The organism is Nocardioides sp. Soil796 (assembly GCF_001429525.1).
In the GTDB taxonomy this organism is placed as follows: Bacteria; Actinomycetota; Actinomycetes; order Propionibacteriales; family Nocardioidaceae; genus Nocardioides.
Window position 1 is genome coordinate 344449 of sequence record NZ_LMSQ01000019.1, and the last position, 57100, is coordinate 401548.

The 57100-nt window shown below is 69.6% G+C and carries 51 protein-coding genes and 2 pseudogenes (2 of these 53 running past the window's edge); 23 read left to right on the forward strand and 30 right to left on the reverse strand.

Features of this window, described 5'->3' with window-relative positions; translation table 11 throughout:
• From ASH02_RS18875 to ASH02_RS18915, 9 genes are all read right to left on the reverse strand, one after another.
• Window positions 1–1798: the 5' portion of a hypothetical protein gene (locus ASH02_RS18875; protein WP_056685683.1), read on the reverse strand. It extends 383 nt beyond the left edge of the window; only the first 1798 of its 2181 coding nucleotides appear in the window; its start codon is at window positions 1796–1798; its stop codon lies off the left edge, out of view.
• Between the two features lie 20 nt (window positions 1799–1818).
• Entirely contained in the window at window positions 1819–3174 is a 1356-nt protein-coding gene (locus tag ASH02_RS18880) for an MFS transporter (RefSeq protein WP_056685680.1), read from the reverse strand.
• Window positions 3175–3469: 295 nt separating this feature from the next.
• Entirely contained in the window at window positions 3470–4720 is a 1251-nt protein-coding gene (locus ASH02_RS18885) for an alpha/beta hydrolase (RefSeq protein ID WP_056685677.1), read from the reverse strand.
• Window positions 4717–4962 (reverse strand): hypothetical protein, encoded by a 246-nt coding sequence (locus ASH02_RS18890; RefSeq protein ID WP_056685674.1) that lies wholly within the window; start codon window positions 4960–4962, stop codon window positions 4717–4719. Before ASH02_RS18890 ends, ASH02_RS18885 begins: the two co-directional genes overlap by 4 nt.
• Before the next feature lie 2 nt (window positions 4963–4964).
• On the reverse strand, window positions 4965–5639 hold the full coding sequence (locus ASH02_RS18895) for a VOC family protein (protein WP_056686075.1): 675 nt from the start codon (window positions 5637–5639) through the stop codon (window positions 4965–4967).
• 26 nt (window positions 5640–5665) lie between these two features.
• A complete protein-coding gene (locus ASH02_RS18900) occupies window positions 5666–6418 on the reverse strand; it encodes a maleate cis-trans isomerase family protein (protein WP_056685670.1) in 753 nt (250 codons plus the stop codon).
• A gap of 149 nt (window positions 6419–6567) precedes the next feature.
• A complete protein-coding gene (locus tag ASH02_RS18905) occupies window positions 6568–7257 on the reverse strand; it encodes a TetR/AcrR family transcriptional regulator (RefSeq protein ID WP_056685666.1) in 690 nt (229 codons plus the stop codon).
• Between the two features lie 44 nt (window positions 7258–7301).
• Complete coding sequence (locus ASH02_RS18910) at window positions 7302–8837, reverse strand: FAD-dependent monooxygenase (RefSeq protein ID WP_056685663.1); 1536 nt, start codon at window positions 8835–8837, stop codon at window positions 7302–7304.
• Window positions 8834–10534, reverse strand: coding sequence for an AMP-binding protein (locus tag ASH02_RS18915; RefSeq protein WP_082564027.1), 1701 nt, complete (start codon window positions 10532–10534; stop codon window positions 8834–8836). The genes ASH02_RS18910 and ASH02_RS18915 overlap by 4 nt, the downstream gene beginning before the upstream one ends.
• 120 nt (window positions 10535–10654) lie before the next feature.
• On the opposite strand from ASH02_RS18915, the gene ASH02_RS18920 reads away from it, so the two are divergent.
• A complete protein-coding gene (locus ASH02_RS18920) occupies window positions 10655–11896 on the forward strand; it encodes an MFS transporter (RefSeq protein ID WP_156393719.1) in 1242 nt (413 codons plus the stop codon).
• 34 nt (window positions 11897–11930) lie between these two features.
• Here the strand turns inward: ASH02_RS18920 and ASH02_RS18925 are convergent, their stop codons facing one another.
• The gene (locus ASH02_RS18925) at window positions 11931–12875 is read right to left on the reverse strand and encodes a glycoside hydrolase family 16 protein (RefSeq protein WP_057295272.1); all 945 of its coding nucleotides are present in this window, start codon (window positions 12873–12875) and stop codon (window positions 11931–11933) included.
• A gap of 97 nt (window positions 12876–12972) precedes the next feature.
• Window positions 12973–13650, reverse strand: coding sequence for a winged helix-turn-helix transcriptional regulator (locus ASH02_RS18930; protein WP_057295273.1), 678 nt, complete (start codon window positions 13648–13650; stop codon window positions 12973–12975).
• 160 nt (window positions 13651–13810) lie between these two features.
• On the opposite strand from ASH02_RS18930, the gene ASH02_RS18935 reads away from it, so the two are divergent.
• The 8 genes from ASH02_RS18935 (at window position 13811) to ASH02_RS18970 (ending at window position 19369) form a co-directional block, all read left to right on the forward strand.
• Window positions 13811–14623 carry a class I SAM-dependent methyltransferase gene (locus tag ASH02_RS18935; RefSeq protein WP_057295407.1) on the forward strand — a complete coding sequence of 271 codons (813 nt, stop codon included), beginning with the start codon at window positions 13811–13813 and terminating at the stop codon, window positions 14621–14623.
• A 139-nt stretch (window positions 14624–14762) separates the two neighbouring features.
• A complete protein-coding gene (locus ASH02_RS18940) occupies window positions 14763–15149 on the forward strand; it encodes a YbaB/EbfC family nucleoid-associated protein (RefSeq protein ID WP_057295274.1) in 387 nt (128 codons plus the stop codon).
• Entirely contained in the window at window positions 15149–15502 is a 354-nt protein-coding gene (locus ASH02_RS18945; RefSeq protein WP_056685648.1) for a type VII secretion target, read from the forward strand. Before ASH02_RS18940 ends, ASH02_RS18945 begins: the two co-directional genes overlap by 1 nt.
• Window positions 15492–16346: a PPE domain-containing protein gene (locus tag ASH02_RS18950; RefSeq protein WP_056891994.1), complete on the forward strand. Its 855-nt coding sequence runs from the start codon at window positions 15492–15494 to the stop codon at window positions 16344–16346. The genes ASH02_RS18945 and ASH02_RS18950 overlap by 11 nt, the downstream gene beginning before the upstream one ends.
• Window positions 16333–17121 carry a hypothetical protein gene (locus tag ASH02_RS26200; protein WP_156409809.1) on the forward strand — a complete coding sequence of 263 codons (789 nt, stop codon included), beginning with the start codon at window positions 16333–16335 and terminating at the stop codon, window positions 17119–17121. The genes ASH02_RS18950 and ASH02_RS26200 overlap by 14 nt, the downstream gene beginning before the upstream one ends.
• On the forward strand, window positions 17118–17696 hold the full coding sequence (locus ASH02_RS18960) for an HD domain-containing protein (protein WP_057295276.1): 579 nt from the start codon (window positions 17118–17120) through the stop codon (window positions 17694–17696). Before ASH02_RS26200 ends, ASH02_RS18960 begins: the two co-directional genes overlap by 4 nt.
• A gap of 21 nt (window positions 17697–17717) precedes the next feature.
• Window positions 17718–18890 (forward strand): cytochrome P450, encoded by a 1173-nt coding sequence (locus tag ASH02_RS18965; RefSeq protein WP_057295277.1) that lies wholly within the window; start codon window positions 17718–17720, stop codon window positions 18888–18890.
• A complete protein-coding gene (locus tag ASH02_RS18970) occupies window positions 18887–19369 on the forward strand; it encodes a nucleoside deaminase (protein WP_057295278.1) in 483 nt (160 codons plus the stop codon). Before ASH02_RS18965 ends, ASH02_RS18970 begins: the two co-directional genes overlap by 4 nt.
• On the opposite strand, the gene ASH02_RS18975 is transcribed toward ASH02_RS18970, so the two are convergent.
• The 3 genes from ASH02_RS18975 to ASH02_RS18985 all read right to left on the reverse strand — a co-directional run bounded on the left by ASH02_RS18975 (window position 19366) and on the right by ASH02_RS18985 (window position 21409).
• On the reverse strand, window positions 19366–19638 hold the full coding sequence (locus ASH02_RS18975; RefSeq protein ID WP_056685631.1) for a DUF4031 domain-containing protein: 273 nt from the start codon (window positions 19636–19638) through the stop codon (window positions 19366–19368). The two genes, ASH02_RS18970 and ASH02_RS18975, sit on opposite strands and share 4 nt — an antisense overlap.
• Window positions 19639–19789: 151 nt before the next feature.
• The gene (locus ASH02_RS18980) at window positions 19790–20701 is read right to left on the reverse strand and encodes a DUF559 domain-containing protein (RefSeq protein ID WP_057295279.1); all 912 of its coding nucleotides are present in this window, start codon (window positions 20699–20701) and stop codon (window positions 19790–19792) included.
• A gap of 162 nt (window positions 20702–20863) precedes the next feature.
• Window positions 20864–21409 (reverse strand): hypothetical protein, encoded by a 546-nt coding sequence (locus tag ASH02_RS18985; RefSeq protein WP_057295280.1) that lies wholly within the window; start codon window positions 21407–21409, stop codon window positions 20864–20866.
• A 102-nt stretch (window positions 21410–21511) separates the two neighbouring features.
• On the opposite strand from ASH02_RS18985, the gene ASH02_RS18990 reads away from it, so the two are divergent.
• The 4 genes from ASH02_RS18990 to ASH02_RS19005 all read left to right on the forward strand — a co-directional run bounded on the left by ASH02_RS18990 (window position 21512) and on the right by ASH02_RS19005 (window position 26702).
• The gene (locus tag ASH02_RS18990; protein WP_057295281.1) at window positions 21512–22666 is read left to right on the forward strand and encodes an acyl-CoA dehydrogenase family protein; all 1155 of its coding nucleotides are present in this window, start codon (window positions 21512–21514) and stop codon (window positions 22664–22666) included.
• A 9-nt stretch (window positions 22667–22675) separates the two neighbouring features.
• A complete protein-coding gene (locus ASH02_RS18995; protein WP_057295282.1) occupies window positions 22676–23788 on the forward strand; it encodes an acyl-CoA dehydrogenase family protein in 1113 nt (370 codons plus the stop codon).
• A 117-nt stretch (window positions 23789–23905) separates the two neighbouring features.
• Window positions 23906–25018: a flavin-containing monooxygenase gene (locus ASH02_RS19000; RefSeq protein ID WP_057295283.1), complete on the forward strand. Its 1113-nt coding sequence runs from the start codon at window positions 23906–23908 to the stop codon at window positions 25016–25018.
• A complete protein-coding gene (locus tag ASH02_RS19005; protein WP_235539083.1) occupies window positions 25008–26702 on the forward strand; it encodes a LuxR family transcriptional regulator in 1695 nt (564 codons plus the stop codon). The genes ASH02_RS19000 and ASH02_RS19005 overlap by 11 nt, the downstream gene beginning before the upstream one ends.
• Window positions 26703–26704: 2 nt before the next feature.
• Here ASH02_RS19005 and ASH02_RS19010 read toward each other — a convergent pair whose 3' ends face one another.
• The 4 genes from ASH02_RS19010 to ASH02_RS19025 all read right to left on the reverse strand — a co-directional run bounded on the left by ASH02_RS19010 (window position 26705) and on the right by ASH02_RS19025 (window position 31159).
• On the reverse strand, window positions 26705–27274 hold the full coding sequence (locus ASH02_RS19010) for a DUF6318 family protein (RefSeq protein ID WP_056685610.1): 570 nt from the start codon (window positions 27272–27274) through the stop codon (window positions 26705–26707).
• Window positions 27275–27542: 268 nt separating this feature from the next.
• Window positions 27543–29225, reverse strand: coding sequence for a monocarboxylate uptake permease MctP (mctP, locus tag ASH02_RS19015; RefSeq protein WP_235532635.1), 1683 nt, complete (start codon window positions 29223–29225; stop codon window positions 27543–27545).
• Complete coding sequence (locus tag ASH02_RS19020) at window positions 29222–29488, reverse strand: DUF3311 domain-containing protein (RefSeq protein ID WP_235532634.1); 267 nt, start codon at window positions 29486–29488, stop codon at window positions 29222–29224. Before ASH02_RS19020 ends, mctP begins: the two co-directional genes overlap by 4 nt.
• Window positions 29489–29608: 120 nt before the next feature.
• The gene (locus tag ASH02_RS19025; protein ID WP_057295285.1) at window positions 29609–31159 is read right to left on the reverse strand and encodes an alkaline phosphatase D family protein; all 1551 of its coding nucleotides are present in this window, start codon (window positions 31157–31159) and stop codon (window positions 29609–29611) included.
• Window positions 31160–31320: 161 nt separating this feature from the next.
• On the opposite strand from ASH02_RS19025, the gene ASH02_RS19030 reads away from it, so the two are divergent.
• A complete protein-coding gene (locus tag ASH02_RS19030) occupies window positions 31321–31806 on the forward strand; it encodes a PGPGW domain-containing protein (protein WP_056685607.1) in 486 nt (161 codons plus the stop codon).
• Window positions 31807–31912: 106 nt separating this feature from the next.
• Window positions 31913–32980 (forward strand): class I SAM-dependent methyltransferase, encoded by a 1068-nt coding sequence (locus ASH02_RS19035; RefSeq protein WP_235530169.1) that lies wholly within the window; start codon window positions 31913–31915, stop codon window positions 32978–32980.
• Here the strand turns inward: ASH02_RS19035 and ASH02_RS19040 are convergent.
• Window positions 32977–34638, reverse strand: coding sequence for a nuclease-related domain-containing DEAD/DEAH box helicase (locus tag ASH02_RS19040; RefSeq protein ID WP_056891982.1), 1662 nt, complete (start codon window positions 34636–34638; stop codon window positions 32977–32979). The two genes, ASH02_RS19035 and ASH02_RS19040, sit on opposite strands and share 4 nt — an antisense overlap.
• A gap of 109 nt (window positions 34639–34747) precedes the next feature.
• Here ASH02_RS19040 and ASH02_RS19045 point away from each other — a divergent pair, with 109 nt between their 5' ends.
• Window positions 34748–36205, forward strand: coding sequence for a hypothetical protein (locus ASH02_RS19045; protein ID WP_156393716.1), 1458 nt, complete (start codon window positions 34748–34750; stop codon window positions 36203–36205).
• 21 nt (window positions 36206–36226) lie between these two features.
• On the opposite strand, the gene ASH02_RS27580 is transcribed toward ASH02_RS19045, so the two are convergent.
• From ASH02_RS27580 to ASH02_RS19065, 4 genes are all read right to left on the reverse strand, one after another.
• A partial coding sequence (locus ASH02_RS27580; RefSeq protein WP_162262612.1) for a DUF222 domain-containing protein occupies window positions 36227–37319 on the reverse strand: 1093 nt, incomplete at its 5' end.
• Between the two features lie 427 nt (window positions 37320–37746).
• A complete protein-coding gene (locus tag ASH02_RS19055) occupies window positions 37747–38325 on the reverse strand; it encodes a 1-acyl-sn-glycerol-3-phosphate acyltransferase (protein WP_056685591.1) in 579 nt (192 codons plus the stop codon).
• 54 nt (window positions 38326–38379) lie between these two features.
• Window positions 38380–39150: a hypothetical protein gene (locus ASH02_RS26205; protein ID WP_156393714.1), complete on the reverse strand. Its 771-nt coding sequence runs from the start codon at window positions 39148–39150 to the stop codon at window positions 38380–38382.
• Window positions 39151–39158: 8 nt separating this feature from the next.
• Entirely contained in the window at window positions 39159–39746 is a 588-nt protein-coding gene (locus ASH02_RS19065; protein ID WP_056685586.1) for a DUF6318 family protein, read from the reverse strand.
• Window positions 39747–39898: 152 nt separating this feature from the next.
• Between ASH02_RS19065 and ASH02_RS19070 the strand changes: the two genes are divergently transcribed.
• The gene (locus ASH02_RS19070; protein ID WP_162251016.1) at window positions 39899–40753 is read left to right on the forward strand and encodes a matrixin family metalloprotease; all 855 of its coding nucleotides are present in this window, start codon (window positions 39899–39901) and stop codon (window positions 40751–40753) included.
• A gap of 27 nt (window positions 40754–40780) precedes the next feature.
• Here ASH02_RS19070 and ASH02_RS19075 read toward each other — a convergent pair whose 3' ends face one another.
• Entirely contained in the window at window positions 40781–41248 is a 468-nt protein-coding gene (locus ASH02_RS19075) for a nuclease-related domain-containing protein (protein ID WP_056685581.1), read from the reverse strand.
• A 269-nt stretch (window positions 41249–41517) separates the two neighbouring features.
• On the opposite strand from ASH02_RS19075, the gene ASH02_RS19080 reads away from it, so the two are divergent.
• Window positions 41518–42006, forward strand: coding sequence for a hypothetical protein (locus tag ASH02_RS19080; protein ID WP_056685578.1), 489 nt, complete (start codon window positions 41518–41520; stop codon window positions 42004–42006).
• A gap of 46 nt (window positions 42007–42052) precedes the next feature.
• On the opposite strand, the gene ASH02_RS19085 is transcribed toward ASH02_RS19080, so the two are convergent.
• The 5 genes and pseudogenes from ASH02_RS19085 to ASH02_RS19100 form a co-directional block, all read right to left on the reverse strand.
• Entirely contained in the window at window positions 42053–43219 is a 1167-nt protein-coding gene (locus ASH02_RS19085) for an NERD domain-containing protein (RefSeq protein WP_056685575.1), read from the reverse strand.
• A 197-nt stretch (window positions 43220–43416) separates the two neighbouring features.
• Window positions 43417–44305, reverse strand: a pseudogene (locus tag ASH02_RS27585) (HNH endonuclease signature motif containing protein); the annotation flags it as partial.
• Between the two features lies 1 nt (window position 44306).
• A pseudogene (locus ASH02_RS27590) lies at window positions 44307–44829 on the reverse strand (hypothetical protein); the annotation flags it as partial.
• A gap of 179 nt (window positions 44830–45008) precedes the next feature.
• On the reverse strand, window positions 45009–46220 hold the full coding sequence (locus tag ASH02_RS19095) for a HupE/UreJ family protein (RefSeq protein ID WP_056685566.1): 1212 nt from the start codon (window positions 46218–46220) through the stop codon (window positions 45009–45011).
• A complete protein-coding gene (locus ASH02_RS19100) occupies window positions 46217–49753 on the reverse strand; it encodes a metallophosphoesterase (protein WP_057295288.1) in 3537 nt (1178 codons plus the stop codon). The genes ASH02_RS19095 and ASH02_RS19100 overlap by 4 nt, the downstream gene beginning before the upstream one ends.
• Before the next feature lie 203 nt (window positions 49754–49956).
• On the opposite strand from ASH02_RS19100, the gene ASH02_RS19105 reads away from it, so the two are divergent.
• Complete coding sequence (locus tag ASH02_RS19105) at window positions 49957–52119, forward strand: MMPL family transporter (protein ID WP_057295289.1); 2163 nt, start codon at window positions 49957–49959, stop codon at window positions 52117–52119.
• 27 nt (window positions 52120–52146) lie between these two features.
• Window positions 52147–53118 carry a helix-turn-helix domain-containing protein gene (locus tag ASH02_RS19110; protein ID WP_057295290.1) on the forward strand — a complete coding sequence of 324 codons (972 nt, stop codon included), beginning with the start codon at window positions 52147–52149 and terminating at the stop codon, window positions 53116–53118.
• Between the two features lie 18 nt (window positions 53119–53136).
• Here the strand turns inward: ASH02_RS19110 and ASH02_RS19115 are convergent, their stop codons facing one another.
• Window positions 53137–55509, reverse strand: a complete 2373-nt coding sequence (locus tag ASH02_RS19115; protein WP_057295291.1) for a PA domain-containing protein — start codon at window positions 55507–55509, stop codon at window positions 53137–53139.
• Window positions 55510–55660: 151 nt separating this feature from the next.
• On the opposite strand from ASH02_RS19115, the gene ASH02_RS19120 reads away from it, so the two are divergent.
• The 3 genes in view from ASH02_RS19120 to ASH02_RS19130 are tightly spaced (at most 39 nt apart) and all read left to right on the forward strand, a layout consistent with a single transcriptional unit that may run on beyond the window.
• On the forward strand, window positions 55661–56419 hold the full coding sequence (locus ASH02_RS19120; protein WP_057295292.1) for an arsenate reductase/protein-tyrosine-phosphatase family protein: 759 nt from the start codon (window positions 55661–55663) through the stop codon (window positions 56417–56419).
• A gap of 13 nt (window positions 56420–56432) precedes the next feature.
• The gene (locus ASH02_RS19125) at window positions 56433–56840 is read left to right on the forward strand and encodes a VOC family protein (protein WP_057295293.1); all 408 of its coding nucleotides are present in this window, start codon (window positions 56433–56435) and stop codon (window positions 56838–56840) included.
• A 39-nt stretch (window positions 56841–56879) separates the two neighbouring features.
• On the forward strand, window positions 56880–57100 hold the start of the coding sequence (locus tag ASH02_RS19130; protein ID WP_057295294.1) for a helix-turn-helix domain-containing protein. It continues 1639 nt past the right edge of the window; only the first 221 of its 1860 coding nucleotides appear in the window; it begins with the start codon at window positions 56880–56882; its stop codon lies beyond the right edge, outside the window.

Below are 57100 nucleotides of genomic sequence, written 5' to 3' on the forward strand. Positions count from 1 at the left end.
TGCAGGCGTGGTACTCGCCGGGGTCGCTGCTCGACGGCTTGATCACTGCCGTGAACGCGTTGCCACGGTGGGCCGCGGAAGCCTCCCATTCCTCCCCCGCGTTCCATCGTTCGACCGACTCCGGGTAGTCACCGTCAGGCATGGATCCGCTCGTCCGGTACATCGAGGTCACGAAGTCGACGTCGATGCTGCCGAACCCCTGCGACATCTGGCGGTGGAAGAACCTGTTGCGCGCCGCACTGTTCTTGCTCGAGAGCCGCGCTGCGAGGAGTGCCGGGTCGGACGTTCCGGCGTCGTCCGGGCGTCGGATGTACCAACCACTCTCCGAGGAGTAGACGTACTTTCCCTCCCGGGGACCCGCCCAGCTACCCGGCTCTTCGCTCAACGGGTTGTTGTTCGCGTAGAGCACCGGCACCAGCTCTCCGTTGGCGTCCTCGGTGTGCTCACGCAGGATTGGCCGCGGCTCCTCGGGACTGCCTGCGCGCTCCTCGATCGCGACTCCGTAGTGGGCGTCGGCGAACAGCCCACCGGCCGTGCCGAGGATCGGACCCGGGTCACCGACAGGGAAGGACAGCATCATGTCGCGCGCCTCTTGTGCAGTGTCGGCGAACTGGAGCGCGTGAAAGGTCGACGCACCCCGACGAAGCCCGTAACCCCATTGCTCCCTCGGGCCGCCTCCGCCGCTTGCCCCGTCGATGCCCTGCCCTCCGTGGTGGACGTAGGCGACTCCCTTGTCGTTGAAGCCGGGGTGGCCGGCCATGAAGAAGCGGCCCAGTCCGGGAATCGAGCCGTTGGCCGAGAAGGGGGTGTGGACGAAGCTGTTGCCCCGGTCGGGGAAGGCCACGATGGTCGCCTGGTAGGTGCAGTCGTGGTCGGTGGTGGAGGCGCCGACCAGGCCGCCGTCCACCGTCGCGCTCGACCAGGCACAGAAGCCGCTGCACATGTCGGTGACCTCGCCACTCGGAGAGAAGTGCGCACCCGAGTAGGCGTGCACCCCCAAGGAGGAGTCGCCGCTCAGCTCCTCGCCGAACATCACGTGATTGTGGGCCGGCTCGTTGTAGCCGGTCCAGACGGCGAGCGCGTGCCCGTGGTCCAGGGCAATTCCCCGCGACGCAGCACCGTCCGCCCATCCTCGCGCGAAGTCGAGGACCTCCGGCGCGTGTCGGGCCAACTGCGACTCCCACTCGGCGAGCACCAGGCGAGTGTCGTCGCTGATCACCCGGGCTGCGAGCCGGTCGAAGATCCAGGTCCCGTAGATGTCGACGACCTGCTGGGCGTACTGCCGGCCCATGTCCTCGTTCGATCCGGTCAGGACGACAACAGGGCAGACGGTCGGCACCAGCGGTACGCCGGACTCCGTGTGCAGCACCTCCGAACCCCGGCGCTGGAGCGACAGGGGCGCAGGTGCCGGCAGGACGATCCCACCACGGCACGCGTCTGCGACGTCGAGCGCACCCGACGTCACGGCTTCGAAGCGCCGCAGCAGCTCGATCGGGTCCGGACTCGACTCCGGGGCTGCGAAGTCGACGTACGTCCCGTCGACGCGACCGAGGTTCCACTTGGCCTCGTACAACCTGGCGAGATGCCCCTCCATGGTCGCGTGAGCCCGGGCCCGCACGAGATCTCCGCGGTCCAGCGCACCGATCATCCGCTGCGCGACGTGCACCGCGAGGAGGGCGCTTTCGCGCGCCTGGTACACGAGTGCCAGCGAGACACCGTCCTCGGTGCGCGCCGGGATCGCCTGCCGGAGCTTGCGGATCGTCGAGTCGTAGCGCATGACCTCGCGATCGACGTCCACCGACGAAGGAATTCCGGTGTTCACAGCACCCCCAGGGAGTTGTTCGAGGAACGACCGCCCGACGTCGAGGCCGTGTCCCCGGACTCCTCTCCCTGAAGGAGCGGGCGGCGGTACGTCTCCGGCAGGGCCAGCACCAACAGGAAGACCAGACCCGCAACCACGGCGAGGTAGATCCCCGGCGCCACCTGGAGTCCGGTGCGACTCACGAGGAAGGCACTCACGAACGGACCGGTGCCGGCAAACAAGGCGTAGGCGATGTTGTAGCTGATGGAGATGGCGCTGTACCTGGTCCTGGTCGGGAACAGCTCGACCTGGGCCGCGACATAGGGCGCCGCGAAGAGAGCCAGGCCAACCCCGATCACAAGCTGGCCCAGGATGGCGTTCGTCAGCCCGCCAGCCGTGAGCAGGTGGAAGCCGGGGACCACCAGCACGGCCAGGGTGGCGGCACCTGCCGCCATCAGGGGCCGACGGCCGACCCGATCACTCAGCAGTCCGGCCAAGGGCACGACGGCCATGACCACGCCGAGGACGACGAAGTTGGCGAGCAGCGCGGTCGTCCGGGCCAGGCCGACAGTCTCGGTCAGGTAGGTGACGAGGTAGGCGGTGAGCAGGTAGAACGCAAGACCGTTCAGCGCCGAGAGCCCGAACACGAACGCCATGCCCCGGAGGTTGCTGCGGATCGCTCGAGCGGCGGGCGCCTGCTCGACCTGGTCCCGTTCCTGAACGGCCAGGAAAGCCGGAGTCTCCTCCAGACGACGGCGCAGGTAGAGGCCGATCACGCCGAGGACCCCGCCGATCAGGAACGGCATGCGCCAGCCCCAGCCGGCGTACGAGTCGGCAGACATGGAGCTGGTGACCAGGAGCACGGTGAATGCGGCAGCCATCGCCGGCAGGATGTTCATGACGACCGTGCTGCTGAGCCACAGACCCCGGCGGCCTTCGGGGGCGTACTCGGCGATCAAGGCGAAGGCACCCGCGTTCTCACCGCCCGCCGAGAAACCCTGGACCAGTCGGCACAGGAGGAGGAGCCCGGGCGCCAGCAGGCCGATCGAGGCGTAGGTCGGCAGGACGCCGATGCACATCGTGGCGCCGCCCATGAGCAGTACGACGAGGGACAGGGTGTTGCGGCGGCCGATCTTGTCGCCGAGGTTGCCGAAGAAGTAGCCGCCGAACGGCCTCACCACGAAGGCGACGCCGAACAACCCGAAGGTCGCCAGCAGCGCGGCCGAGCGGTCCTGCTGCGGGAAGAACAACGTGGCGATCACCGGTGCGGAGTATGCGTACACGATGAAGTCGAACCACTCGACGAACACTCCGATGGAGCCGGCGAGCAGCGCCCTCCGCCGGTGGGCGACGCCGTCATTGGTCACGGTCATGGTCTGGACACCTGTCACTTTGAACGTTTGCCCTCACGTGCCGTCGCCCCCAGAGAGTCAATCGCGACGACACCGTGCCGCTCCATCGGGAAGCCGGTCTCGGGCCCGCCCGGTCGGTACACCGTTCCGCGGCGTCCGACCTTGTGGCGAGTACCACAATGAACCACCCATTACGGACATGTCAATACTTCGACACGACTGTTTCGGGTGGATTGCGGCACCCCTGGGGACGCAGACACGAATGACCCGGCTCCAGATCTGGAACCGGGTCATTCTTCGTCAGGACGGGTGCGCGTCAGACAGGCAGGAAGGCCTCGCTGGGGAATCTCTCGCCGGCCCAGCGGGAGATCTCGCGGCCGGCGAGGGTGGCGCCGGAGGACATCCCTTCGTGGAGCGGTGCCCCGAAATGCCGGCCCGGGGTTCGGACCAGGCTGACGTCCTCGTGCCCGAAGAGGCTGGCGAATCGCTTGGCGTCGTCGGGGAAGCAGGCCTGGTCACCGGTGAGTTCGACGACGAGCGTCGGCACCGGGACACCGGGCGCGCAGGCGGCGAGGTCTGCCCGGCTGGTGTTCGCCGACCAGGTCGAGAGCCACGCCTCGGGCGTGGTCAGTCGACCGAACCCGACGATCCCGTAGTTCGTGAGGTCGGGGCGGTGCCCGAACAGCGAGCCATAGGGGCGGTCATTGGGGTCGAGCCTCGGATCGACGGCGCGAAGGTCGGCGTCGGTGCGGTGTACGACGATGACGCCGCTCGCCAACGACGTACGCCGATCTGCGGGGTCCTTGGTCTGGGCGTAGCGCCGGCGAGCATTTCGAGCCGACTCGACCCGCTCGAACGCGATCGAGTCGATCCGGGCGATCCGGGCCTGCTGGGCCGCCCGGTAGCTCTCGATGAACTCCACCGTGTAGGACGAGGGTTGGGGCGCGGGAGCGAATCCGTTGTCAGGGTTGTACGGGTCGAGCGACGGGTCCACCGAGAGCGGGTCCGACTCGTCGGTCACCGAGGGGTCGATGACACGCTGCAGGAGCGCACCCTGCCCGGGATGTGGAGCCATCAGCGCGAGCCCGTCGGCCAGTGGCATCTCGGCCTCGCCGAGCGGGACGGACTTGCCCCCGGGAGTCGCCTGCACACGCTGCCCCGGCGCCAGCGCGGCCTGTTGGAGATAGAAGGCAGCGAGGGCCGCACCACCGGAGTGGCCGACCGAGAGGACGCTCTCGAAACCCGATTCACGCAGGAAGACGTGGCCGGCCGCCATGTCGAGCAGAGCTTGCTCGTGCAGCAGGCTGAGGTCGTTCCCGACGGAACGACTGCCCTGGGTCCACACGGCGAAGCCGTGGTGCAGCAGCTCAGGGACCAGGACGTGGTGGGAGAAGTCCTGGCGGGGGTGCATGAGGAAGGCGACGGTCGTGGCCCCGGGCACCGTGCGCAGCAGACCACTCACGGTGGCGCCGTCACTGGTGCGCAGCTCGTGCGCGGTGACCCGGGTGGGCTCGGGAAGATCGGCGGGGGCGATGTAGCGTCCGTCACCGAGACGCGCCGGCCTCATCGGGACTCCACGCGCAGGGCGTCCTTGTCGTGCTGGGTGACCACGGAGGCCTCGAGGCCGGAGACTGCGCTGTACCAGACCGCGTGCCGGACTCCGGTTGCCCTGCGGTCGATGACGATCGGGCCGTTCGCGGTCAACCTGCAGTAGGGGCCGACCCGGTCGACCGTGCAGGTGGGGTCGTCGGCGGCGACCCGGATGACGCCTTCGTTCTCGGGGACCTCCAGGACGTAGAAGCGAGCCATGGTCACACCTCCACCGATTCGCGCCAGGCTGGGTTCTCGTTCTCCCAGTCCCCTGCCTTCTCGACAATGAGCTCGGCCTTGCGGGTCAGCAGCTTGTCCATGGACGGGTCCTCGCCGGCGGCCACGTCACAGAGCGCCTCGATGGTCAGCGCGGCGTCCAGGTCCTCCTGGAGGGTGACCGGCCGGAGCTGTCGCGTGATCTCGAGCATGTAGCCGTTGGGGTCATGGGTGTAGATCGACTCGATGGTCTCGTGCATCACCTGCATCTCGACGGGCCACTCCGACTCGTCGAGCCGGCTGCGGTACTCCAGAAGGTCTTCCTCGTCGGAGACGTTGAGGGCGATGTGCCGCGAGTTCTTGAAGAACTCGGGCGTCTCATGGGGAAGCCGCGCCCAGGCGTCGCCGGGGGCCGACTGGTCACCGGCCGGTTGCCAGCCGAAGTAGTAGAAGAAGGCCAGCCGATCACCGTTGCCGATGTCGAAGAAGAAGTGGATGAAGTCGGGGTGCTTCTCAGGGCCCCAACCGGCGGCACAGATCGAGTGGACGACCGGGAACTTGAGAACGTCACGGTAGAACCGGACGGTGCCGACCGGGTCGAACGTCGGGAACGCTGCGTGGTCGACGCCGCGGACGCGGTGGACGGCCTTGGGGGCCGCGGGCTCGGTGGTTTCGGACATGCTGATCACTTCCTCAAGGTGTTCGATCAGGAGACAGGCACGGCGGCGTCGGCGCGGAGCAGGGAGCCGGCTCCGGGAATGTCGACGGGCAGGCCGAGGCTGCGCAGGATGCTGTACGCACCCGCAGTGGCGGCTGACAGGACAGGGAGTCCGAGCTCGTCCTCGGCCACCTGCACCAGGTCGAGGGACGGCATCTGCACGCAGCAGGAGATGACGAGTGCGTCCGCGTCACTCAGGTCGAGACCCCGCGCCGCCTCGAGGACTCGCTCACCGGGGATGCAGGCGACCTCGGCGTTGTCCGCCACCTCGAGCGCACGCCAGTCGACGACCTCAATGCCCTCGGCCTCGATGTAGTCGACGACCTGACGGGCCAGCGGCAGCATGTACGGCATCACGAGAGCGACGCGTTTGGCGCCGGTCTCCTGGAGGGCCTGGAGGAGCGCGCCGGCACTGGAGAGCACCTTGGTGGGTGAGCCTCCGGAGCCGAGCTGTTCGGCGATGCGGAACTCCGCATCGCGATGGTGGCCCGGGCCCATCGCCATGATCGCGACGAGACAGGCGTAGAGCACCACGTCCGTCCCGGCGTCCCCGATCTCCAGGACGCAGCGCTCGCGCTGGGCGTTCATCGCCCGCAGCTGCTCGGGCGTCACCGAGTGCATCCGCATCCGCGTCGAGTGGAACGAGAAGTGCTCGCCCGCCCGGCTCAGCAGCAGCGGGATCTCGGTCTCCACGGTGACGTTCGTGCTGGGCACGATCAGGCCCACGCGGTTGATGGTCATGGCATCTCCTAGGTCGTCTGGGTTCACTCTAGTCGGTCGTGTCAATATTTCAACACTTGTGTCCACATGGGTGTGCGTGAACACCGCCGGCGCCGGTGGGCGAGGCGGTTCTCAGCAGCCGGGCAGAACGCCCCGGACTGCCGTGGGGATCAGCGGGCGGGCGCGATCCGGTCGAGCAGGACGCGGATCTCGTCGACGGTGTCTGCGGTGTGGGGACGAGGTGCCGAGGTGTCGGCGACCAGCATCGCGGTCGCAAGATCAATCACGGTGGCCACGACAGCCTCGACGTCGGACCCGCGGGCGAACCACCACGCGACCCAGTTGCACATGCCGAGGAGGCTGAGCGCCGTCGTACGCGGATCGACCGGGCGGAACTCACCGGCGTCGATGCCGGCCTCGATCACGGCCGTGACACCGCGCAGGACCCTGCGCTTCGCGTCTCGGTGCTGCGTCCCGACGGGCTCCGGGAGGACTGTCTCGGAACGGTCGAGGATCCGGAACTGGGCGGGGTGTTCCGCACGCTGGCGCACCATCAGGCCGACCACGTCCACGAGCTTCTGGGTGGGCAGCAGGTCATCGCGCGCCGAGAGGTTGTCCAGGACCTCTCCCAGGCCAAGGCTCACCTGCTCGACCAGGATCGAGAGCAGCTCTTCCTTGCTGCTCACGTAGTGGTAGAGCGCCGGGCGCGAGATGCCGAGCGCCTGGGCGATGTCGAGCAGGCTCGTGGACTCGTAGCCCTTCTCGGCAAAGAGCTCAGTGGCCTTGTCGAGAAGTTCGGAGGTGACCAGTTGGCGACTCAGACCACTGCGCGTCGTCTTGTCCGCCGATGCCTTCGCCATGTGGGGAGTGTAGCGAGCCGTCCGGGTCACGACGCCGCCCCGCGTCACCGGGTCACCACGAAGTCGGCGCGGCCCGCCGCGACGGCGGTGGCCGCCAGGGAGGTGGCCGCAACGGGGACCTGAACGCCGATCGGCCGGCTCAGCTCCATGCGCAGCCGCTCGGCGAGATCGACCCGCGCGGGCACGGCATCGGGAGCGTCCGGGCCGGTGAGCAGGATCGGCAGGTCGTCCGAACCACGCATCCTGGACACCAGCCGATCCGCAGCCTCACTCCACACGTCCGGCTCGCTCCACCCGATCTCGCGTACCGCGGCGGCAACCTTCAGTCCGTCGCGTGACACGGAGCGTCCGGCCAGTTCCATGCCGGGGTGATCCAGTGGCTGTGCCAGCACCCAGCCCTCGAGCTCGCCGGCCTGATCCGGGACGTTCTCCCCCAACCAGGCAAGGGCCCTGCGAGCAGCCGGGAGCTGCTCCCCCGCGTAGTCGCTCAACATCAGGTTCCCGGAACGCGTCATGTACGAGAGCGCCAGCCGGTCCGCAGACCATTCGTGGCGGTGGCGGTAGCTGTCCCACCACGCCTGGCTGCGGTGGGCGAGCTTCTTGAACCGCTCCACGGAAGGTCGCCGTGCACCCTCGTACGCCGCGAACGCGTCAGCCACGGACGCCTCGCCGACCAGCGCTTCAGCGAGCGCAATGGCATCCTCGAGCGCGAGCTTGGTGCCCGAACCGAGCGTGTAGTGCGCAGTGTGGGCGGCGTCCCCGAGGAGAACCACGTTCTCGTGTGACCACGTGTCCAGGGTCAGGTTGGTGAACCGGCTCCACCTGGTGCGGTTCGTGAGCAGCCCACGACCGCGAAGATCCGAGGCGAAGACCTCCTCGAGCAGGGCGACACTGGCCCGGTCACTCTCGCCGGGTTGAACCTGCCGGTCGAAGTCCTCGAGCCCCGAGTCCCGCCAGGTGAGGTCATCGACCTCGATGAGGAACGTGCTGCGGTCGGGCGAATACGGGTAGGCGTGGGTGACGAAGAGACTGTCGCCACGCCGGGCGGCCGAGAAGTACGCCGAGTCCACGGCGAAGTCGGCGCCACACCACACGAAGCGGGACCGACCGAGCCGCGAACGTACGCCGAACTCGGCGGCGTACTTGTCTCGCGTGGCACTGGTGACGCCGTCCGCCGCGACCACGACGTCAGCATCCAGCGAGGTCGCGTCAACGCGCACGCCACGCCGGATCTCGACGCCTACGGCCATCGCCGCATCGGTCAGGATCTCCAACAGGCGAGCGCGCCCGATCGCCAGGTTGCGAGCACCGTGGAGAGGGACGATTCCGTCGTGGCCGTGCAACCTGAGCTCATGCCCGACATGGCTGGCCTCCCTCACCCGCTCGGCGGTCTCCGGATCCGCGGATCGCAGGTTGCGCATCGTCGACTCCGTGAGACCGACACCGAACCCGAAGGTCTCCGCGGTGCCGTCCATGCGTTCGTGCACCACGACCTCGAGGGCGGGGTCGGCGCGCTTCAGCAACCTGGCGAAGTACAGACCCGCCGGACCACCGCCCACGACTGCAACCTTGCGGCTCATCGCACGACCCCCTGCTCAGCCGCCATCCGGCTCTGGATGTCCTCACGGAGGGCCTTCTTCGAGACCTTCCCGACATTCGTCAGCGGCAGAGCGGTGACGATCTCCACGCGCTCGGGGAGCTTGTACTTCGCCAGCCCGAGTGCGAGCAGATGCGCTCCGAGGGAGGCGACGTCGAGTGGCTCCGCGTCGTTCTCGAGCACGAGGTAGGCGCACCCACGCTCGCCGAGCACCAGGTCCGGCATGGCCACCAGGGCAGCCGTGGTGACTGATGGATGCTGGACGATCAGCTCCTCGACCTCCTCGGCATGGATCTTCTCGACACCACGGTTGATGACGTCCTTGATCCTTCCCTCGATGGAGTAGAAGACGCCATCGGGCGTCACGTGGCGCCGGGCGAGGTCACCGGTGCGATAGAAGCCGTCCTCCGTGAACGAGGTCCGATTGTGGGCCTCGGCTCGGTAGTAGCCGCGGATCGTGTAGGGACCTCGAGCGGCGAGCTCACCGATCTGGCCGTCCTCGACCTCGTGCTCCCCGAACGTGTCGAGGATCCGGATCTCGTCGCCCGGGGAGATGGGAGCACCCACCGTGTGGTGGCTCACGGCCTCCCCCGCCGCTTCCGGCGTCAGCAGGAACATGCCCTCGGCCATCCCGAACATCTGCCGAACCCTGATTCCGAGCTCGTCGCGCAGCCTCTCGGCCACCTCGACCGGGAGCTTCTGCCCGCCGACCACGAACTCGCGGACGCCGCCGAGATCGGCAGCATTGGCCCCCGGGGACTCCAGCAGCCGGATGGCGAGCGCCGGAGGCATCATCGGAAGCACGTCGATGCGGTGCTGGGTGATCAGCTCCAGAAGACTCTCGATGTCCGCTGACGGAGCAAGAACCAGTTGCGCCCCGGCCAGGATCGCCGGCTGGACCGCCAGCGAGATGCCGGCGTTGTGCATCACCGGCAGCGGGTAGAGCAGGCGACTCTCGGGGCCGTAGCCCATCGCCTGTGCCCAGGCCAGGGAGTTGTAGGCGTACTCCTCGTGCAGCCTGGGCGCCACCTTGGGCAGGCCCGTCGTACCGCCGGAGAGCTGGAAGACCGCGATCCCGTCGGGGTCGGACAGCAGCGCCACCATCGCCGCCGGATCCGCGTCCGCGCCCGCGTCAATGACCTCGCCGTACGACGTGGCACCGGCGAAGGCTGTTCCTCGGGCGACGACGACGTCGCGGATCCGCCCCTCGGCCTGCAGGTGTTGCGCCTGGGCTGCCAGCCTGCCTCCGCCGAAGTCACCCTGGGTCAGGAGGACCTGTGCGCCGACGTGCTCGGCGAGAAGGCCGATCTCGCGAACGCCGTGCTGGGGAAGCGTGCACACCGGGCGGGCTCCGGCAAGGAGGCAGCCGAGATAGGACACGATCGTCTCGGCGACATTGCCCATCTGGAACATGACCGCGTCGCCCGGTCGAACGCCCACCCGCCGACTCAGCCCCGCTCCGAAGCGAGCCGCCTCGGCGAACATCTCGGCGTAGGTCCACGTGACCTCGGGCGTGACCAGGGCGACCCGGTCGGCATGCGACTCGGCGGCTCGGAGGAGTACGTCGGGCAGAGTTCGCCCGGTCCACCACCCCTTCTCGCGATAGGTCTCACGACTAAGGGCGTCGAAGGGAACCAGGCCCGTCTCCGGAGTCGGCAACTCGTTCACCAGTGCTGTCATGCCGATCACGGTAGACCGACCCCACTCGACATGTCAACGTCTATGTCAAAGTATTGACAGTTGTGTAACCCGAGGCGCAGGGTGGTGCTGCTCACACCTGACCCGACCTTGGAGTTCGCCATGAACGCTCCCGGAAAGACAACTCCCGCCACGACGAACAGACCGATGGTGGTGCTCATCTGCTTCGCCGCGATCATCTTCGACGGCTACGACCTGATCATCTACGGATCGACCGTTCCCTCCCTGCTCGCCTACGAGGAGTGGTCGCTCTCCCCCGCAGACGTGGGAGCGATCGGGGGCTACGCACTCCTGGGCATGCTGTTCGGGGCTCTCGCGTCCGGCCCGCTCACCGACCTCTTCGGCCGGCGCAAGCTGTTCCTCGGCTGCCTGACCCTCTACTCGGTCACCATGCTCGCGGTCGCGGCCGCTCCCGACCCGACCACCCTCAGCGTGCTCCGGTTCGTCGCGGGTCTCGGTTTCGGAGGCATCGCCCCCGTGGCGATCGCGCTCGTCGTCGAGGTCGCGCGACCTCACGAGCGCCAGCGCCTGAACGCGATCATGCTCGCCGGGATGCCCGTGGGCGGCATGATCGCGGCCTTCTCCGCGCTGGCACTCCTCGACGACTTCGGGTTCCGTGGACTCTGGGCGTTCGGCGGTCTCGCTCTCGTCACCGTGCTCCCGCTGGCCTGGGTCTTCATCCCCGAGACTTCCACCGCGACCCCCAATCGCAGGACGGTCCAGCGCACCCGCCAGCTCACCAACGTTCGCGCCGTTGCCGCACTTGTCGCGTTCTCGGTCGCCAACTTCGCGGGCTTCCTTCTGGTCTTCGGTCTCAACACCTGGCTTCCCCAGCTCATGCGGGCAGCCCACTACGGTCTCGGATCGGCCCTCGCGTTCCAGTTGCTGCTCAACGTCGGCGCGGTGGTCGGCGGCATCACTGGATCGACGATTGCCGATCGGCTCGGCGCTCGCCGCGTGGCGACAGTGATGTTCCTGGTCGCCACGGCCTCGGTCGTCGTCATGGCCTTCACCCCGCCGACAGGCGTCCTCGCTGTGGCAGTCTTCGCCGCCGGGGTCGGCTCGATCGGCACGCAGATCATCGTGTTCGGCTACGTGGCGACGTACTTCGACGCCGAAGTACGCGGTACGGCTCTCGGCGTGACCACAGGGATCGGCCGACTCGGCGCGGTGTGCGGCCCGACGGTTGGCGGCATCCTGCTGACCAGCGGACTCGGAAACGCGTGGGTGTTCGGGTTCTTCGGCGCCGTCGCAGCCGCGGGCGGACTCGCCTGCCTACTCGTCCCCCGCAGCGCCCCGGCCGAGGTCGTATGCGCCCGGACAGGAGCACTGTCGGCATCCTGATCGTCCAGTTCGTACGTCGGCTGCGTGTGCGGTGTCAGCGCCACACCTTCACGTAGTCGACGTACGTCGTGGCCGGCAGCGGTGCGTCCGCGGGCAGGGCATTGGTGCCGTGGCCGAGGGCCTGGGTCAGGGCGACCATGAACGGCGAGTCGAACGGCGCGTACGGCACTGTCGTGTTGTCGGCCTGGTAGTTGTCGACCAGGCACACGTCGCCGTTGACCAGGATCGTGAGTCGGCCGGGCTCCCACTCGAGCGTGTAGGTGTTGTACGCCGACTGGTCGATGACGCAGTTGTACGACGTCACCACGTTGGTGCTCGTGAGCCGGTTCACCGTCGCCGGGTCATAGCTGTAGTGGATGCGCGGGATCACGTGGTCGGGGTGCAGGCTGTAGAACTCCGCGAAGTCGATCTCCCCCGAGTCCGGATGGGGGCCGTACTTCGTGGGGTTCACCGGCCACAGCCACAGCGTCTCCTGCAGGCCCTGGATTCGGCTCGCCGGAATGCGGGCCCGCACCTCGAAGCGCCCGTTGGTCTGGCTGAACCGACCATGGGTGGAGACCATGCCGGCGGCGTACTTCGTGGAGAAGGGACTGCTCGCGTTGCAGGTGAACGCGGTCGCCTTCCGCACCACCGACAGGCGCAGATTTCCGCCTGCCACCCTCACGGTGGACGGCGAGTCGAGGTAGCACGCGCGGGCGCCGCCGGGCTCGCCCGTGGTGAAGTTGCTGGTCGCGGTCCGCTGCACGATCCACTTGTCGGTGTTCAACGCACTGGTGGAGAACGTGTCGACGAACGTGCAGGTCCACGGCTGGCCGTCCGGCTTGAGCACCGTGGCTCCACAGCCCCCGGCCGGGACGGCGGCACGCACGCTCGAGCGTGCCACGGCTGGGTCGCCACCGCTGGCCATCGGCGTGCCCAGGAACGCCACCGCAAGGGCGGCGGCGCCGAGGCCGATCCGCCGGAACATCTGTGCCTTCATGGGTCTCACACCTTCGCTCGACCCTCCCGCCCCGAAGGATTCCAGAAGATGGCGCGTCTGGACAGACCCAGCCCACGGCCTGCCCTGCGATGACCGGTCAGGCCGGCCGGGGCACGGCGGCCAGCTGCATCCGGCCGAGCCAGCCCGGGACCTGCCGCGCCACGGAGGTCGGACCGGTCACCGACGCGGCTCCGGAGCGCAGCGCGTCGGCCCACTCCCGGTCGCCACGCCAGATCTCGGTCAACGTGCGGAGCCCGGCCCTGATCGTGGCGTCGACGTCGAAACCCGGGTCGTAGTCGCAGATGTCGGCCTCGGCGCCACTCACGACCAGCCACCATCGCGCCACCCGCGGTGCGACGTCGTCCAGCTCGAAGGCCAGCACCGTGCGCTCGCGCGGCCACGCGTCAACCGGCACGGTGCGCCGGATGTCCCACATCAACAGGTGCGGGTCGAGGTCCTCGGTGCCGAGCTCGCCGATCCAGCGCACGCCCCACGCACCGAGCGCCTCCACGATCGGGCGCAGCTCCTCACCGCTCTCGGTCAGCCGGTAGCTGGTGCGGCCCACGGCGTCACCCGTGCGCCGTACGACACCCACTCGCTCCAGGGTCCGCAGCCGCTTGGAGAGCAGCGCCGGCGACATCTTCGGGTTCCCCCGGCGCAGCTCGTTGAAGTGCGTGCTGCCCGCCAGCAGCTCGCGTACGACGAGCAGCGTCCACCGCTCGTCGAGGATCTCCATCGCCTTCGCGACAGGGCAGAACTGGCCGTACGACGTCATCTGGGCTCCCGGTGCTCGAACCCCCCCTCGACCAGTACACCGCCGTTCCGGGCACCGCACCAGTACAGATCGTGAACCCACAGTGGTTCAGACCTGGGACTGGTCGTACGACGACCGCGCGCGGACGCTGGAAGCACCACCGACCAGCAAGGAGAACACCATGACAGTCACCCCCGACCTCAAGGCGAAGCACCGGGCGATGTGGGCGCTCGGCGACTACCCGTCCGTGGCCACCGACGTGATCGCGGACCTCGGCGAGACCCTCGTCGCCGCCACCGGAATCACCGCCCGCGACACGGTGCTCGACATCGCCGCCGGCTCCGGAAACGCGTCCCTCCCCGCGGCGCGCACCGGTGCCACCGTGGTAGCCAGCGACCTGACTCCCGAGCTGCTCGAGGCCGGACGGGTGGAGGCCGCCGACCAGGGACTCGAGCTCACCTGGGAGGTCGCCGACGCCGAGGACCTGCCCTACGCGGACGGCCGGTTCGACGCGGTGATCTCCTGCGTCGGCATCATGTTCGCGCCGTTCCACGAGAAGGCCGCCTCCGAGCTGCTGCGGGTGACCCGTCCCGACGGCCGGATCGGGCTCATTGCCTGGACCCCGGAGGGCTTCATCGGCCAGATGTTCGCCGCGATGAAACCCTATGCGCCCCCGCCGCCGGCCGGTGCCACCCCACCCCCGCGCTGGGGCGACCCGGAGCACGTCGCCTCACTCCTCGGCGACGGTGTGTACGACGTACGCGCGGAGCGGCGCGAGCTCGTCGTCGACGCCTTCGCCACACCCGAGGGCTACCGCGAGTTCTTCAAGGAGCGCTACGGACCGACGATCGCGGTCTACAGGGCGATCGCCGACGATCCGGCGAAGGTCGCCGCGCTCGACGAGGCCCTGGCCGACCTTGGCCGCAGGCACCACGGTCCCGACGCGACGATGCAGTGGGAGTACCTCCTGGTCACCGCGCGACGATCCGGGTGAGCGCGGCGCCGGCCAGCATCGACCCTCACGTTTCAGACTTCGCGACCGGGGAAGTGATGGGTCACTACGATGTTGGTCGGCGCCCGCTCGGGGAGCCCACGGCCGATCGTCACTCGGCACACCACACGTGGAGGCATGCATGACCGTTCCGCCCGGCCTGCCGCCGGATCAGGCGATCCAGGCGATGATGAAGCAGGCCACCGAAGCCGCGGCACGGGCCAAGGTGGCCGGCGAGGAGATCTCCGCCCTCGAGGTCTCGGTGACCTCGCGCAACAAGGCCGTCACGGTCACCGCCGGCAGCGGCGGCATCCTCAAGAGCGTCCGCCCCGGCTCGGCCGCGGCCAACATGACCGCGGTGCAGATCTGCGAGGCAGTGATGCAGGCCTACGCGTCGGCCGCACGTCAGGCCGCCGAGCAGGCGTCGGAGATCATGGGCCAGGCGCTCGGCAGGGACACCCAGGCGATGCGGAAGATGCGCGAGGCACTGCCGCCCGACCCCGACGCGGACGAAGAGGGCGACCGCTGATGTCGGGCGGGTTCTACGTCGACCACACGGCCCTCGCCGCGAAGTCGAAGCAGGTGGAGGCGGTTGCCGGCCAGGTCCGCGACTGCAAGGACGCCTCCGAGACCGTGGGGGTGGGCGGGCTGATCTACGGCGTCATCTTCGACCCCACCGCGCTGCCGATCCTCAACAGTGCCCAGAACAACTACACCGAGCTGATCGGCACCGCAGCCGACGTCGGCGACTCGATCGCACAGGGACTCCAGTCGAACGCGAACTCCTACCAGGCAGCCGAGACGGCCCTCCAGGAGGCGATCGACAAGATGAACGGCGAGGTCGAGAACGTTCCGAACCCGGGTGGTCCCTATGGCTGCTGAGGACCTGATCGTCGGCGAGGAGTCCAAGGGCTGGGCCGAGGGCGCCGGCATCCTGAGCTCGATGTCGAACCTCTACGGCGACTTCACCTCCGACAGCGACGCGATGGACTTCACCATCGACGGCGTCTCGGCCGGACTCGACGTGCTCATCACCGTTGTCGACCCGTTCGGCGCCGCGATCTCGGCCGGCGTCGGCTGGCTGCTCGAGCACGTGCCGTGGATCAGCGACCTCTGGGACCGGCTGGCCGGCGACCCGGGTGCGATCCAGGCGGTTGCCCTGACCTGGGACAACATCTCGACCCAGCTGGGCACCTCGGCCGATGCCTTCAACGACCTGGTCAGCGGCATGTCGAACTGGACCGGCCCGGCCGCCCAGACGTTCTTCAAGGCCGCCACCGACTACGACACGATCCTGCGTGGCGTCGCCGGCGAGACCCAGACGATGTCCTACTGGATCACCGGCATCGGCGCCGTCGTCGCCGCCCTGCGCGAGGTCTGCTACTGGGTGATCGCGAGCTGGCTGCAGCCCCTGATCATCGAGGCCCTGGCCGCCCTGGCCGCGTCCTGGGTCAGCTTCGGCTCGAGCATCGCGGCCTTCCTGGCCTGGATGACGATCTCGACGTCCATCACCTACGGCGTTCTGGGCGAGAAGGTCGCCGCCGCCTCGGTCAAGGTGGCCGAGATCTACGCCAGGATCGGCGTCCTGCTGGCCAGTGCCGAGGCCGGCGCGCGCACCGGCCGGGCCGTCTCGCAGGGCCTCATCAAGCTGGCCGAGCAGGCCGACCAGTACGCCAAGCCGATCATCGCCGGTGGATCACACGTCAACAACCGTGACGAGGACTGACCGGGTCACGGGGCTGCGACGATCCGTGCTGGCACGGATCGTGGGCCCCGACCTGCTGCAGGTGCTGGTGCTGACCGTGGTCGTCATGATGACGGTCCTCGTCGTCGCGCTGAGGCCCTCGGTCACCGACCCGGCGGTGCTGTCCTCCCTGGGGATGGGCGTCGTGGCCCTCCTCTTCCTCCTGGCCGGCGCGACCGGTGGCGCCTCGGTCGACCCCGAAGGCCTGCGCTGGAGGCTGCGCATCCCGGTCAAGGCCTCGTGGTCGCCGCGGAGCCCGATCGAGTTCCGCGAGATCAGCTACGGGCGCTATCTCCGGCCTGGTCCGCTCTCGCCGCCCGCGCTGCTGATCCGGGTGTGCGGTCCGGTGAAGCCAGCCTGGTTGCCCCTCTCCACCCACGTGGTCGCCCCGGCCGCGACCCGCGCGCCCGGCACCCCCGACCTCGAGTTCGCCCGCGCCGTGGTCGAGCACGCCCGGGCCCGCGACGTGCCGGTCGAGGTCACCAGCCAGCGCTGGGCCGCCCTGCTGGCCGGTGCGGGCGTCGTGCTCTCCGATGCCGAGCTGCAGACCGACCGGCGCCATCGGCCCACCAGTCGTCGGACCCGCGTGACCGGCGCCGTCCTCCTGGTCCTCGCCGTCTGCGCGGTCGCCCTGGCCGCCACCGGCTGGCAGCTGCCCGACGTGGGCGAGCGCATCGTGCTCGGCGTGCTCGGCGCGGTGATGCTGGTGCTCGGTCTCTCGCTGACGTTCCTGGTCAAGCCGGCAGCCGAAGAATGACCTCCGACCTGCACTGGCCACTCCCGGACCGCACCGCGCTCCGGGACCGACTGCTCGCCGCCTGGTCGACCGACCGCGGCTACCACGACCTGCTCCACCTGACCGAGGTGCTGGACCGTCTCGACGAGCTCGGCGCGAGCGACGACGTCGAGGTCGTGCTGGCGGCGTGGTTCCACGACGCGGTCTACGACGACTCCGGCGACAACGAAGAGCGCTCCGCCGTGCTCGCCGAGCACGAGCTGGCGGGTTCCGGCGTCGACGTCGCCGAGGTGGCCCGTCTGGTCCGGCTCACCGAACGCCACCGGCCGGAGCCCGGCGACCACAACGGCGAGGTGCTCTGCGACGCAGACCTGGCCATCCTCGCCGCTCCCGCCGATCGGTACGCCGACTACGTGGCCGGCGTACGACGGGAGTACGCGACCGTGCCCGAGCCGGACTTCCGAGCCGGACGGGCCGCCGTACTCCGTGACCTGCTGGCCAAGCCGACGCTGTTCCACACGGCGTACGCCCGCGCGCACTGGGAGCCCGCGGCACGCGCCAACCTGTCCCGCGAGATATCCGCGCTCGAGTCCTGACCACGGGCCTACGCTGGCCCCGTGAGCTTCGACCTGAGCGACCCGACCTTCGACGTCACCTCCCCCGCGGTGCATGCCGCCCGCGACGAGGACTGGTACGTCGAGACCAACCTCGGCTGGGCCGTCCTGCGCCACGAGGAGGCCAGTGCCCTGCTGAAGGACCGCCGGTTCCAGCAGGGCAATGCGAAGTGGCCGGCGCAGAACGGCATCCACTCCGGCATGTTCTCCGACTGGTGGAAGGAGACGCTGCTCAGCCTCGAGGGCGAGGACCACTCGCGCCTACGCCGGCTGCTGATGCCCGCCTTCCGCAACAAGACCATCGCCGCGATGCGGCCCCGGTTCCAGACGCTCGCCAACGAGCTGATCGACGGCTTCGCGCCCCGCGGCGAGGTCGAGTTCGTCAGCGAGTTCGCCGAGCCGTACGCCGCCCGGATCATCTGCGTGCTGCTCGGCCTGCCGGAGGACGACTGGGCCCAGGTCGCGCACTGGGCCGACGACCTCGGCGCCAGCTTCAGCATCGACGTGGCCAACCAGGTGCCCCGCATCGAGGCCGCACTCGACGGCCTCCGTGACCATCTCGACGCGGTGGTCGCCGACCGTCAGGCCAACCCGCGCGACGACCTGGTCACCACGTTGCTGCAGGCCCAGGAGACCGACGGCAGGCTGAGCCGCCACGAGCTGAGCGTGTCGCTGGTCTTCCTCGCGTTCGCCGGCATGGAGACCACCCGCAACCAGCTGGGCCTGGCCCTGCAGACCCTGCTCGCGCACCCCGACCAGTGGCGGCTCCTGGGCGAACGCCCCGACCTCGGCAGCCAGGCCGTCGAGGAGGTGATGCGGGTCAACCCGACCGTCACGTGGGTGACCCGCGAGGCGATCGAGGACGTCGACTTCGGCGGCCTGCACATCCCGAAGGGCGGCATCGTGCAGATGCTGTCGCACGCCTCGGGGACCGACCCGCGGGCGGTGCCCGACCCGAGCTTCGACATCACCCAGCTGCGGACGCCGCACCTCGGCTTCGGGTCCGGTGTGCACCACTGCCTGGGGCACTTCGTGGCCCGCACCGACATGGCCGTCGCGCTGCCGCTGCTGGCCGGCCGGATGCCCGACGCGGTGCCCGACGGTCCCGGCGAGTGGATGCCGGTCTCGGGCAACACCGGGCCGCTGAAGTTCCCGATCAGGTTCACCGCCTCATGAGCGCCGCGCTGAGCGCAGTCGACCTGGCCCACCTTCGCCGTTGCGTCGAGCTGGCCGAGCAGGCCCTCGACGCAGGCGAGGAGCCGTTCGGCTCGGTGCTGGTCGGCCCCGGCGGCGCGGTCCTCCAGGAGGACGTCAACCGCACCTCCGGTGGTGACCAGACCCGGCACCCGGAGTTCGAGCTGGCCCGCTGGGCCGCTGCGCACCTGAGCCCCGAGGACCGCGCCGGATCTACGGTCTACACCTCCGGCGAGCACTGCCCGATGTGCGCCGCCGCCCATGGCTGGGTCGGCCTGGGCCGCATCGTCTACGCCGTGTCGACGGCCCAGCTGACCGAGTGGCGGTCGGGCTGGGGTGCCCCTGACTCGCCGGTGACGCCGTTGCCGGTCGGCGACATCGCGCCCGGAGTCGTCGTACAGGGTCCGGCGGCGGAGCTCGAGGAGCAGATGCGCGCGCTGCACCACCGCTCGCTGGGCTAGTCGCGTCGCTCGGCGGCCTTCGGCCGACGCAGCCCGGCGGCCCGCAACCGGGTGGCGATCTCCCGGCTGCGCACCGGTACGGCGCCCGCGGCGACGGCGTCGTCGTAGTACTCGGCGGGTACGTCGTAGTGGTCGCGGTCGAAGCCACGCTCCGGGACACCGAGCGCCCTGGCGAACGCATGCAGCTCGTCGTAGGAGGTGTCCGAGGCCAGGTGCGACCACAGGCGTCCGCGCCACGGCACGCTCGGCGGGTCGATCAGCACGGTCACCCCCACAGCATGCCCGATCGGCTGCGACTGAAGCCGAGAGGCCGAGTCCCCCAGCCCGAACGGACCATCCAACATGCAGTTCGCCGACTTCGGCGCAGTCTCACGCTCAGCATCCGGGCCACCGGGCCGAACTGCATGTCGCACGGGCCGCCTACCCGGCGCTGCGATGGCCCGGGCGGCTCTCCCGTACGGCGACCGCCCGAATCAGCTCGTCCCGGACCCAGTCCGGCTTGAGCATGACGTCCTCCCAGACGAAGCGGACCACCATCCAGTTGTCGACGACCAACCACGTGTAGCGGCGGGTGTCTGCCCGGAACATCTCCTTGCTCCCGTGGAAGGCGTAGGACTCCGCCTCGATCACGATCCTCAGGTCCGTGTCGGCCAGGTCGACCCGGTGTTGCCCGATCACCACCTGCGGCGTCACGGTGAGGCCAGGAACGCTGCGCGCGATGTGCCGCAGGCACGTCTCGAACGCGGTCGCGGCCCGGCCGTCGCCGAGTTCGATGACGCCGCGCACCCGACTACGGCAGGACCGCGGAAGCTCATCGGCGCGGGCCAACAGGTCGTCCCGCAGGACACCACGGCGCAGGGCGGCATCCACCACACACAGGGCGTCCACCTCCGGGAGGTCGCGGCAGCAGTCGAGCACGGTCTGCACCAGCGACGTCACCCGGCCGCCCGCGGCACCGCGCGTCACCGACGCAACGTCGACCACGCTGCCCTGCGAGAGGTCGCGCCACTTGAGGTCGACACCGACGCGACGTCCGGGTTCGACACGCCTGTTGCGGGCAACGGTGACCACCGGCGTGACCTCCTCACCGGGCACGAGCCGCAGATTGAGTCCCCAGAACTGGGCAGCGCTCCGACCGGAGACCACACCGCTGAGCCGGTGGGCCTCGCGCCACGCCGCCTCAAGGCCGGGGACGGCGTACCGCCCCTTGCCGACCGCCACGATCCGCTCGCGGGAGACCGCCTTCGCCAGGCTGCGCTTGGTGCAGTGCTTGCGCAACTCACCCGAGCTGGCGATGCCCCCGAGCTGCCGAAGGACGTAGAGCGGATCCACCCGCCCAGTCTCGTCGCCAGCCGGCTCAGGCGCGAACCGTTCTCCACAGGCCCATGGGCGGACCGTTCGACATGCAGTTCGCCTGATTCGGGACACAGCCAGGCGTAACGGCTCGTACTGAGACCCGAACTGCATGTTGCACGGTCCGTCAGCCTGCCAGCCTCAGTGCTCGTGGGCCGCGCGTGTCCCGAGCATGACGCCCCAGCCGATGACGGCGACGCAGAGGCACACCTGCGCCGGGACCACGAGCACCAGTGCGATCCCCAGGGAGTCCGCCGACGAGAGTGCGAATGCGGCGACCAGTGCGAGGAAGATGCCGGCGACGAAGAGGAAGGTCAGCGTCGACTGGGCCCCACCTCGCTCGGGCAACGGCAGCCCGCGTGGTGCGACCGACCGCTCCCGGCGTACGACGAGGAAGGCGGCACGTTCGTCCTGCCCCGCGAACCCGAAGCGGTAGGCCTCGCCGCCGGAGCGCAGCACCATGAGGTCGCGCTCGCCCAGGGGCACGGCGTCGTCGAGCGCCGCCCACGGCATGGTCCAGGTGCTGCTCGCGAAGCGCCACACGGCTCCCCCGCCGGTCGCGACCAGCAGTCCGGACTGTCCGTCCATCGTCACCACCCACGCGCGGGCGTCGTCGTCCCAGCCGGACCGGGCGTCGCGCACCACGGCGTCGGGGACGTTGCTGAGGTCGAGCTCGTCGAGGTTCACCTCCGCTTCCTTCCCCGCGCCGACGTCACCCAATCCCTCGCGCTCCCTTGACCCAACGGACATGATGGAGCCCGTCAGGGACGCACATGCGAGAGGTGACCGATGCAGCTGAAGTTGTCCGAGGAGGATGCCGCGTTCCGTGAGGAGCTGCGCACCTACTTCACCACCAAGATCCCCCAGGAGATCCGCGACGCCGTCGCCGCGCGGCACGAGCTCACCAAGGAGCAGATCGTCGAGGCCCAGCGGATCCTCAACGCCGGCGGGTACGCCGTACCGCACTGGCCCGTCGAGTGGGGCGGCCGCGGCTGGACCGAGCTGCAGCGCCACATCTGGCACGAGGAGCTGCAGCGCGCCTGCGTCCCGATCCCGCTGGCCTTCAACGCCTCGATGGTCGGCCCGGTGATCGCCGCGTTCGGATCGCAGGAGCAGAAGGAGAAGTTCCTCCCCAAGACGGCGAACCTCGACATCTGGTGGTCGCAGGGCTTCTCCGAGCCCGACGCGGGCTCCGACCTGGCGTCGCTGCGTACGACGGCCGTCCGCGACGGCGACGACTTCATCGTCAACGGGCAGAAGACGTGGACCACGCTCGGCCAGTACGGCGACTGGATCTTCTGCCTGGTCCGCACGGACCCCGACGCGAAGAAGCAGGCCGGCATCTCGTTCCTGCTGATCGACATGACCACGCCGGGTCTGACCGTGCGGCCGATCGAGCTGATCGACGGCGGCCACGAGGTCAACGAGGTCTGGTTCGAGGACGTGCGGGTGCCGGCGGAGAACCTGGTCGGCGAGCTCAACCACGGCTGGGACTACGCCAAGTTCCTGCTCGGCAACGAGCGCGTCGGCGTCGCCCCCGTGGGCGCCACCAAGCGGGTGCTGGCCAACGCCAAGAAGTGGGCCGGCGACCAGCTGTCCGACCCGCTGGTGGCCAGCCGCGTCGTCGAGCTCGAGAACGAGCTGCTCGCCCTGGAGCTGACCGCCCTGCGGGTCGCGGCCAACTCCGCCGACGGCAAGCCGCACCCGGCCTCCTCGGTGCTGAAGCTGAAGGGCACCGAGCTGCAGCAGGCAGTCAGCGAGCTCGTCGTCGACCTGGCCGGCTCGGCGTCCCTGGCCTCGGGCGCCGCCGACGACGCCACCGACCTCGACTTCTGGACCCGCCGGTCGACCCCGGCCTACCTCAACCTGCGCAAGGCCTCGATCTACGGCGGATCCAACGAGATCCAGCGGCAGATCATCTCGCGCACGATCCTGGGACTGTGAGGAGCTGACATGGACTTCACCTACGACGACGAACAGCAGGCCCTGCGTGACGCCGTACGCGGACTGGTCGGCAAGAAGTACGCCGACTTCGAGAACCGGCGCCGTACGGTCGCCGACGACCCGGGCTTCGACGAGGACCTCTGGAAGGCGCTCGCCGAGATGGGCATCCTCGGGCTCCCGTTCGACGAGGAGGACGGCGGCACCGGCGCCGGCCCGGTCGAGACCTCGATCGTGGCCCAGGAGCTCGGCCGGGTGCTGGCACCCGAGCCGTTCCTGTCCTCGGTCGTGCTGGCCGGCGGACTGGTCGCGATGGCCGGCTCCGACGAGCAGCGGGCCGAGGTGCTGGGCGCACTGTCGGCCGGCGAGATCGTGCTCGCCTTCGCCCACGACGAGCCCGGCGAGGCGGTGGTCGCCACCGACTCCTCGGAAGGCTGGTCACTGACCGGCGTCAAGGAGCCGGTACTGCACGGCGCCCGCGCCGATCGTCTCGTGGTCAGTGCCGCGCTTCCTGAAGGCGGCACCGGGCTGTTCCTGGTGGACGGGTCCGCGACGACCCGCACCGGCTATGCGACGTACGACGGGGGTCGGGCGGCGCGGGTCACCTTCGACGCCACGCCCGCAGTCGCCCTGGGCGAAGGCGACCAGAGCACCGTCATCGCACTGGTCCTCGACGGCACCCGTGTGATGGCCGGCAACCAGGCCGTCGGCGCGATGGAGGTGGCGCTCGAGACCACGACGGCGTACCTCAAGAGCCGCAAGCAGTTCGGCGTCACGCTGAACACGTTCCAGGCGCTGAACTTCCGGGCGGCCGACATGTACGTCTCGCTCGAGCTGACCAAGAGCATCGTGGCGTGGGCGACGATGGTGCTGGCCGAGGGCACACCCGAGGAGGTCACCGACGCCGCGGCCCGGGCGTCGCTCCAGGTCAGTCGCGCGGGCCGGCACGTCGGCCAGGAGGCGATCCAGCTGCACGGTGGCATCGGCATGACCGCGGAGTACTCCGTGGGCAGCTACACCAGCCATCTCACCGCGCTCGACCACATGTTCGGCGACGGCAACCACCACGTCCGCGCGCTGGCCTCCCGGGTCGGCGACTACGACGAGGTCGACCCGCTGGCCTGACCCGGCTGCCCGATGGGTGGATGCACCCATCGGGCAGCTGCGCGGATGGGTCATCCGCCCGACGCGGAAAGAGGTCGCTCGTTCCTAGCGTGGAGCTCCCGAACCACTGGAGGAGCCATGCACACCACGCACATCGAGACCGTCATCATCGGCGCCGGCCAGGCCGGACTCGCCACCGGCCACCACCTGCAACGCGCCGGCCGGAAGTTCGTGATCCTCGACGCCGCGAGCCGGGTCGGGGACCAGTGGCGGCGGCAGTGGGACACCCTGCGGCTCTACTCCCCCGCGAAGTACGACGGCCTGCCGGGAATGCCCTTCCCGGCCAGGCCATGGTCGTTCCCGGGCAAGGACGCGGTGGCCGACTACCTCGAGGCCTACGCCGCGAAGTTCTCCCTGCCGATCCGCTTCGACACCCGGGTCACGGGACTCGACCCGCACCTTGGCGGGGGCTACACGGTCACCACGGAACGTGACACCTTCACCTGCGACAACGTCGTCGTCGCCACCGGCACCTTCGGCCGTACGCCGCGACTTCCCGACTTCGCCGACCAGCTCGACCCGGGGATCCTGCAGCTGCACTCGAGTGAGTACCGCCGCCCGGGCCAGCTGCGCGACGGCCCGGTGCTGGTCGTGGGCGCCTCCCACTCCGGCACCGACATCGCCTACGAGGTCGCGCAGACCCACCCCACAATGCTGGCCGGGAGGGACTGCGGCCAGATCCCGATCCGCATCGAGAAGCCCGTCGGACGTGCGATGTTCCCGCTGATCGTCTTCGCGTGGCGCCACGTGCTCACCCGGCGTACGCCGATCGGGCGCAAGCTGATGCCCGAGGTCCGGTTCCACGGCGGCCCGATGATCCGGGTCAAGCGGTCCGACCTGGCCGCCCGCGGGGTCGAGCGCGCCACCGACCGGGTGACCGGCGTTCGCGACGGACTGCCGGTGGTCGGCGACGACGTGAAGGACGTGGCGAACGTCGTGTGGGCGACCGGTTTCCGGCAGACGCTCGACTGGATCCACCTGCCGATCCTCGGCGACGACGGCTGGCCCACCGAGATGCGCGGCGTCGTCGAGAAGGCGCCCGGCCTGTTCTTCTGCGGCCTGGCCTTCCAGTTCGCGTTCAGCTCGATGGTGCTCCCCGGGGTGGGCCGCGACGCCGAGTTCCTGGCCCGCCAGATCGTGCGCCGCGCCGCACAGCCGCAGAGGGCACCACGCCCGGCCCGTGCAGCCTGAGCGAACCGGCGCGCCCGGCCCCGATCCCGCCGTATGCTCGCACGAGGAGGTTCGCGCGATGGGCGTGGTCGACGATCTGGTGCGCGCTCGGGAGACCTTCGAGCGCGGTGACTGGGCGGCCGCGTTCGAGGCCTGGACCACGGTCGCGCCCGACGCGTTGGCACCGGAGGACCTCGCCGAGTTCGCCACGGCAGCGTTCCTGCTGGGCCGGCGCGAGGTCGCCGTACAAGCGCTGCAACGGGCGTTCGGACTGCAGGTCGCAGCCGACGACACGCGCGCTGCGGTGCTCACGGCGTTCCGGCTCTGCATGACCTTCGACACCGGTGGGGAGCACCAGGTGGCCGCCGGTTGGGCGGCCCGCGCGCAACGCCTCGTCGAGCAGGTCGACGGTGAGGCCGTCGAGCGGGGCTACGTCGCGTACCTGCAGATGCACCAACGGATCGCCACCGCCGACTGGGCCGGCGCCGCCCTGTTGGCGGAGTCGGTGGTCGAGCACGGACGCCGGCACGGCGACCCGGACCTCACCGCGATCGGGCTCGCCTCCCTCGGCCGCCTGTCGATCTACTCCGGCCGGGTTCCCGAGGGGCTGGCCCTCTTCGACGAGGCGATGGTCGGGGTGGCCTCCGGCGAGATCGGTCCGATCTTCGCCGGCAACGTCTACTGCGTGATGGTCGAGGGCTGCCAGGAGATCTCGGACCTCGGCCGCGCGTCGGCCTGGACCGCCGCCCTCACCCGCTGGTGCGCGGCGCAGCCGGGGCTCGTCACGTTCACCGGCCAGTGCGCCGTCCACCGTGGCCAGATCATGCGACTGCACGGCGACTTCGCCCGCGCGATCGAGGAGTACGACGCTGCGGTCGAGCGCTACCTGGCGGCGGACACCCCAGAGGCCGCCGGACTTGCGCTGGCCGAACGCGGCGACGTCCTGCGGATCATGGGCGACCTCGACGCAGCGGAGGCCAGCTATGACCGGGCCGCCGACCGCGGGTTCGAACCCCAGCCCGGGTTGGCGTTGCTGTGGTCGGCCCGCGGCCGGGACGAAGCGGCCTCCGCGGCGATCCGCAGGCTGCTGGCCGAGACACCGGACCCGGTGCACCGGTCACGGCTCCTCGAGGCCGCCGTCGAGATCCTGCTGGGCACCGACCCGGAGGAAGCACGCGGGCTCGCCGTCGAGCTCGAGCAGGTCGCCGCCGACTTCGGGTGCGAAGGCCTGCAGGCGATGGCGGCCCACTGCCTCGGCCGGGTCGAGCGGGCGGCCGGCGACGCGTCGGGCGCGTTGCCCTACCTGCGCAAGGCCGCCGCCCTGTGGGGCGCGATCAACTGTCCCTACGAGGTGGCGCGGGTCGACGTGCAGGTCGGCCTCGCGCTGAGTCAGCTCGGGGACGTCGAGAGCGCCACGCGCGCACTCACCCACGCCCGGCGTACGTTCGTCGAGCTCGGTGCGCGTGACGCCGCGGAGACGACGGCACGACTGCTCGAGCCGGCCGGCCGGCCGGACGGCCTCACCGGCCGGGAGGTCGAGGTGCTGCGCCTGGTCGCCGCCGGTCGCAGCAACGCCCAGATCGCCGCCGAGCTCGTGCTCAGCGAGAAGACGGTGGCCCGGCACCTCAGCAACATCTTCACCAAGGTGGCCGTGGGTTCACGCACCGCCGCGGCGGCGTACGCCTTCGAGCACCACCTGGTGTGAGGTCAGCGCCGCCTGCGCCTCTCCTTGACCTTGTCCTTCGTGCCGTCGCGCTTGTCCTTCACCGGCACGAGCTCCAGCGACTGCACCCGCCAGGTGCGCTTGTGCCGCACGAGGGTGAACCTGATCGGCGCCACCCCCGGCTTGATCTTCTCGACCTGTCCCTTGCCCCGCTTGATCTTCACCGGGTAGCGGATCACGAAGAACTTCACCTTCGCGGTCTTCTCGCGCTTGTGCAGTCGCACCTCCATCGGCACACTCTCGATGCCCAGCGAGGTGACCTTCGCCTTGCCCTCGTGCGCGGCCTCCATGGCGTCGGCCAGCGTCGCGCAGGCAACGCAGTCCGGCGTGCTCAGGTCGCGGACGATCTTCGTCCTCCCCGTCCGCAGGCCGTAGTTGTAGGCGTCGATCCAGTAGCCGACGAAGTACTTCGCACCCGACTCGGTCATGCTCATGTTCTTCGGGATGGGCGGCGGTCCGCCGGGCTTGGGTACGTCGACCCGACTGTCGACCTTCGCGCCGGTCTGCGGCGGGTCCTCCGCGCAGGCCGAGGTCCCGAGGAACAGGGCGAGCACGAGCGCGCCTGCCCGGAGTCGGTGCTGTCGGCGCTGTCGTCGACCGGGAGCCATCACTGCCTTTCGTCGGGGTGACTGTCCCCCCGACCAACGCGTCAACCGGCCTCGGGTCACGCCGGCACCGCGGCTGGCGGAATGTTCACTTCGACATGCAGTTCAGCGATACCGGGACCGATCCCACGCTGGGCGGCCCGCGCGTGGGACGAACTGTATGTCGAAGTGAACTCCTGCTCCTGTGTCGCCGTCAGAGACAGGCGGGAATCGGTCCTCAGAGCTCCTCGGCCCCCAGCGTCTTCGGGTTCTCCGCCAGGTCCTTGCGCACCCGCGGGTCGTCGGCGTCGGCGTGGTAGTCGTACGCCGTGGTCTCGTCGGTGCCGTTGTCGACCTTGCCGGCCCGCAGCAGGACCGTCGCGGCCACCGTGACCAGGAGGTTGAGCACGAACGCGGTCAGCGCGATGTAGCCCAGGTCTCCGATCACCGGCATCACGTCGAGCGATCCACCGAAGTGCTTGCCGGTCGCCGGGTTGACCACCTGGTAGGCCTGGACCGTGCCGTAGACCATGCCGACCGCCCAGCCGAGCAACAGCGCCCACTTGTGGAACCAGCGCGTGTAGAGGCTGAACACCACCGCCGGGAAGGTCTGCAGGATCCAGATGCCGCCCAGCAGCTGGAAGTTGATCGCATTCTGCTTGTCCATCGTGAAGACGAAGACCAGCGCGAACGCCTTGACCAGCAACGACATCAGCTTGGAGACCTTGGCCTCCTGCTTGTCGGTCGCCCGTGGGTTGATCCACTCCTTGTAGATGTTGCGGGTGAAGGTGTTGGCCGCCGCGATCGACATGATCGCCGCCGGCACGAGCGCCCCGATCGCGATCGCCGCGAACGCGACCCCCGCGAACCAGGCCGGGAACGCGTCCTCGAACAGCTGCGGGATCACCAGTTGCGCATTGGGTTCGCCGTCCAGGCCGACCGGCTTGGTGCCGGCCGCGATCGCCACCCAGCCGAGCAGGGCGAGCAGCCCGAGCACGAAGCTGTACGCCGGCAGGATGGCCGCGTTGCGACGGATCGTGTTGCGACTGCTCGACGAGAGCGACGCGGTGATCGAGTGGGGGTACATGAACAGGGCGAGCGCGGACCCGAGCCCGAGCGTCGCGTAGGCCCACATCTGGCCGTCACCGGGCACGAACGAGCCGGTCGGCTTGCCGGTGGTCTCGCTGGTGGCCGCCATCTTGTCCTCGGCGGCACCGAAGATGTGCTCCCAACCGCCGAACTTCGTGGGCAGGTAGATGATCGCCACGATGATCACGAGGTAGATCAGGGCGTCCTTGACGAACGCGATCATCGCCGGCGCCCGCAGGCCCGACGTGTAGGTGTAGGCGGCCAGGATCACGAACGCGACCAGCAGCGGCAGGTCGGCGGCCAGCCAGTTGTCGCCGCCACCGACACCGGCCACCTCGAGCACGGCCTGGATGCCGACGAGCTGCAGCGCGATGTAGGGCATCGTGGCCAGGAAGCCGGTGACCGCGATCGCCAGCGACAGCTCGCGTGAGCCGTAGCGCCCACGCACGAAGTCGGCGCTGGTGACGTAGCCGTGCCGGTGGCTGACCGACCACAGCCTGGCCATGAAGACGAAGATGATCGGGTAGAGCACGATCGTGTAGGGCACCGCGAAGAAGCCGGCCACCGAGCCGGTCGCGAACATCGCCGCCGGCACCGCCACGAACGTGTACGCCGTGTAGAGGTCGCCGCCGAGCAGGAACCAGGTGACCCAGGTGCCGAACCGGCGTCCACCGAGGCCCCACTCGTCGAGCGAGTCGAGGTTGTCACCGCGGCGGAACCGGGCGGCACTGAAGCCGAGCACGGTCACCACGAGGAACAGGATGATCAGCACCGCGAGGGCGACGCCGTTGACGCCGGTGTCGGCCGCCATCACGGTCACGTCCGCGCTCACTTCAGCACCTTCCCGCTCTGGCCGCGTGCCGCGAGCACCAGGCGGTGCGCGGAGTAGGTCATCGCGGAGCAGAGGAAGACCCAGACGAACTGGTACCAGAAGAAGAACGGGATGCCCCAGAGGCGGGGCTCGATCTTCGCGTAGCTGCCGACCCACATCAGGGCGACGACCGGGATGAGGAGGAGCACTCCTGCGGCGACGAGCATGAACTTGTTGGCGGGCGGGACGACGCGCGTCTCCCCGGAATCCGATCCGAGTGGCATGTGACCGACGTTACTCACATCGGACGTGGGGTGTCACACACGCATTTCCGTGGAGCGCCCGACGGTAGGTCCGACGGGACGAACGGTCGGTGCCTCAGCGCTCGTGGGCGGCCGGTGCGCTCAGGCCGGGTCGAGGTCCTTGCTCCACAGCACCGCGCCGGTGATGTCGCGCAGGCTCACCGTGAGCAGTCCGTCCCGGTCGATCTCGGCGTGGCCGAAGAACTGGTGACCGGCCCGCGGCGACTCGTTGGGAGTGTCGGCGTGGGCGGAGAACACCACCTCGGGTCCGAAGGTCGCGTCCATCTCGTTGGGCCCGAAGGTGCCGGCCGCGATCGGGCCTGCCACGAACTCCCAGAACGGGTCGAAGTCGGTGAACGCGGCCCGCGACGGGTCGTAGTGGTGGGCCGCGCAGTAGTGCACGTCGGCGGTGATCCAGACGACGTTCTTGATGCCGTGCCGCTTGAACGCGGAGAGCACCTCCGCGATCTCGAGCTCCTTGCCGAGGGGTGCGCCGGGGTCGCGGTTCGAGAGGCTCTCCTGGTTCACCGGCCCGTCGGGGACGACGATCCCCAGCGGCAGGTCCGCGGAGATCACCTTCCAGGTCGCCCTCGAGCGGCGTACCTCCCTGATCAGCCAGTCGACCTGCTCCTCGCCGAGGATGCGGGTGCGCTCCTTCTCGAGGCCGGGGGTGTTCTCGTCCTTGAACGTGCGCATGTCGAGGCAGAACACGTCGAGCTGCGGGCCGCGTTCGACCTTGCGGTAGATGCGGGCCGGGGCGAAGCCGTGGTCGCGTCGGTGCGCCCGGGCATCCGCGATCGGCATGTACTCCTGCCAGGCCTGGCGCGCCCGCGCAGCGAGTACGTCGACGGAGCGTTCCTGCGTGTAGCGCGGGTCCTCGAGAACCTCGCCGGGCCACCAGTTGTTGGTCGTCTCGTGGTCGTCCCACTGCGCGATCACCGGCACGTCGGCGTACATCGCCCGCACGTTGTGGTCGAGCAGGTTGTAGTTGTGCCGGCCGCGGAACTCGGTGAGCGTCTCGGCGACCTTGCTGACCTCCTCGGTGACCAGGTTGCGCCAGACCTGACCATCGGGCTCGACCACCTCCGCGACCATCGGGCCGTCGGCGTAGATGGTGTCGCCGGCGTGGATGAAGAAGTCGGGCCGGGTCTCGTGCATCGCGCGGTAGCCGAGCAGCCCGCCGAGCTCCTCGTTGATCCCCCAGCCCTGGCCGCAGGTGTCGCCGGTCCACACGAAGCTCGTGCGCGCCGGGTGCACTGCCGCGGTCGAGAACCTCGCTGTCTGTCGCTCCCCGAGGTTGCCGTCGCCGTCCTCGAAGGCCAGCTCCACGGCGTACTCCCGGCCCGGCGCCAGCCCGTCCAGCGCGATCTTGGCGGTGAAGTCGGTCTCCGCGGTGGCCCAGGGCCCGCGCACCACGCGGGTGCTCCGGCCACTGACGACTCGCGCGACGAGGCGGCCCGGTCGGGAGGCCCGCGCCCACGTGACCGCGGACCGGGTGGTCACGTCGCCCGTCTGGACGCCGGAGGTGAGATCGATGCGGCCACGCACCAGGGCGGGCGACGCGAGGGCCGGGCCGGCGCCCAGTGCGACGACGCCTCCCGCGCCGACCTGGAGGAGCGTACGACGGTCGAGGTGCCTGCCCAGTTGAGTCATGGCCTCAGCCAAGCGTGACGGAATGGCCGTGGGGTGACGTGCAGGTGACAGGTTTGGCGGCGACGCGTTCGGGTCACAACAGCAGGCATGTCGCCGAGCCCACCCACCCGTTCGCCGCGTTCTGCCAGACACGGCTTGGCCCATCTGACAGGCTGCACCTCGTGACCTGGGGAGCCGCCGCGACGAAACGAATCCTGCTCGAGATCGTGGGCTGGACGCTGGTGCTTGCCGGCATCGCGGCCCTGGTCCTGCCCGGCCCCGGGCTGGTCCTCCTGTTCTGCGGACTCCTCGTGCTCTCGCAGCAATACGAATGGGCCGAGCGCCGCCTCGAGCCAGTCGAACGCCGGGCCATGCAGGCTGCTGCCGAGGGCGTCCGGACCTGGCCTCGCATCATCGGCTCGACACTGGGCGCGCTCTGGCTCGTCGGCATCGGCATCTACTGGATCGTCTCGCCGCCGGCACCGGACTGGTGGCCGGTCCCCGACCGCTGGTGGCTCTTCGGCGGCCTGGGCACCGGCATCACCCTGGTGCTCTCCGGAATCCTGGCCTTCGGCCTGCTGATCTACAGCTACCGCCGGTTCCGCGGACAGGTGATGAGCGGCATGACGGCCGAGCAGGCCGTCGCCAGCACCGAAGAGGACGATTGACAACTTCCCCGGATTTGGGGTCTCCCGGCAGGTCCCTGCCGACATAGCGTCGTGGTGTCCGGCGCCGGTGGACAGAGGGTGCACGCGCGTCCGGCTGGGAGAACATGTGAACACCGAAGAACTGGGCGACCGCCTCTTCGCGTCCTTGCTGGGCTGCCTGGACATCATGAGCGTGTACGTCGGCGACCGCTTCGGGCTCTACCGCCTGCTGCGGCCCGGCGCGCTGACCTCCCACGAGCTCGCGGCCGCGTCCGGGATGCATCCCCGCTACACGCAGGAGTGGCTGGAGCAGCAGTGCGTGGCCGGCTTCGTCGCGGTCGACGATGCGGGCGCGGATCCCGCCGTACGCCGCTACGGCCTGCCGCCCGGCCACGTGCCGGTCTTCGCCGACCCGGACAGCGAGGCCTACTTCACCGCGTTCGCCCGACTGGCGGCGGCGGCCGTGGCCCAGATGCCCGCCCTGCTCGAGGCCTACCGGACCGGAGGCGGTGTCGGGTGGGCCGAGTTCGGCGCCCAGATGCGCACCGCGCAGGCCGAGGGAAACCGACCGCTCTACCTCCACTCGCTGGGCCGCGACTGGCTGCCGGCCGTGCCGGAGATCCACGCTGCCCTCGGCCGCGGTGGCGCCGTGGCCGACATCGGGTGCGGCGAGGGGTGGTCCTCCATCGGGATGGCGCTGGCCTACCCGAAGGCCGTCGTCCACGGCTATGACGTCGACGAGGCCTCGGTCCTCGCGGCCACCGAGCACGCACGGTCGTACGGCGTCGACGGCCGGGTCACCTTCCATCACAGGGACCTGGTCTCCCAGCCCCTGGGCATGACCTACGACGTGGTGACCGCGTTCGAGTGCATCCACGACCTGCCTGATCCGGTCGCGGTCCTGGCTGCGGCCCGCGAGATCCTGGCGCCCGGCGGGACGGTGCTGGTCATGGACGAGCGGGTGCCCGAGGCGTTCAACGGGCCGGGCGACCCGGTCGAGCACCTGATGTACAACTTCTCGATGTTCGTCTGCCTGCCCGACAGCATGTCGCACACGAACTCGGTGGCGACCGGCACCGTGATGCGTCCGGCGACACTCGAGCGCTATGCGCGTGAGGCCGGGTTCAAGGGGGCCGAGGTGCTGCCGATCGAGAACGACATGTTCCGCTTCTACCGGCTACCGAGCGCCGACTAGACGAGCTGGACACCCAGTCGGCGGGCCACCGCGTCACCGCCGACCTCGCGGATCACCGCCGGGTCACCGACGACCACCAGGGCGTCGGTGGCCCGCGACATCCCGACGTACAACCGCTCGCGGGCGCGCTCGCGCACCTCGGGTTCGTTGACGCAGAGCACGACCGCCTTCCGCTCGAGGCCCTTGCACCCCAGCACGTGGCCGTAGAAGACCTCGTCGGGGTCCCAGAAGGATCGCCAGTAGCCGTCCTGGTCGTGGAAGTCGGTGCGCTCGACCTGGATCGGGTGCCGCTTGCCGGTGGTCAGCAGCATGATGTTCGCCGGCTTCCAGCCCTCGTCGAGCATCTGGTCGACCACGTCGTCCGCAGTGCCGATCGAGTCGTCGGCACTGGCGGCCACGAAGCGCACGTCGGGCCCGTCTCCGCCGCTGGCGTACATGCGTGAGGGAGCCAGCGGGCCGAACGAGTCGTGGATCTGCCGGGTGTTGCGCAGGTTGTGGTCGAGCACCAGCGGCACCAGTTGCACGGGCGGCCGGCCGAACCTGGCGAAGATGCGCTGGTTCTCGTCGGAGTAGACGTAGAGCCCGCCCTCCTCCTCGTCGCGCAGCGCCTTGAGCACCGGGCGCCACCACGTGTCGGCGAAGTCCTGCGCCTCGTCGACGATGATCGCGTCGAACTTCGCACCGTCGTCAAGGCCCTCGGCGAGGTCGCCCATGAGCTGCGGGAGGTCGACCTCCCAGAAGTCGCTGTTGGTGCGGTCGCCTTCAGGGGCACCCCACTGCTTGCCGAAGTCGTGGAAGGTGCCCACGAATGCCGGCCGCTCCTTGCGGTTCCAGGTCGACACCTCGCGCTTGAGGTGCTCGGCGAGGCCGAGGGAGTAGCAGAGCACGGCGACCCGTTGTGCCTTGCGGTCGCCGCGTCCCCGGGTCAGCTGCTTGGCCTGCTGCAGGGCCAGCACGGTCTTGCCGCTGCCGGCGCCGCCGCGCACCTCGACCCGCTTGAGCAGCCGGGTCACTTGGAGGATCGAGGCCTGCTCCTGCGTCAGCCGGTCGACGGTGGCCGCACGGTCCTCGGCGTCCGCGTTGACGTCGTACGACGTGGGCAGCCGCCCGTTGAGGATGTCGACGATCGCCTCGATGTCGTCGTACGTCGGCGGGCGCTGCCCGTGCTGCATGTCGCGCGCGTTGATGCGCAGCCGCTCGACGAGCGTCTCCATCGCAGCCTTGCCGTGCAGCGCCCAGTGCGGCAGGTCCGGCACCTCGGCGTCGAGCTCGATGTCGGTGTACGGCGTGATCACACCATGGGCCCATGCGATCCGCTGCCGGCTTCCCCAACGCGGGTCGCGCTCGACGTACGTTCGCAGGGAGTACTTCGAGCCGCGGGCCTGGTCGACGGGGTGAATCTCGGCGGTGCGCCCGCGCCGGGTGATCCACCACTTGTCGTCCTCGCGCCAGACGCTGCCGCCCTTGATCTCGAGCACCAGCGCGCCGAGGTCGGGCATCAGCACCAGCAGGTCGATCTCGTGGTCCTTGGTCTCGTCGGTCAACCGCCGGTTGGCCACGAGGACGTCGTCGTCACCGAGCGTGTCGCGCAGCAGCTCCCACACCTGCTGCTCGGAGGTGGTGGTGAAGACGGGGCTCTCGGGGATCAGGCGGACCATGCCCCGCACCTTGCCACGGGCGCAACGCACCGGTGGGTGGATTGGCATTTCGGACCGGGGCTGTGGATAACTTCCGCGCCGTTCGAGCGATCCGACCTAGCCTCCCGGCATGCGAATTCTTCTCGGGATCGTGCTCGCTCTCTGTTGTCTCTCGGCCTGCTCGAACGACGGCTCCGATGGCTCCGACGGACCGCCCGCAACTGAGGGCTCCGGTGTGACCGGGCTGTTCGTCGAGGGGCACGTCGAGAGGGCCTGGACCACCAGGCTCCGGGCGATCGGTCAACCCGTGGTGGTCGGCCGCACTGCCGTCGTACTCACCAGGGCTCCCCGCCACAGGCTGGCCATCGTCGGGCTCGACGCCGACAACGGACGACGCCTGTGGCGGCATCCGTTCCAGCCGAGCAACATCGCCACGGGCTACTACACGCGGCCCTTCGTGGGCACCTCGAAGTCCGGCCACAGGTTCGTCGTCTTCCAGCGACCCGACGACGTCGCGAGGTCTGACCAGTGGGCCGAACCCCTGGTGGCGGTGGCTCCGCGCTCGGGCAGAGTGGTCCACTCGACGGAGCCCGTCGACGTCACCGACGTGGTCGACACGTGCCTCGACGGCAAGGACATGTGCGTGGCGATCGTGCGCGACGGCGGCTCCGAACGCGTGCGGTTCCGTCTCGACAGGGGCGGTCTGCGGCCTGCCCACGACGGCGTCACGATCGGGTCGCGCATGCTTGCCGACGGTGGGCTCTACTCCAGCGGCGGCACTCCCGAGAGCTTCGGACGAGCACACGCAGGCAAGGTGCAGTGGGTGCGCAGACTGGCCGGGACCTTCGGTGCGGCCCACACCAGCGACCAAGGTTGGAGCCTGGCGTACGACGAGAAGGCCGGTGTCTTCTGGGGCAGCGTCGGCAGGACGTACACCTCCGACGACATCGACAGCCTGTGGCGCAACCGGCGACCGCTCAGCCCTTCCGACACGGGGGTGGTCGGCTTCGACGCGGCCACCGGAGAGGTGCTGTGGCGTCGGAAGACAGCCGACAACTACTGCGGCACCCAGGCGGACGACGACCTGCCGGTCCGTTGCTTCCACCTCGTGCGCTTCACGAAGTACGTTCCCGGCCAGTCGATCAGCGGGAAGGTCCGGCGCCTGCGCATGGAGGGCTTCGACGTGAAGACCGGCCGCACCACCTGGTCGGTGTCGGTCCGCGGCAAGGCTGCCGAGAACGCCAACGCCCAGAAGGGGCGAGTCGCGGGACGCATCACGAACCTGCATCTCAAGCAGGGTTGGCGAATCGTCTTCCTCACCGACGGCAGGACCCGGGCGGCCGAGCCGGGCGAGGTGTTCCTGTGCACCGGCAAGGTGACGACCTACGCCTATCACCTCGACGACGACGCGTCCGGCGTCCGACGCACCGGGGACTACTTGCGCTCGACCTGCACCGTGCGCGGCAAGCGGGTCTCGGGGGTTCCGTCGGTCTCCGCACTCACGTCGGGCGCGGCGGAGAAGGCGCCGGGCGCCACCTGGCTGGTGGCCACTGCCCGTGGGGTGACCGCCTACCGCATCACGCAGTGAGGATGGACCTGGCGACTGCGCTCAGGCGGCGTCGTCGATGAACTCGTACTCGGCGAGGAGGTCACTCGGGTCTTGTGGTTCGAGCACGGCCAGGTGGCGTGGCGGGTCGGCCCAGCCGGGCAGGGGTGGTGCGGTGGAGACGTAGGTGTGTCCCGTCGGGGTGGTCGTGGTGACTTGATGTCGCCCGTGGGGTGGGTGGTGGCCGGTGGCGGTCCAGCCGGGTGCTTGTTTGGCGTAGTTGCAGCCCTCGCACAGTCCTTGGAGGTCTTCCTCGACCGTCTGCCCGCCGTTGATGACGCCGGTGGCGTGGTCGATGTGTCTGATGGGTGCGTCGCAGAACAGGGTGCGGCAGATGCCGCCATCTCTGGTGCGGATGAGGTGGCTCAGTCCGTGGGGGACGATCCGGGACCTCGAGTCCATCGCCGTGAGGCCGCCGTGGGGTGAGGCGTACACCTTCCGCAACCAGGTCTGCAGCCCCGTCTTGGCTCCGGCTTCAAGTGCGGTGGCGACCAGAGGGCGGGCCAGGTCGGCGGGGATGGTGCCGTGTCCGTCGAGGTGCGCGGGGTCGTGACTGGTGCCGAGGAGCGTCTGGTCGGAGACCACCAGGTTGATCATCACCGGCACCGCCGGGGCCTGGGTCTTGCCGGTGACACGTTCGACGAGGGTGTCGGCCATGATCTGCGCCCGGGTGCGTTCGTCACCACCGGCGATCAGGGTGTCGGCGGCCTTCTTCAACGCCGCATACACCTGCACGCCTTGCCCGACCGGGAGGTGGCCGGTGAGGTAGGTCATCGTGTCCGGTGCCGGACGGATGGTGACCCGGCGGTCCTTCTCCGCCTTCGCCCGCCGGTGGGCCACCGAGGCGGGGTCGAGCTTCGCGGCCATTTTGCGGGCCTGGTCACCGACCTGTTTCTCCGACAGCTTCGCGACCTTCTCGAGGTCGCCGGCGATCTCCTTGTCGACCTTCGCGCGGTCGTCGACCTCGAGGCAGGCGGTCTCCTTGGCGAGGAGGGTGGCGGCCCATTCGGTGATCTGTCCGGCCCGGAACGCGGCCCGGGTGTGCGGCAACTCTGCCCGAAGGAGCTTGGCGAGGCCGAGGTGTCGTTTCCCGCGGNGGGCGACTCCCTGCGGGCGAGGGCGAGTTGTTCGGGGATGCCGCGGCCCTGGCGGCGCTTCCCGACCCCGGAGGCGGCGGCCTTGGCGCGCATCGACTGGTCGAAGTCGACCGAGAGCTCGGCCTGGGCGGCGGCGATGGCTGACTTGAGGGTCTCGAGGGCGCCGATGACGTCGATGCGGGCGTCGTCGTCGCTCACCGACTCGGAGACGTTCAGCAAGGCTTCTGTCCAGGCGGTCACTGTCGAGGCGTCCAGCACCACTCCAGGGGCCGCGGTGGGCTCCTGGGGCGGGGTGACTTCGGATCCTTCGAACATGTGTTCGAGTCTATCGAGTTTCGTCAACCCTGGCAAGGGATTCTCGACATCTGNGAAATCCCAGTCCCCGCAAGGACAGTTCAGTGGCCCGCGCCACGGCCAGTCCAGACGTCAGCTCTCGGGTGGCCCGGGTTCGTCGCGCAGCCGCGGTTCGACGCGTGACTCCGGGTTGAGGCCACGCTTGTCGGCGTAGAACGCACGGATCTTGTCCATGTCGCCGGCCACGTCATCGGTCATGTGCAACGTCGGACCGAAGCCGAGGGTGCGACTGGGTCCGTCGATGAAGCCGAACGACACCGGCAGTCCGGTCTGCCGGGCCAGTCGGTGGAACCCCGACTTCCAGTGGTCGGCGTGGCCCCGGGTGCCTTCGGCGGCGATGACGATGACGAACTTCTCGTCCTGCGCCGCCTCCTTCTCCAGCTCGGCGACCACCTCGGACGCGTTGGAGCGGTCGATGGCGATGCCACCGGTCGAACGCAGGATCCAGCCGACGGGGCCCTTGAACAGCTCCTGCTTGACCAGGACGCGCGGCGACACCTCCTGCGACCACAGCAGCACGAGCATCGCCACCCAGTCCCAGTTCGACGTGTGGGGGGCTCCGACCATGATCCCGCCGGGCGGCACCACGCCGACCGTGCGCCAGCGGGTCACCTTCAACGCGGCCCTGGCGATGCTGCGGCGGACGATCATGCGGTGGTCTCCATGGCTGAACAGTAGGGCGTCACGGAGATGGATACCTCGTCCCTACGGACCGTCGACCAGCGTCGGCTTGCCTTCGACGACGCGCAAGGGCACCGACGAGCCCTCGGAGGTGACCGTTCCGGACACGTCTCGCCACGGCCCTCCCCGCACCCGGAAGCGCGCCGAGTACGCCGTCGACACCTGAGGCTTCACGGTCACGTGCGCGTCGACGTACTCATGGCTGACGTAGGCGGTCATCGGCAGGCTCGCGTCGAACGCGACGCCCGGTCCGCTCGTCGTCTGGGTGGTGCCGTCGCCATGGGTCCAGGTGTACGACATGGGCGTGATCTCCAGGTCGACCCGGATTCCGAGGAGCCGAACCGAGCGCACGAATGGCTTCGCGTCGGTGTGGAAGATCGTCTCGAAGTTCACGAGGGTCTTGCCGCCCGGCGGCTGGATGACGATCGCCGGCTTCGGAAGAGTGATCCGCTGCAGTGCCCGCAGCACCATCACCTGTGTGATCTGCTGCTGTGGTGGCGCCTGGCACACGTCGCCCGTGTCGCCATCCGTGGCAACCGAGACGGATGCACACGCTGCACCATGAAGGGCCCACTTCATCAATTCTTCTGGTGTCGGCGCGCGCGTGGGGCAGGAGTTGGAAGTATCAGAAGTCTCCCCTCCAAGAGCGAACGCATCGAGAGTCGCCTCAGCGTGAACGACCTCGGATATCGCGCTCTTGTCGCACGGATCCCCGGCGGGTGAGCCTTGAGCATCAACAGCGACTGCGAGCGCGCACTGGCACATAGACATCACCGCCGCGATCACCGACGCCACCAGCCACCTCATCCTCCGTTGACCTCCAGCCAACCCACTGCCCATTCGCCCGAGTACTTGCGCAAATACAGGCGAAACCCTCGATAGCCCGGTGGCGTCGAGGAAAGAACTCGTCCCTGACGGTCAAGCTTCTTCTGGCGCGTCGCGTGGACCACGAGACCAATCATCCGAACGCTTGGTTGATCCGTATCCACAGCCTTCAAGGACGTGATCTTGTACTGGCCGCCCACCATGGACTTACCGTTCGCGTACCCCTCATCCACTGCCTCAACGCCACTGGAGCAAGGGGTGCATTTTTCTGAGTGCAGGGCCTTGAGGGGCTCGGTGTCGCCCGTCTCCTGGGCGTAGTTGACCATCGCGACCCAGTAGCGCGCGAAGGCCTGGGCAGCCTTGTCGCCTGAGCCCTCTGCCGCAGCAGGCATCGTCGGCGCAGTGATCGGCACAGGGGTGGTCGACTCGGAGGGCGAGGTGCTCGACGACGGCATCGTCACCGACGGGCTCGGCTCGTCCTTGGCGTTCGGCTCGTCGTCCGAGCACGCTGACAACGCCAACAACGGCAGGCACAGCGCCGCCGCAACCCAACGACGTACGACCATCGGCTCACCTTCCCGAGATTCAGCGCGACCCCAGAACCGTACGCAAATCGGACAACGGTTGGAAGTCCCAGGTCGCTGACCTGTGGACGAGCAAGGGACCGGACTTGGCATTCCGTGGAGAAGGCTTGGGTCGATGACCGAGAATGCTCAACGTGACGAGGGATCCGGACGACCGCGCTCGGAGAGCGCGCGCCCGCGAGCTCGCCCGGCTCATGAAGGAGCTCGACGAGGCCGACCGCAGGGGCGGCCTCGGCACCTGGCCTCCGCCTGCTCGACCCAGGCGGACGCACACCCGTCGGACCACGTTGCTGCTCTCCGGCACGATCACGCTGTTGGTGCTCAGCATCGTCGTCGCGCTCCATCCCGGACCTCAGGCCAGCGCGCTGCGCAGGGTCCTCGGCTTCGGCGACCAGCGGATCCTGGCCGCCCCCGACGTCCCGGACACCGGCGGGTCGTACCAGTTCGTCGAGACGCAGCGCGACGGCAAGACGCCGGTCGGCTACGACCCCTGCAAGAAGATCGAGATCGAGATCAATCCCGAAGACGCACCCGACGGATACGAAGAGCTCATCGAGGACGCCGCCCGCCACACCTCCTCAGCCACCGGTCTGGCCTTCGACATCGTCGGTACCACCGACGACCGGCCGACCTTCGAGCCCAGCGTTCCGCGACGGGAACCGGTGCTCGTCGCCTGGGCCTCGGAGGACGAGGTCGAGGAGCTCGCCGACGACGTCGCCGGCGTTGCCGGGAGCCAACGCACGACGGTCGGCGGCCGGCTCTACTACGTGACCGGGCACGTCGTCCTCGACACCGAGGTGTTCGGCGACGAGGACGTCGACCGCGACCAGTTGCAGGCCGTCGTCGACCACGAGTTCGGGCACCTCGTCGGCCTGGCGCACGTCGACGATCCCTCCGAGCTGATGTACGCCGAGAGCGTCGGCGTCACCCGATTCGGACCGGGCGACCTGCGCGGGCTGGCCCTGATCGGCCGAGTCCCCTGCCAGTAGGGACGCTCCGCGCAGACCCGACACGACCTACCGGCTCCACCACCGACCCGATCGCATCGAACGGGGCACCGCGGACGGCGGAAGCGTGGTCGGCGAGCGATGCTCGTGCCTCGCCACCGTTGCCTCGTCCATGGTCTCCGGGAGCGACGCGAGCAGCGCGACGAGCTTCGACGGAGAGCAGACCAGGACGTCGTCGGCCCAGGCCTCGATCGGTTCGTCACGTTCGACGCAGACGACAGCGGTCGCCTCGACCCCACCCATCGCCTCGGCGACCGCCCTCGCGGCCTCGGCAGCATCACCGATGACCTTGTCGCGGGTGCGCCCGTTCTGGCGCAGCAGACCGTCCTGCACGTCGACCCGTCCCGACCACCCGACGCGACGGATCACGAAGACCCCGCCCGGACCGAAGACGACGTGATCGATGCTCGCCCTCGGGCGGCCCGGCCACGCGACGTCGTGCAGTGCGACCCATCCCTTCGACAGCAGCGGCTGCATCACGGTTCCCGCCGTGGGTGCATCCTTCTTTTTCGCGCGCTCGCGCGTTCTTTCCCCTGTCATCCCCCACCTCCAATGACTTCTTCGAGGCTAGGACCGGCTGTCCTCGTCGTGTGCCGGAACGCCGAATTCCGCACAGGTATTGGGGTCTCGGTCTAGACCTCCGTCGTCGAACCCGGTGCCGCAACTGGTCTAGACAGGTGGGCCCGGTTGTCGGTGGCGCCGTGCAGAGTCCTCGACGTACAGACAGACAAACCGGGGGGTTTCACATGTGCAACACCGACTTCACCATGCCGCACGACAGCATCGAAGAGCTCGCGCCGACGGTCGGGCTCACGCAGCTCGAGTTCGCAGAGCTCTTCGGCGCCGACTGGTCGCAGGCATCGGGGCCCGTGTCCCACGACTTCGACAGCGACCCGTCCGGCGGGTACGACGCGGAGGTGACGCCGTGGCACATCTCCGGCGAGCCGCCGCTGCTGATGATCCGGGTGTTCCACCACGGGGTCTTCCTGGCGGTGCCGCACGGATCCTGGTCCTCCGTGAGCCGGCTCGAATACCAGCCGAGCCATCAGGTCTACCTGCCCCGCGCGGACTTCGCGACCGGCAGGGCAGAGGCGGTCGTCTACACCCAGCGCCTGCGCCGCAAGCGGGCGATCAGGTACTGCACGTTCTGCCATCGACCCACACCACCGGAGCTCCGGTTCGGCGACGACGTGTGCATGGGCTGCGCCTCGCGCTGGTACGCCGTCATCCACTGAGCGACCACGCACACAGCACTGCAGTGACCGACACGCTCGTCGACGATCACATCATCCAGCGAAGCTGCCCACTCGTCGCGTCGACCGTGACGGTGACTGACTTCGCCTTCGCGTCCTCGGGTACGGCGACGACGACCCGGCCGGCCAGCGCCTTGCCCGGTCTCACCCGTGGTCTGCCGGGAAACACCGCTCCCCCGGCCGTCACCGAGAGTCGGGGATCGGCTTCGTAGATCCGGCCGTCCACCGTCGCGATCGAGATGTCCGGCACACGCTTCGCGACCCAGGGCGTCGATCCGGTGTTCTCGAACCTCACGCGTACGACGACCAGGCGGCTTCCCTTGGCCGGCTTCACGCCACCAGTCCTGGCCATCTCGTCGACCGACCTGACCGTCACGGACAACTCCGGTCGTGCGCCGGCGCCTGGCACCTCGACAGCCTCGCCGACCTTCGTCACGTCGGGCGCCAACCCCTTGGTGAACAGGTCGACCACCGCCGTGCCCAACCCGGGCGCCGCGACGGCCAGCACCCCCAGGCACCCGAGAGCGACCGCGAACCTGACCAGGGCGGAGCGCCTCCGGCGCCTCGACCGGCTGCGGAGTGCGACGCGTCGCCTCGGCGTACGCACGCCGACACCGTTGGCAGCCTTCAGCTTCGTGGCCCGGGGCCCGGTCGCCGGCGGCAACGCGACGATCGCGTTCCTGGCGAAGCGGTCCACTGCCTCGCGATGCAGCGTCGGAGGTCGTGCGGCCAGCAGCTCTGCGACGTTGTCGGTGGAGCAGACCAGGACGTCGTCCACCCAGCCCTCGAGCGTGGTCTCGCCGGTGAAGCAGAGCACGCCCGTGACCGGCACTCCACCGAGCGCGGCCGAGACCGCGCGGGCCGCCTCCGCGACACCGTCCAACGCGCTCTCCCGGGAGCTGCCGTTCTGCCGGAGCACCCGGTCGCGTACGACGACCTCTCCCGACCAGTTCTTGCTGTCGATGACCAGGACGCCGCCCGGACCGATCGCGACATGGTCGATGTTGGCCCGCGGCCGGGCGGGCCAGGCGACGTCGTGGCGCACCACCCAGCCCTGCGCATGCAGCGGCTCGAGCGCCTCCGCAGTAGCCCGCTCGCCCTGCGCGCCGCGCTGGTAGCGCTCTCCCGCGCGTTTGTGGCGTGCGGCCTTCTCGAACTGCCGGCGTGCTTGGTCGCGCGCAGACTCCCCAGCCATCGCACCCCCGGTGCTTCGTTTCCAGGAGGCTAGAACGCATCAGCCCGGCGCGTGGCGAAATGCGAGAAGTCAGAACTCAGGCTCCGTCGAGCACGCCGGCGCGTGCGGGTCGGGGACTCCGGCCCAGTCACGCGGGTCGAGGTCGGTGGGGTCGTAGTCGGGATCGAGCCAGGGCCAACCACTGTTCTGGCTGGTCNCCGCCGTCTCGGCGGATCGCCGGGACCGGCAAGCGGATCGGGATCATCCGGCTGCCCCACGTCGTCCGGGGGCCGCGTGTGCAGGCATCCGTCGAAGTCACCACGGACGTCACCGGGACGAGTCACCTCACTCGTGCCGGTCGCGTCACGGAGGTAGCGGTGCCCATGCGGTGAGGTCCACAACCACGTGCCGACCTCGACAGCGTGATAGCCCCACCCCGTATGAGTCTTGAGGCGATGGTGACGCCGACACAACGGCGCCAGATTGCAGGAACAGGTGCGCCCACCGGCCCCGTGCGCCACGACGTGGTCGCAGTCGCACGCCCGGGCCGGGCGAGTGCAGAACGGAAACACACAACACCCGTTGACCCCCGCAACCTGCGCCTTGAGCCGCTCGGGCACCTCGTAGGAACCCACCATCTCGTGATCAGCCAGGTCGATGACCGGACGCACCGTCACGCGGGTGTCGGCGCGGGCGGCCCACTCGGCGACCATCGCCGCCGCCACCGGCTGGTCACCCCGCTCGAACCGACCGACCGGGGCGATCCCATGCACGGCATCGGCGGAGAGGTGCATCACGATGGTCATCTGCTTGCGCCGCGGCTTCGGTGCCTCCTCGCCCTCCAACAGGGCCAACGCCCGGGCCGGGTCGGCGAGGATGCCGACCGCCAGCGCGCGGCGTACGTCCAGGGGCTCCTCGCAGCCGCCGTCGGCGAGGGCTTGGGCGAGGGCGGTGACGGTGTCGTTGAAGTCGTAGGCGTCCTTGAGGTCCGCCGAGATCAAGATCGACGCGACCCCACCCGCGGAGACACCCTCCAGGAGCCGCACCTGGCGCTGGTCCAGGGCCGCGGCCCGCTGCTTCTCCCGCTCCAACGGGTAGAGCTTCAACNGCGCCTCGTCGAGCAGCTTCTCCAGCTTGATGAACCCGACCTTGTGCACGATCGGGTGCACGTGCTCGTCCACGAACACAGCCACATCGTCGGGCTGCCCGATCGTGGTGGCAGCAACCCGACGGGCCCGCCACGCGGTCACCTCCCCGGCCAACAACCGCGACCAGGTGCGCTCGCACCGGTGCCGCAACTCCAACGCCTCATGGATCAACCGCTCACCCGCCGACGTCGACAACCCGAGGGCCGCAGCGAACTCCGCGACCGCCGCCCAGTGCACCAGGGGCAGGCACTCGGCCGCCTCCTCACCGAACGCCGCATCGGCCACCACCTCGGTGGGGTGCGTGTCGGCCCACTGCACCGCACGGAGCAGCAGCACCCGCTCCGCGTCATCGGCCAGCCCTCGCGCCCGCACCGCGTCGGCCAGCACCGCACCCGCACCTCCGTCGCCGGGCAACGCCTGCGAGAGCGCGCCCGACCCGTGACCGGCGGTGGCCGGGAACGGGGTGTCGAAGGTGGTGGTCATGGCAGCAATTCTTCCCGAGATCACCACCGAATGACAGGGGTGCAACTCAATCTGTGGAGAACTATTTCCGCAGGTCAGACCCACAATGGCCGTCCCACAGGGTTCTGTGGAGAACCCACTCCCAACACCCCCTCACGTCACACCAGACCCAGGTTCTCCACACTCGATCCACAGGCTCGTCATGCCCCGAGCCATGGCAGCGCGCCGGCGACATGGTCGCCCGTCACCGGGAGCCGCTGGACCACCCAGACGCTGCCGACCAGGATCACCGCCACGGCCACGCCCGTGAGCACCGGCCGCTCGAGTTTCGTCCGCCGCAGCGCAAGGATCACCGGGAACGCAAGCAGGATCAGGCCCACCTGGGCCACTTCGATCCCGACGTTGAAGGCGAGCAGCGACCACACCAGCTCCCACGAGCCGGGCTCGTCGATGCCCAGCGCCGACGCGAAGCCGAGCCCGTGGAGCAGGCCGAAGCCGAACGCCACAGGCAGTTGCCAACGGCTGTGTGGTCTCGACACTTCGGCCTGGCGCCCCGGCTGGCTCGACCACCGAGAGGACACGAGACCGAGCACTGCCACGACGACGATGGACAGGGCGATGACGGGTTCGACGAGCGCGGGCGACACGGTCACCAGGCCCAACGACCCGAGAGCGAACGTCACGCTGTGCGCGACGGTGAACGCCGTCGCGGCCAGCAGGACCTCCCGCCAGCCGCGCACCCCCAGCAGCAACGCGAGGAGGAAAAGCAGGTGGTCCGGTCCGAGCAGCAGGTGCTCGGCACCGAGCTTGCCGAACTCCCACAGATGCCCTGCCCTGCTTGACGATGACGGGGTCACCGAACCTTCGGGCGCATCGGTCACGTCGAGCTGCGGGTTGCCCGGGTCGAGCGTGACCGCGCCGGTGTGACCGTCGACGTCATAGGTGAGCACGGTCTTCGTGCTGTGCACGAAGTTCTCCTCGTCGGGAAACAACGAGGAGTAGAACGCATGCCGCGCCTCACTGGAGGTCGGGCACGCGTAGTCGATCGACAACCGCACGAAGGCGCGGTCGTTCCGCGAGGTGATCGAGCCCGTTCCGTCGGTGCGACCTACGCACCGCTGGTCACCGTTGGCGACCTGGAACCGCTCGACCACATAGGTGGAGACGGCCTCGAAGTTCTTGCCCAGCTGGCGTTCCTGCTCCGCCCGGTCCGTCGCGCGGTAGGCGTCGGCGTACAACCAGGCCGACTTCATCAGCAGGTCGTACTCGAGATCGAGCACCACCCGCACGTCGGAGCCGGAGCCGGTGACGTCGGCGTACGCCGTGGAGGTGGCGTCGTGCGCCACCGCCGGCGAGGTGAAGAGCCACCCCGCCAGCGGTGCCAGCAGCAGGAGCAGGAGGAGACGCCTCATCCGGCCAGGAACTCCAACCCTGCAAGGGCCTTCGACGGACGACCCTTGGCGTCGGCCGTGGCGAACACCTGCGGCCGTGAGGTGTTCACACCGCCACCGGACGAGGTCGACGTGACGATCCAGGCGTACGCCGTGTCGGGGCGCAGGCCCTGCCACGTCACCGAGGCGACCTGGCCGGAGGGCACCGTGACCTCACCGACCACCTTGGTCGGCGAGTAGAGCCCCAGCGACTCGGTGGAGAAGCTGGTCGTGCGCGAGCCCAGCTCGACCGGCAGCACCATCGTGTCCTCGCGGCCGTCGTAGCGCTTGAGCGGATCGAACTCGGTGGCGCCGAAGTCGTCGAGCAGCGGCGAGTAGGTGTCCACCGACATCTCGCCGCGGTCGACGTCGAACTGCAGCATCCGGAAGTAGCTCGCCCCGAACCGCAGGCCCTGGTCGGGCTGGTAGCCGCCGATCTCGTCCAGGCCGAGCATCGACGCCGGCGTCTCGTAGAACTGGTAGTCGGCCAGCAGCTCGACCACGTTGTTGCCGACCACGCCGACGTCGGGCTTCACGTTGGTGGCCACACCGTGCTCGTGGCCCGCGAGGATCAGGAAGACGTTGGGGTTGTCGAGCACCAGCGTGTTGTAGAGCAGCGAACCGTCGGGCGCGGAGAACGTGCCGTCACGACCGTCCGGCTTGGTCGACGGCTTCAGGTAGTCGTGCGAGAGCAGGATCGCGTTGCGGTCCGCATAGCGCTTGAAGACGCCGTCGGCCCACTCGGCCTCCTCGCGCGTCACGCCGTACGACAGCCCGACCACCACGAAGTCCTGGCCACCGGCGGAGAACAGGTCGAAGTGGTTCTGGTTGTCGCCGGCCTTCCACGGGCCGCCGTACGACCCGTTCTTCCAGCGGGTCGCGGACTCCTCGTAGCGGTCGGGACCGTAGTACTGGTTGTAGATCGCCTCCGGCCCGTCCTCGCGGCCGGACTGGTTGTCGTGGTTGCCGGCGATGACACCGTTCGCGACTCCCGCGTCATCGAGCACCTTCTGGTGCTCGGAGGAGACCTCGAACTCGCCGACCACCTGCTGCTCCATCTCCTCCGTCGCCGGCGGGCGGATGTTGTTCTCGATGATGTCGCCGGTGTGCGCGACGTACGCGATCTTGCGGGCGTCGGCGTTGTCACGGATCCAGCGCGCGACGTCGCCGTACGCCTTCGACCAGACCGCGCGCTCCTCGGCAGTCTCCTGCTCGACGGCGCCCTCGGAGAGGTACTGCGTGTCGGTGTAGTGGACCATCGAGAAGTCGTACGTCGACGGGTCGTCGAAGCCGGTCCGGTCCGTGGCGTCGAGGTCGTCGGCGAACGGGTCCTCGCCGGTGACCATCACGTGCACGGTCTTGCCGTCGACGTACTGACGGCCGACACCGGCGTTGAGCAGCGTGTTGCCGTCGACCGCGCCGCGTACGGAGTCGAGCGGGTCCCACGTGCGGGTGAGCAGGTTCCAGGCGCGCAGGGTCACGACGCGGGTCGGGTCGGTGACGCCCTCCCAGCGCAGGACCGGTGCCTCACGGGTGGAGGTCACCTGCACGTCGAAGCGCTGGTAGGAGACGTCGCCGCTGGCCACCGAGTCGAGCGCGCCGTTGTTGCCGGGCTCGAGCACCCGGGTGTCGCCGACGTTCTTCTCGCCCGGCACCTTCAGGGTCGTGGGCACCTGCGGCGCCTCGCCCTGCCAACCGCTGCGCGGCGTGAGGATCTCGGCGGCGGAGAACGTCGCGTTCACCTCGCCGCCGTCGGGCTCGGCGACGCGGGCCTTGAGGTCGACCGTCGTGCCGAGGTCGTTGTCGCCCGAGGTGGGCGAGAGGTCCTTCGCGTCGTCGGGGATGCCGGCCGAGGTGAACACGACCGTGCGGTCTGCCTTGTTGCCCAGCGAGTCCGTCGCGGTCAGCGCGATGGTGTGCTCGCCCGCGGAGAGGCCGGGGCCGACCAGGTCACCGGCCGCGACCGGCTTGCCGTCGAGCGTGACCGCCGGGTCGCCGAGCACGCCGGAGTCGTCGGACAGCTCGAGGGACAGCGGCACCGAGGTGGTGATCTTCTTCCCTGCCTCGGGGGTGCTGCCGGTGATCTCGGGGGCGGTGTTGTCGGTGACCAGGGTGCGGGTGGCCGCCTCGCCCGTGCTCGAGGTCGCGCGCACCGTGTGCGTGCCGTCGTCGACCGTGGTGGTGTCGAGGTCGGCACGGACGCCCTGTGCCGCGGCGCCCTCGATCTGGAACTTCAGCACGGCCTCGCGCGGCCTGGTGCTCGAGCCGCAGTTGCCGTCGCCGAGGTCGTACTTCGGTTGTACGCCGACCGCCGTCGCCGTACCCGTCGCGGGAGCCAGCGAGATCGACGAGATGGTGAAGTCGTCACGGTTGTCGCCACACGTGCCGGGGTAGGTGCCGGTGACGAAGCGGATCACGTTCTCCCCCGGCTGCAGCCACTCGTTGGGGATCACCAGCGGCACCGCCTGGCTGACCCAGTCGCCACCGACGTCGACCGGCATGCCGTTGACCGTCAGGTAGTTCTTGTAGCGGGCCTCGATCGAGTTCGTGCCGACGGTGAAGGTGAAGGTGGCGTCACCGGAGCCGAGGGTCGGCGTCGTGGGCAGCGCCCGTCCGTCGACGGTGAGCGTGTCGACCGACGTGTCGCCACCGACAGGCAGGTTGGCGAACACCTGCTGGGTGCCGCGCGTCAGGTGACCGTCCTGCGGCGTGATGTCCGGAGCACCGGCGGGCGCGTTGTTCACCGTCACCGTGTGCGTCACCGACTCGCCGGTGAGGGTCGTGGCGGTGATCTCGTGGCTGCCGTTGTCCAGCTCAGTCGTGTCGAGCTCGGTCTCGAGGCCGGTGGAGGCCTTGGGGTCCCCGGTGATGAAGAAGCTGAGGCTGGCCTCCTTCACCCGAGCCGTGTTGGTGCCGCAGGAGCCGTCGCCGAGCGAGTAGTTCCACTCGTTCTCCTCGCCGTTCGCGCTCTCGCCGAGCAGCTCGAGGCGCACGTTGGAGAGGTCGTAGTCGTCGTAGTTCATGCCGCACGACGTCTCGATCGCACCGACCTTCAGCTCGACGGTGTTCTCCCCGGTCTTCAACCAGGTGTTGGGAATCGGCTCGCGCACGGTCTCGCTGACGTGGTCGCCGAGGTCGATGCTGTGCTCCCCGTTGATCACCAGCTTGCTGCCGTAGCGCGCCTCGATCGAGTTGTCGGCCACCTCGAAGGTCAGCATCGAGTCGCCGTACGTCGTCTCGGCGTCGAGCTTCTCACCGTCGACGGCGAGCGAGGTGACGTCGTCCTCGGCAGCGGTCGGCGTGCTGGCGACCTTCTGGGTGCCGGCGAGGTAGGCGCCGTCCTTCGGGGTCAGGGTCGGCGCTGCGCCGACCTCGGGCGGGGTCGGGTCGGCATGGGCCGTGGACAGCAGGCCCAGCGACGGGGCGGCACTGGTCAGCGGAACGGCGACCAGGGCGAGGGCGAGGGAGAGACCTGCGAATTTCGAGAGTGACCGGCTGGACGCGATCGTGCGCATCGGGCATCAATCTTCCGAGTGAGGGATGATGCCGCTGACGCTTTCGTCAGTTGGTGAACACAAGGGATCAACCGCGCGAACCGTGGATTCTTGTTGCGCGAACCTGCAGTCGTTGCGCCTCGAACCGGCAGTTCCTGCGGTTCCTCCCGCCACCGGCAAAATTGGTTGGCTGACCCACCTGTCTTCCGGCTAGCGTTTGCGCCATGTTCGGTGCTCTCGGTCGACTCGTGTCGCGTCATCCCTGGTATGTCATCGCCACGTGGGTGGTGATCGCGATCGTGGTGGTGCTCACCGCGCCGGCACTGACCTCCACCACCGACGAGTCGGAGTTCCTGCCCGACCACTACGAGTCGATCAAGGCCGCCAACCTGCAACAGGAGGCCTTCCCCGACGCCACCACACCCGGCGCGATCCTGGTCTTCGAGCGCAAGGACGGCGCCAAGCTGACCGATGCCGACGTCGCCGACGTGACCACGATCGGCAAGGAGCTCGGCCCGAAGCTCGGCGAGAAGACCTTCGTCCAGCAGGTGGCCACGGTCGGCGCCGACGGCAAGCCCTCGGTGTCGGCCGACGGGCAGATCGCGATCGGCTTCATCGGGCTGGCCGACAAGGCCAACGGCTTCGACACCCAGGCGATGGACGACGCCAAGAAGATGCGCGACGACCTCGAGCCACTCACCAAGGGCACCGACCTCGAGGTGAAGAGCACCGGCGCGGCCGCGCAGAGCCTCGACTCCCAGGAGTCGAGCGAGTCGACGATGGCCATCGTCGGCATCGCCACCGTGGTGCTGATCGTGCTCCTGCTGGCGATCATCTTCCGCAGCGTGATCATCTGCCTGATGCCGATCGTGGTGGTCACGGTCGTGTCGCTGATCGCCACCGGACTGATCGGTGCCGCGAACGAGGCCTTCGACCTCAAGGCCGACTCCTCGATCCAGGTGATCCTGATCGTGGTGCTCTACGGCATCGGCACCGACTACATCCTGTTCTTCCTGTTCCGCTATCGCGAACGACTGCGGCAGGGCGACGAGACCCGATCGTCGGTGGTGCACGCGCTCGAGCGCGCCGGTGAGGCGATCGCGTCGGCCGGTGGCGCCGTCATCGTGGCGTTCCTGGCGCTGCTGCTCAGCTCGTTGAGCATCTTCCGCTCGATCGGCCCGGCGCTGGCCATCGCCGTGGCGGTCACCCTGGTCGCCGCGCTGACCCTGGTGCCTGCCGTGGTCACAGTCCTCGGACGCTCCCTGTTCTGGCCGTCGAAGAAGTGGCGCAAGGAGCCCGAGGCGGCCCACTTCGGCAGCGTCGGCAAGGCCCTCGGTCGCCGGCCCGGCGTGTTCGCCGCCGCCTCCGGACTGGTGCTGGCCGCGCTCGCGGTCTTCGGTCTCCAGTTCAACCCCAGCTTCGACTTCAACTCCAGCCTGCCCAAGGGCGTGGAGTCGACCGAGGCGATCAACACCTTCCAGGACCACTTCGCCGCCGGTGCCAGCGACCCCGTCCCGGTGCTGGTGACCAGCAAGGACGGCGGAGCCCTCGACCCGGCCGCGGCCGACGCGGTCGGCGCTGCGCTGAAGGACGCCGAGGGCGTCGACCAGGTGCAGGGCCCGCAGCTGTCGAAGGACAAGGCCACCGCGCAGTTCTCGGTGATCCTCGACCACGACCCGGCCTCCGACGAGGCGCTGGCCGACGTGAAGGGTCCGATCCGTACGGCGGTCCACGACGCCGCACCCGAGGGCACTTCGGCGTACGTCGGCGGCACGCCCTCGGTCTTCGCCGACCTGCAGAAGGCGATGGCGCGCGACTACTCCGTGGTGTTCCCGGTCGCGGCCCTGGTGATCATGCTGATCCTGGCGATGCTGCTCCGGAGCCTCGTCGCGCCGTGGTACCTCATGCTGGCCGTGGGACTGGGCTTCGGCGCCACCCTGGGGGCGACGGTGATCGTGTTCCAGCACATCCAGGGCGAGCCCGGCCTGATCTTCATGCTGCCGATCTACATCTATCTGTTCGTGACCGCACTGGGCACCGACTACAACATCTTGATGGTGGCGCGACTACGCGAAGAGGCCCGCGAGGGCCGCAATCCACGCGATGCCGCGGCCGAGGCGGTCCGGCACGCAGGTCCGACGATCGCCGCGGCCGGCGTGATCCTGGCCGGCACGTTCGCCTCTCTCATGCTCGGCGGCAACTCGCTGATCGTGTCGATGGGCTTCGCGCTGTCGTTCGGCATCTTCGTCGCTGCCTTCGTGATGGCGATGTTCTTCACGCCGGCGCTGACCGCCCTGGTCGGGCACGCCGCGTGGTGGCCGGGCCACGGCGACGAGAAGCGTGAGGAGACCGTCGCACCCCGCGAGGAGGTCGCGGCCCGGGACTGAACGGTCCCGAGGTGCGACCATGACGAGATGCTCGAGTCGATTGGTGTCCCACCGGACGACGAGGCGCTCTACCGCGAGTTGCTCTCCCGGAGTGAGGCGTCGCTCGACGAACTGTCACGGGCACTCGACCGCGGGAGGTCGAGCGTCCAGGGCTCGCTGACCCGGCTCGAGGGCCTGGGCCTCGTGCACCGGCTGCCCGGTCGTCCGTTGCGGATGCGGGCGGCCCGCCCGGACGTCGCGATCGACGTGTTGGTCAGCAGGCGCCAGGAGGAGCTGGCCCGCGCCCAGTTGGCGGCCCGCGACCTGCTCTCGGTGATGCCGGCGCAGGAGCGCCACCGTCCCGAGGACATCGTCGAGGTGGTGGTCGGGCGGGACGCGATCGCGTCTCGCTTCGAGCAGGTGCTCACCGGCACCCGCGAGGAGCTGCTCGTGCTCGACCGGCCGCCGTACGTCGCGGACGCGCAGAGCTCCGACTCCTCGGTCCGCTCACTGTTGCGCGACGAGGTGACGGTGCGCGGCATCTATGCGCCCGAGGCCCTCGAGCTGCCCGGTGCTCTCGAGGCTGCCCAGGACGCGGCCCGGGCCGGCGAGCTGTCACGGGTGCACGCCGACGTACCGATGAAGCTGGCCATCGGGGACCGGGCCGTGGCGATCCTGCCGGTCGGCGTGGACGAGGCGGTCGAGGCCGCCCTGTGCATCCGCCCCTCTGCCCTGCTCGACGCACTCGTCCAGCACTTCGACCTGCTCTGGGACCAGGCCACCCCGCTCATCGCGCCCGAGGCCGACCCCCACGTGAGCGACCGGCAGCTCGCCGCGCTCCTGGCCTCGGGCTCCAAGGACGACGTGCTGGCCCGCCACCTCGGCACCAGTACCCGCACCCTGAGCCGGCGGATCTCCGAGCTGATGAACCGCCTGCACGTGCGCACCCGTTTCCAGGCCGGCGTGCAGGCGGTGCGCCTGGGCTGGCTGCCCGACGACGACCGCCCGCCGCCGGGCTGAGCCGGTCAGCCCGGGCCGTCAGCGCGCGACGTACCAGGCTCGGACGATCGTCTGGTCCAGCGTGGAGCCCGCGGTGTCGGCCGCGTGCAGCCGGAGCGAGACGTGGCCGGTGCCGCGTGGCAGCTCGACGTGCCAGCGTCCACCAGCACGCCCGGTCGCCCGGGCCGCGCGCCACGTGCGCCCGTCGTCGTACGACGCCTCGACGGTGACGTCGCTGATCGGCGACGCCGCCGCGCCCGGCGCGTGGGCCAGCCGGACGTCGAACCCGACCGGTCGGGGACCGCGGGCGAGCACCCGGTTGCGCAGGTCGACATCGACGTCGTAGTCGGCCAGGATCACCGGCTGCGTCACGACCTCACCGGCCGGCACAGTCGTCGACGCGAACGTCCAGACCGACTCGGTGTGCGTCGAGAGCTCGGCCCACGGCTGCGGGTTGTCGGCGACGAACGACACCTCGACCCGTGAGTCACCCGCCGGCAGCACGGCGACTCCGGAGGGCAGGTTGTCGGTCTCCCCCACGAGCTCGCCGTCCGCACGGATCTGCAGCAGCGTGCTCATCCCGCTGTTGGTGGAGTACGACGTGCCGTGGTTGCCGTCGGCGTCGACGAAACCATCGATCGCCACCCGCATCTGGTTTCCGGAGCGCTCCATCGGCCGGAACGTGCTCGGGGCCGCGGTGACCGGCGCCGTGCCGACCGGCTTGGTGGTGCGCCCGGCCGACTCGTAGGCGACCAGGTCCGGGTCACTGAGCGTCATCCGCAGCACCGGCGGGTGCGGGAAGAGCGCGTTGTACGTCGACTGCGGTGTCACCGTCGCGTAGGTCCACCGGGTGTCCGGGTCGGGCACCCGGTGTTCGACGCGGGTGCGGGCACCGCCCCGGAAGGGGTACATCGTCGAGATCGAGAAGGTGTCCTCGGGCTGGTACTGGTAGGCCGCCTCGGAGAACGTCGAGTCGACCGTCGGCTGCCCGTGGATCTCGCGCACCTGGGCGGCCAGGTCACGGTCCCGGAACACGTAGGAGAGGTCCTTCGGGATGCTGCCCTGCTCCTTCAGCACCAGGTCGTAGAGGTAGTGACTGGCGGTCTCGCCGCGCACCTCGACCCGCCCACGGGCCGCCTTCAACGCCTCGCCCTCCGCACGGTCCAGTCGCAGCGTCGGCACCTGCAGCTTGGTGCCGGTGCCGTTGGGGTCGTCGTTGTCGCCCGGCCCGTCGTTGTGCACGACGAACAGCGCCGCACCCGCCACGGCGGCCGCGTTGGACTGCTCGGCGACGGAGAGGTCGTCCGTGCGCTCGGCGACCGCGATCGCCCCGCGCAGGTTCTTGCCGGCCAGGTCCGCCGGGGTGGCGTGGCCAACGTCGACGACGCGCAGGCGGTCGTGGCCGTCGTACATCGGGAAGTCGGTGATCACGTCGGAGAACCACACCTGGTCGTAGTACTCCGGGCGCAGCGCGCGGCCGGCCACCGTCAGTTCGATGTCGGGCGCCTCGAGGCGCAGCCGGGTCAGGGTCTCGAGCGCGCCGTTGCGCACCGGTGCCGCGGCCTCCATGAAGAACTGCTGGTCGAGCATGGCGGAAGGCCGGTACTGCCGGACGATCTTCCTCCCGTTCGCCGCGGTGCGTGAGTAGCCGACCTGCATCGCGCCGTCGGCATTGACCTTGGTGCGGTGGTCGGGGGTGCGGACCTCGACCGGCCGCGCCCGGCGGGCATCGAAGGTGAAGTCCCGGGACGCCTCGACCGCCACCTCCGGATCACCGACGAGCGACACGTTCTGCACCGTCCGCTCGCGCGCCGTGCCGGGGCGGGCGGCCGGCATCGTGTTCACGAAGGCCATCACCGAGTAGGTGCCGGGCGGGACCAGCACGCAGGAGCTGTCCTCGAACGACTTGGTGCTGCAGGCCGCGTCAGGATCACCGGGGATCCGGCGCACGGCCTGGGTGGCGCCGGTGACCACGTCGTAGACGGTCACGTCGGCGCTGGCGGCGCGACCGTCGCGGGCGATGGCGTCGAGGTTGAGCTCGACCAGGTCGGCTGCGGTCGCCCGCGTCGTGGTCGGTGCGGTGCCGTCGACCAGGGTCGGCTCACCCGAGCCGTCCGTGGCCCGCAACGTGGTGCCGTGGTCGTCGGTGCTGACCAGCAGCCCCGGCGTCGTGCCGTCCTGGCTGCGCAACGGCTCGATGACCTGCCGACCGTCCTGGCCGAGCGGGGTCAGTCGGACCCGGTCGCCCTGACCGAGCCCGACGACGGCGCTGCGGGACGCGGGTCCGGTGAGCCGGTCGGGGCCCGCCACACCCGAGGCGCCGCTGGCACCCGAGAGTGGAAGCTGGCCGGCAGCGGACAGTGCGGCGCAGAGGGCCGCGACGCCGATCAGTCGAGGCGTACGTCGGTTCATGGGGACTCCCGGGAGAGATGAGAAGGGGCGCGTCCTCCCTTCGTAGTGGACCCGCCAGCCATCCGAACAGCCCTGGCCGTGGCGGTGTGCGGACATGGCGTGTGCACGACATGCACGATTCCAACAATCTGGATTGATGTAATATCGAGAGATGGCTCGAGCCACGACCCTCACCCCACCGGTCACGGTGCCGGCGTTCCTGCGCCTGAGCGGGCATCCGGTCCGGTGGCAGCTGCTCAACGAGCTGGCCCGCGGCGACCGTCAGGTGCGGGAGCTCACCGCGTCGGTCGGCCAGCGGCAGAGCCTCACGTCGTACCACCTGAAGCTCCTGCGCGACGGCGGTCTCGTCACGATGCGGCGCAGCTCGGCCGACGGACGCGACACCTACTACAGCCTCGACCTGTCCGCCTGCCGCGAGCTGCTCGGAGCGGCTGGCGGTGCCCTGCATCCCGGGCTGGCCCCGCCCGGGCCCCCGCCAACGAAGGGCGGGCGCAGGAAGCCGACCCGCGTGCTGTTCCTCTGCACCGGCAACAGCTCGCGCTCGCAGATGGCCGAGGCGATCCTGCAACACCTCGGCGGCGCCGCGGTCGACGTGGTCAGCGCCGGGAGCCACCCCAAGCCGATCCACCCGTACGCCGTCCGCGTGATGCGCAAACGCGGACTCGACCTGAGCGACAAGCGCAGCAAGCACCTCGACGACTACGCCGGGCAGCGGTTCGACCACGTGATCAGCCTCTGCGACAAGGTGCGCGAGGTGTGCCCCGACTTCCCCGGGACTCCGTCGGTGGCGCACTGGAGCATCGCCGACCCGGCGGCCGAGGGCCACCCGGCGTTCGTGCGCACGGCGGAGGAGCTGGAGACCCGCATCCGGTTCCTGCTGTCGGCGCTCGGGTGCCAACCAACAGAATGAGAAGGGAATCGCCATGCCTGGCACGACATCCACGCCGGACCTCGCCGATCTGGTGAGCGTCCGCTACATGGTCGACGACGTCGAGAAGTCGATCGCGTTCTACACCGAGCACCTCGGGTTCACCGTGCGCACGGACTTCGCGCCGGCCTTCGCCGACGTGGTGCGCGGCAACCTGCGGCTGCTGCTGAGCGGTCCCACGAGCTCGGCAGGCCGCCCCATGCCGGACGGCGCGCAGCCGGTCCCCGGCGGGTGGAACCGCATCCACCTGATCATCGACGACCTCGTCGCCGAGGTGGAGCGGCTCGGCACTGCCGGGCTCACGTTCCGCAACGAGATCGTCTCCGGACCCGGCGGCCAGCAGATCCTGCTCGGGGACCCGTCCGGCAACATGGTCGAGCTGTTCCAGCCGGCCGCTCGCTGACCGTCCTCCCCGCCCCGGCCGGGCCGCTATCGTTCGCCCATGAGCACGCCGGACCTGCGGGCCCTCGCCGAGCTGGTCATCGCCGACCGGCCCGTCTCCGATGACCAGCTGCGTGACGCCGCTGCGGGGCTCGACGACGACACCACACGCACCCTGATCGCCGCCCGCGGCCGGCTCGACCGACTGCGGTCCCGCGACCGCGAGCTGTCGGCGCTGATGTCCAGCATCCGTGAGCTCGTCGGCGTGCGCGACGTACAACC

Excerpts from the sequence above, each read along its gene's own strand:
- ASH02_RS18885 (WP_056685677.1), bottom strand. The coding sequence starts at position 4,720 with ATGAGGCCGGCGCGTCTCGGTGACGGACGCTACATCGCCCCCGCCGAT.
- ASH02_RS18950 (WP_056891994.1), top strand. The coding sequence starts at position 15,492 with ATGGCTGCTGAGGACCTGATCGTCGGCGAGGAGTCCAAGGGCTGGGCC.
- ASH02_RS19100 (WP_057295288.1), bottom strand. The coding sequence starts at position 49,753 with ATGCGCACGATCGCGTCCAGCCGGTCACTCTCGAAATTCGCAGGTCTC.
- ASH02_RS18915 (WP_082564027.1), bottom strand. The coding sequence starts at position 10,534 with ATGACAGCACTGGTGAACGAGTTGCCGACTCCGGAGACGGGCCTGGTT.
- ASH02_RS18900 (WP_056685670.1), bottom strand. The coding sequence starts at position 6,418 with ATGACCATCAACCGCGTGGGCCTGATCGTGCCCAGCACGAACGTCACC.
- ASH02_RS18935 (WP_057295407.1), top strand. The coding sequence starts at position 13,811 with ATGACAGTCACCCCCGACCTCAAGGCGAAGCACCGGGCGATGTGGGCG.
- ASH02_RS18930 (WP_057295273.1), bottom strand. The coding sequence starts at position 13,650 with ATGACGTCGTACGGCCAGTTCTGCCCTGTCGCGAAGGCGATGGAGATC.
- ASH02_RS19095 (WP_056685566.1), bottom strand. The coding sequence starts at position 46,220 with ATGAGGCGTCTCCTCCTGCTCCTGCTGCTGGCACCGCTGGCGGGGTGG.
- ASH02_RS18920 (WP_156393719.1), top strand. The coding sequence starts at position 10,655 with ATGAACGCTCCCGGAAAGACAACTCCCGCCACGACGAACAGACCGATG.
- ASH02_RS18940 (WP_057295274.1), top strand. The coding sequence starts at position 14,763 with ATGACCGTTCCGCCCGGCCTGCCGCCGGATCAGGCGATCCAGGCGATG.
- ASH02_RS19025 (WP_057295285.1), bottom strand. The coding sequence starts at position 31,159 with ATGACTCAACTGGGCAGGCACCTCGACCGTCGTACGCTCCTCCAGGTC.
- ASH02_RS19000 (WP_057295283.1), top strand. The coding sequence starts at position 23,906 with ATGCACACCACGCACATCGAGACCGTCATCATCGGCGCCGGCCAGGCC.
- ASH02_RS18905 (WP_056685666.1), bottom strand. The coding sequence starts at position 7,257 with ATGGCGAAGGCATCGGCGGACAAGACGACGCGCAGTGGTCTGAGTCGC.
- ASH02_RS19080 (WP_056685578.1), top strand. The coding sequence starts at position 41,518 with ATGTGCAACACCGACTTCACCATGCCGCACGACAGCATCGAAGAGCTC.
- ASH02_RS18990 (WP_057295281.1), top strand. The coding sequence starts at position 21,512 with ATGCAGCTGAAGTTGTCCGAGGAGGATGCCGCGTTCCGTGAGGAGCTG.
- ASH02_RS18960 (WP_057295276.1), top strand. The coding sequence starts at position 17,118 with ATGACCTCCGACCTGCACTGGCCACTCCCGGACCGCACCGCGCTCCGG.
- ASH02_RS19020 (WP_235532634.1), bottom strand. The coding sequence starts at position 29,488 with ATGCCACTCGGATCGGATTCCGGGGAGACGCGCGTCGTCCCGCCCGCC.
- ASH02_RS19115 (WP_057295291.1), bottom strand. The coding sequence starts at position 55,509 with ATGAACCGACGTACGCCTCGACTGATCGGCGTCGCGGCCCTCTGCGCC.
- ASH02_RS18945 (WP_056685648.1), top strand. The coding sequence starts at position 15,149 with ATGTCGGGCGGGTTCTACGTCGACCACACGGCCCTCGCCGCGAAGTCG.
- ASH02_RS19085 (WP_056685575.1), bottom strand. The coding sequence starts at position 43,219 with ATGGCTGGGGAGTCTGCGCGCGACCAAGCACGCCGGCAGTTCGAGAAG.
- ASH02_RS19105 (WP_057295289.1), top strand. The coding sequence starts at position 49,957 with ATGTTCGGTGCTCTCGGTCGACTCGTGTCGCGTCATCCCTGGTATGTC.
- ASH02_RS18910 (WP_056685663.1), bottom strand. The coding sequence starts at position 8,837 with ATGAGCCGCAAGGTTGCAGTCGTGGGCGGTGGTCCGGCGGGTCTGTAC.
- ASH02_RS19075 (WP_056685581.1), bottom strand. The coding sequence starts at position 41,248 with ATGCAGCCGCTGCTGTCGAAGGGATGGGTCGCACTGCACGACGTCGCG.
- ASH02_RS19040 (WP_056891982.1), bottom strand. The coding sequence starts at position 34,638 with ATGGTCCGCCTGATCCCCGAGAGCCCCGTCTTCACCACCACCTCCGAG.
- ASH02_RS18880 (WP_056685680.1), bottom strand. The coding sequence starts at position 3,174 with ATGACCGTGACCAATGACGGCGTCGCCCACCGGCGGAGGGCGCTGCTC.
- ASH02_RS18895 (WP_056686075.1), bottom strand. The coding sequence starts at position 5,639 with ATGTCCGAAACCACCGAGCCCGCGGCCCCCAAGGCCGTCCACCGCGTC.
- ASH02_RS19125 (WP_057295293.1), top strand. The coding sequence starts at position 56,433 with ATGCCTGGCACGACATCCACGCCGGACCTCGCCGATCTGGTGAGCGTC.
- ASH02_RS19045 (WP_156393716.1), top strand. The coding sequence starts at position 34,748 with ATGCGAATTCTTCTCGGGATCGTGCTCGCTCTCTGTTGTCTCTCGGCC.
- ASH02_RS19065 (WP_056685586.1), bottom strand. The coding sequence starts at position 39,746 with ATGGTCGTACGTCGTTGGGTTGCGGCGGCGCTGTGCCTGCCGTTGTTG.
- ASH02_RS18925 (WP_057295272.1), bottom strand. The coding sequence starts at position 12,875 with ATGAAGGCACAGATGTTCCGGCGGATCGGCCTCGGCGCCGCCGCCCTT.
- ASH02_RS18890 (WP_056685674.1), bottom strand. The coding sequence starts at position 4,962 with ATGGCTCGCTTCTACGTCCTGGAGGTCCCCGAGAACGAAGGCGTCATC.
- ASH02_RS18995 (WP_057295282.1), top strand. The coding sequence starts at position 22,676 with ATGGACTTCACCTACGACGACGAACAGCAGGCCCTGCGTGACGCCGTA.
- ASH02_RS18970 (WP_057295278.1), top strand. The coding sequence starts at position 18,887 with ATGAGCGCCGCGCTGAGCGCAGTCGACCTGGCCCACCTTCGCCGTTGC.
- ASH02_RS19110 (WP_057295290.1), top strand. The coding sequence starts at position 52,147 with ATGCTCGAGTCGATTGGTGTCCCACCGGACGACGAGGCGCTCTACCGC.
- ASH02_RS19055 (WP_056685591.1), bottom strand. The coding sequence starts at position 38,325 with ATGATCGTCCGCCGCAGCATCGCCAGGGCCGCGTTGAAGGTGACCCGC.
- ASH02_RS19120 (WP_057295292.1), top strand. The coding sequence starts at position 55,661 with ATGGCTCGAGCCACGACCCTCACCCCACCGGTCACGGTGCCGGCGTTC.